The organism is Thauera sp. (genome assembly GCF_034003485.1).
GTDB lineage: Bacteria > Pseudomonadota > Gammaproteobacteria > Burkholderiales > Rhodocyclaceae > Thauera.
On sequence record NZ_JAVEYL010000005.1, the window covers coordinates 1 to 55,145 of the forward strand.

Consider the following 55,145-nt stretch of genomic DNA (forward strand, 5'->3'; position numbering starts at 1 on the left):
CGATGAGAAGCGGTTCTGGAGGGCTCCCAGTTCAGCACGACTTGTATTGATCGTTTTCAGAGCCGCGTCGATTGTCTTTATCGCCTCGTTGGCCCCGTCGAAGTCAGAAATATCGATATTAGAAACCGATACTCCCGTGAGCGCTGCTGCTTGTGTCTGATCGTTTGAGAACCCAGCGTAAGCTTCGTTGTTGCCACTTAGTTTGATGCCTTCGGATGAGTCGGTTGTTAGTTTGATCGTCCCTTGTGTTTTAGGTGCGGCAGTGATTCCAAGCACACCCGCGGCTAGCGTGCCAGCGCCAGCGCCATCGGCAACAGTAATCTCGATATTGCGTCCGTCTGCAGCTTCTAAACGAATACCGGTAGAGTCTTGGATTGCCGTCACGCCCGACGACGCCGAGATAGCGTTGATCGCGTCAGCAACGTTCGCCTTGTTCGATGCAATGGAACCCGTGCCAGTGATTGTTGCGGTCGTGACACCGTTGATAGTAATCGTACCGTCGAACGTATCGTCAAAAGCTGTAGTAGTCCCTTGAGCAGCCACTGTTTTTTGTGCTTCGGCTGTCACCGTGCTTTGAGAACCGTTAATTGCCGCGGCGATCGCATAGGCGGAGTCGTCCGTACGTCCGTTGGATGCGGTGTAGCCGGTGGAGGCATTGATTGATGTGCCATTAACCGTTAGGTCCCCCGAGCCCAGCGCCGTTAGAGCTCCGCTGCCCGTGATCGTTGCCTCAAGGCGCGCCCCTAGGTCAGTTGTCCGCGAGCTTGCGATTTTGCTAATTTCAATCGTTTGGCCAGAGTTAGCGCCGATTTGAAATTTTTGACTCTTGAAGTTCCCGTCTAGAAGACGAGTTCCATTAAATTCGGTTTGGGTCGCTACGCGATCCATCTCAGCAACGAGTTGGTCAACCTCCAACTGCAGAGCCGCCCGGTCAGACGCGCTATTTGTTGCGTTTGCGGACTGGACTGCAAGCTCGCGGATGCGCTGCAGATTGTTCCCAACTTCTGCAAGGGCACCTTCGGCGGTTTGTGCTAGCGAGATACCGTCGTTTGCATTTCGAGTTGCCTGGTTAATGCCGCGAATTTGGGAGCTGAATCGTTCTGAAATCGCAAGTCCTGCAGCGTCATCTTTTGCACTGTTGATTCGAAGACCGGAAGATAGGCGTTGCAGCGAGGTAGCAAGCGATCCTTGGGAAGCGTTGAGGTTCCGCTGCGCATTCAGCGAGGCAACGTTGGTGTTGATCGTCTGGGCCATGATGTTTCTCCTGGTAGGTCAGGTTGGTCATACACCCGTATCTGCATCGCTTGCCTTGGCGGGTGCGGAGCGTTTGTTTGTGCTCTTGGTTGCTTTTACGACCCCGGGGTAAAACTCTTTAGGAATTTCTTTCGGTGCCGCGCGCGTTTCCTGCGCTTGGGGGCTTTTACGGCGCGAGGTGGGGGAACTTGAGGGGAGGGGTGGCGGCGGGTGCCGGGGCGCTGTCGGGGTGGGCTCGAGGGCGGATGGGGTGTTGGGCGCCGTTGCGTTCTTCAGAAGCGCAGCGTTCGCGGGCGAGCCCGCTCCCACGGGTGAAGCGCGCGAGCGCTGAAACGACACGACCGCCGGCGGTGTCGCGCGGCGGTCGTGGTGGGGTGATGCCTGGCAGGTGTCAGTGATCGGCCGGCGGTGGGCCGAGGACGTCGTTGAGGCTGGCGGCGTCGAGGACGGCGTCGGTCCATTCTGCGAGCGCTTGCTCGGTGGCGGCGTGGAGGCGGGTCTCGGCCCAGGGGGGGAGGGGGCCGAAGCGGCGGGTGAGCAGGCGTGCGAGGACTGCAATCTCGCCTTCGAGACGGCCTTCGTTGCGGCCTTCTAGGAGGCCTTCCGTGCGGCCTTCCACGCGACCAGCGGCGAGGTAGCCTTCGGCCCATTGTTCAATGCGTTGCGACAACATGATGCGCAGCTCCTGCAAGTCATCCAGTTCGGGGAGGAGGATGGGGTATTTGCGGTTTCGGATCAAGGCGGCGCGGATCCAGATGGCGACGATGCGGCGCACGGTGGCGTATTCGTCGGAGCGGGTGGCGGCCTCGAGTTCGGTGACTAGCGCTTGGACTGCCTCGGGGGTCTGGGGTTGCTCGAGCTTGAAGATGGCGGCGACGAGGTTCTGCGGTAGCCGGGCCAGCGTCTCGGCGGGGATGGCGCCTTCGTCGATGAGCAGGTAGCGCATCTGCGCTTGCAATCGGGCGAGAAAGGCGGGCGGCTTGGGTAGTAGTTCTGCGAGCGAAACGGGGGCGCGCCAGCGGGGCTCACCGTTGTAGAGAACGATGGGCAGCACGGGCGGGAGCAGGCCGTGCGGACCGAGCTGCTTGTTGCGGATGAGGTCCTGATAGAGCAGGCCGACATAGACCATCATGCGCAGCGCCATGAAGCGGTCGTTGCGGCTCTGGAATTCGATCAGCAGGTAGAGGTAGAGCCAGTCCTCGCCGGATTTGACGCGCCAGACGACGTCATCGGCGCGGTCGCGCAGGTCTTCGCTGACGTAGTGTCCCTTGACGGGCTCGAGGGTGGAGAAGTCGAGTTTCTGCAGCCAGGGGTCGTCGATGAAACCCTGGATGAGGTCGCGGACGATGAGCGGGTTGGAGAAGAGGAGCTTGTAGCCGGTGTCGTGGGATGTGGGCAAGAGGGCAGATGCTGATTATGCGAATGGCGTTATCTGTCTGCATCATCATCTGCTTGGCATTTTCTGGCAAGGCTCGCGGGTAGGGACCGACCTTGTTTACTTGGGGGTGAAACGCCACGACCGCCGGCGGTGTTGCGCGGCGGTCGTATCGGGTGCGGCTCGGCGGCTCATCGGCCATCGCTATCCCGAGCAGGGCACCCCGGCCTCGAAATAGATGTCGGCGATCGGCATCTGCAGCTCCACGCTGGCGAATTCGACCGCGTCACCGGGCTCGAAGGTGATGATGTCCCAGCCGATGTCGCCGCGGCGGCGGTAGAGCTCGACCTTGCATTCGTCCTGGCTGACCAGGGCGTACTCCTTGAGACTGGGGAGCGTGCGGTAGGCGCGAAGCTTTTCGCGGCGGTCGATGCCCTCGGTGGAGGGCGAGAGCACTTCGATGATGAGCACCGGGCTGTCGACCAGTTGTGTCTCGGCGTCGAGCTCGAGCAGGCGGGACTCGCAGGTGACCATCACGTCGGGGTAGAAGTAGCTGCGTTCCTTCTTCAGGTACAGCTTCACGCCTTCCATGAGGGCGCGGCAGGGCGTGCCGCGCAGGTGGGTGCGAAGGGCCGTGTATAGGTTGCCTGCGATGATGTTGTGGCGAACACTCGCCCCGGTCATGGAGAAGATTTCGCCGGCGACGTATTCGTGGCGAACGGGGGAGCGGGCCTCCAGGGTGAGGTACTCGGATTCGTCCAGCATTCGGTAGGGTCGGGATTGCATCGTGCCGTCCTCGTCTCGTGCGCCGTGTGCCATGTGCCGACGATTATAGATCCGGCCTTCGCGGTGGCAACGGCGCAGTCGATGTCACAGCCGCACGCGCAGGCGACTCAGCGTCAATGCCGATCGGTTGGCAGGGGGGTGGCATCGGCCTCGGTCGCGCTCGCTTTCCTGGATTCGCAGGGGGAAGGCGGTCTTGGATATCGTGTTCTCCTAGTGCGTGAGGGACTGCATCAGCGGTCCGGGTGTGCAGGTGGCAAGCTGTGGAAACCGGAGTTCGGTGCGGGCGAAGTCAGAGATGTTGTGGGTAACGATGGTGCACGGCCATGCGGCGACCGCAATTTCGAGCACGAAGTTGTCGCCTTCGTCGCGGAGGTTCGGTCTCCACAAGTAGCGCACATCGATCTCGGTTGCGACGGCGACAAGGTGCGCTGTGGCGGAGAGCTTGAATGCGAGGTGGGCAGCAGTTTGCTGACTGCGTAGCCGCCTTGCGGTTGTCGTTAATATTGAGTAGTTTGAATACATCTTCGATTGATTGTGGAGCTGCGCATGTCCAGAGGAATGACGATGACCGTTCGCCTGAACGAGACGCTCAGCGAGTTCGTGGCAGCGAAGGTGGGCGAGCAGGGGGATTACGAGAACATCAGCGAGTACGTCCGCGACCTGATCCGCCGCGACAAGACGCGCCTTGAGCGGGCGATGGAAGAGCGGCTCAGGATCGAACTTGCCCATGCCTTCGCGGCGCCGGAGTCGGCCTATACGCGCCTGACTGCGGGCGACGTGATCGCGCGTAACAAGGCTTGATGGCGATGGCGCAAGTCCGCGTCCAGGAGGCTGCGTCCTATCGACTTGACGAAATCTATCGCTATACGCGGGACCGCTGGGGGGTTGAGCAGGCGGACCGCTACATCAAGGGCCTGTTCGACGCCTTCGAGGGCATCGACACTCACCGGGTCGCGTCGCGCCCCATCCCGGCCGACTTCGGCGTCGAGGGGTTCTACTTCCGCTACGAGCGCCATTTCGTCTACTGGCGACGTCTGTCGAACGGCGACATCGGCATCGTGACGATAGTGCATGAACGGATGCATCAGACCGCGCGTTTTCGCGACGACCTTGGCGGGCTGTGAGCCGCGCGGGGAATACGAGATAGATCACGTTTCCGCAGGGTGGGGTCTGACCCACTCGCGCATTGCTGTATTTACCAGCGTCTGCCAGCCCGGTCCGGTCGCCTTCAGCGCGGCCAGCACGTCGGTGTCAAACCGGATCGTGGTCGGCACTTTTAGCGGTGCCCGCCCAGGCCAGGGCCGCCTCAGCGCTTCAAGTCGCGGTAAAAGTTCTCGTGGGGGCCAACAGCCTCCAGATAGACCAGTCGCACGCCGTCATCGCGGGTGTAGCCCAGCAGGTACAACTGGCCGAGGCAGCAGAACGTGTAGACCCACAATTCCGCGAGGTCGCCTTTCTTCTTTTCGCCGCTGTCAGGGTTCTGGGCCACCGTTTCGACGGCCGCATCGACCTCGGTCAACATGTTGTCGTGCAGCTTCTTGTAGACGCGAGCAAAGCGTCGGGTCTGCCGAACGTCCCAGCTCATGCCTTGGCTGTCGAGCGCGGTACGAAGACGGTGCTGTCCTCACGCGGCTCGGCCATGCTCATGAGGCTCTCGGCAATGAACGAGGCCGGCAGGTCCGGGTTGTCGAGCGCGGCCCGACCCACTTTGGCCCAGAACTCCAGCTGGCCTTGCACGGTACGGAACTCGGCTTTGGCCGCAGCGCGTGCGGCACTGACCAGGCTCTCATCGATACGCACGGACACGGTGCTCATCGCCATCTCCACTGAAATCTATTTACCACAATTGTAGGCGCGCCCTGCGTTGTGGTCAAAGGACCCGATGACGTTGGTCACTTTAATGCGCTGGCGGGGTGAGGCTCGGTTGGGTCTATCGATCGACGGGTGGTTTCACCGATGATCGCGCGATTTCGTGCAGCAGTTCGTAGGCACGTGAGCGCACCCTTCGTTCCTCGCTCAATCGACGTTGCGGAACACCTTCTGCCATGCAATCTCCACCTCCAGGCACTGCAACTGCAGCGGCTGCTCGGGTTCGATTTCCTGCAGTTCCCAGCGATTGCCTTGCGTGCGCCGGTAGTGCTCGATGCGTCGCGTGTCGGGGTCGATGAGGACGAATTCCTGCAGTGAGTCGATGCGGCGGTAGGCGGCGAATTTTTCGCCACGGTCGTAGGCGGCGGTTGCCGGGGAGAGCACCTCGACGATGAGCTTGGGCGCGCGCATGAACTGGTCGGCGCGGTGGTCGGCGGGGTCGCAGGTGACCAGGACGTCGGGGTAGAAGTAGGCCTCGTCCTGCGCGGCCTGCACCTTCATGTCGGCCATGTAGGCGCGGCAGGGGGTGCCGTCGAGGGCGTCGTCGAGGGCGTTGAAGACGTTGCCGGAGATCGTCACGTGCCGCCGGCTGGCGCCGCCCATCGCGAAGGTCTCACCGCGCACGTATTCATGCTTCTCGGGCTGCTCGGCTTCCCAGCGCAGGTAGTCGTTGGCAGTGAAGGGGGGTACGGGCTGGGGCAGGGCCATGATGGGTTCCATCGGGCGAAGACGTGATGGACGGATTATAGTCCGCCACATGAACGCCAAACCCCGCCACGTCGAGCGCGCCCTGCACGAGCGGGTCGAGATCGTACCTTACGATCCCGCCTGGCCAGCGCGTTTCGAGGAAGAGGCGGCGCGGCTGCAGGCGCAGTTGCCGGAGGAGCTGATCGGGCGGATCGAGCATTTCGGCAGTACCGCCGTGCCGGGGCTGGCGGCGAAGCCGATCGTGGACATGCTGGTCGAGGTGCGATCGATGGAGGCCGTGGTGCAGCACATCGCACCGATCCTGAAGCGCGAGGGCTACGAGTTCTTCTGGCGCGACCGCGAGCGCGGGCTGCCGGGTATCGCCTATGCGTGGTTCATCAAGCGCGACGCGGCGGGCCGGCGCACGCATCACATTCATTGTCTGGAGCCGGGGTCGTCGGAGTGGGAGCGGCTGCTGTTCCGCGACTATCTGCGCGCGCACCCGGAAGCGGCACGTGCCTATGGGGCGCTGAAGCAGCGCATTGCTGCAGAGCATCCGGACGATCGCGTGGCGTATGCAAAGGCGAAGACGGATTTCGTGTGCGAGGCGATGCGCACGGCGCGCAAGGAAAAGGGCGCCTGAATTTCCCCAGGCGCCCTTCGAGGCAGGTCGTGTGATACGACGGCGGGCGCGGAACTTGCCACCCACCGTTGCCGAATCTGCGCGTGACTTACATCCCCTGGTAGATCGGCCCTTCGCCCCCCTGCGGCACCACCCAGTTGATGTTCTGCGTCGGGTCCTTGATATCGCAGGTCTTGCAGTGGATGCAGTTCTGCGCGTTGATCTGCAGGCGCGGGTTGGCACCGCCGTCGTCGCGAACGATCTCGTACACCCCTGCCGGGCAATAGCGCTGCTCGGGGGCGTCGTACTTCGCCAGATTGACCGAGATCGCCACCGACGGGTCCTTGAGCTGCAGGTGGCAGGGCTGCTCTTCTTCGTGGTTGGTGTTCGACAGGAAGACTGACGACAGGCGATCGAAGGTGAGCACGCCGTCGGGCTTGGGGTAGTCGATCTTCGGGCAGTCGGCGGCCGGCTTGAGCTTGTCGTGGTCGGCGCTGTTGTGCAGCGTCCAGGGGGCCTTGCCGCGGAACAGCATCTGGTCCATGCCAAACAGTAGCGAGCCCATGATCAGGCCCTTCTTCATCAGCGGCTTGAAGTTGCGGTACTTGTGCAGTTCGGCGTACAGCCACGAGTCGCGGAAGGCGGCGGGGTAGGCGGTGAGCGCGTCGCGCTGGCGCTCGTGGACGAGGGCGTCGAAAGCGGCTTCGGCGGCGAGCATGCCCGACTTGATCGCGGTGTGCACACCCTTGATGCGCGCGGCGTTGAGGAAGCCGGCGTCGTCGCCGATCAGGCCGCCGCCGGGGAAGATCAGCCGCGGCAGACTCTGGATGTTGCCGGTGGCAATGGCACGGGCGCCGTAGGCCAGGCGCTTGCCGCCCTCGATGTGCTTGCGCACCGCGGTATGGGTCTTCCAGCGCTGCATCTCGTCGAACGGCGACAGGTGCGGGTTCTCGTAGTTCAGACCGACCACGAAGCCGAGCGCAACCAGGTTGTCCTCGAGGTGGTAGATGAAGCCGCCGCCGTAAGTGGCGTTGTTCATCGGCCAACCGGCCGTATGCACGACCAGGCCGGGGCGATGCATCTCGGGCTTGACCTCCCACAGCTCCTTGATGCCGATGCCGTAGGTCTGGGGGTCGACGCCGTCGCGCAGGTTGAATCTGGCCTCGAGCTGCTTGCCGAGATGGCCGCGACAGCCTTCGGCGAACAGGGTGTATTTGGCGTGCAGCTCCATGCCCGGCTGGTGGTGCGGACCGGGGGTGCCGTCACGGGCGAGGCCCATGTCGCCGGTGGCGATGCCCTTCACCGCGCCGTTCTCGTCATAGAGAATCTCGGCTGCAGCGAAGCCAGGATAGACTTCAACGCCGGCGGCTTCGGCCTGTTCGCCCAGCCACTTGACCACATTGCCCAGGCGGACGATGTAGTTGCCATGGTTGTCGAAGCAATCGGGCGTGAGCGCGGGCGGATTGCGGAACGAGCCCTTCTCGGTGAGGAAGACGACCTGGTCTTCGGTGACCGAGGTGGTCAGCGGAGCGCCTTTCTCCTTCCAGTCGGGGATCAGCTCGGAGAGTGAGCGCGGGTCGATGACCGCACCAGACAGGATGTGCGCGCCGATCTCGGCGGCCTTCTCGATCAGGCACACCGAGATCTCCTGACCCTTGGCTTCGGCCAGTTGCTTCAAGCGGATCGCGGCGCCCAGCCCGGCCGGGCCTCCGCCGACGATCAGCACATCGAATTCCATCGATTCGCGTTCCATCCTGTTCTCCTGTTCCCTTCTCGGGGCACGTCGGTGCCGTCAGTTTAAACCCTCGCGCGGGCCCGGGACGCTCACGCCAGAGATGAATCCCGGGTGCTGCACAACATACGGGTGCGTATGTTACATTAGCTTGCTGACCAAATACAAAGAGGAGATCGCACGATGAACGAACAGGCGAAGCTGATCTATACCACTCGCATGGCCGTGCGCTGGGGCGACATGGACGCCTACAGCCATGTGAACAACACGGTGTACTTCCGCTACTTCGAGCAGACGCGGGTGGAATGGCTCGAGCAGATGGGCTGCCGGGTCAGTCCCGAAGAGCCGATCGGTCCTGTCATCATCAACGCCGCGTGCACCTTCTTTGCGCCGGTGAATTATCCTGCGACGGTCGTCATCAAGATGTACGCCGGCGAGCCAGGACGCTCGAGTGTGATGACCTGGTACGAGCTCTTCGTCGAAGGCGAGGATCGCGTCTATTGCGAAGGCTCGGCGAAGACGGTGTGGATGGACACCCGCACCGGAAGATCGGCGCCGATTCCCGATGTGGTGCGCGCGCTGTTCGACTGAGTCGCCAGCGCAGTGCCGACGCCGCGAGGACGGCGTCACCGGGTATCGCGCCACGACGAGTGCGGCCCGAGAGACAACCCGAAGTTTCGATTGATGGTGAGGAGACATCATGAATCTGCATGAAGACAAGCCCTTGTGGGTGCCCTCTGCCGAGCGTATCGCCGGCGCCAACGTGACCGCCTTCCGGCTCGCTGCCGCGCAGCGCTGGGGCGTCGACTTGCCCGACTACGACGCGCTGTACGACTGGTCGGTGGCGCAGCCGGAGCAGTTCTGGGTGAGCGTGTGGGAGGGCGATGGCATCGGTAGCGGCGTCATCGGCCACCGCGGCGAGCGCGTGCTGGTCGATGGCGACAAGATGCCCGGCGCGCAGTGGTTCCCCGACGCAAAGCTCAACTTCGCGCGCAACCTGCTGCGCTCGCGCGATGCCCACGACGCGATCGTGTTCTGGGGCGAAGACCATGTGATGAACCGCATGAGCCACGGCGAGCTGTATCGCGCGGTGGCGCACTTCGTCGCCGCGCTGCGCGAGATGGGCGTGGGCGAGGGCGACCGCGTCGCCGCCTACATGCCCAACATGCCCGAGACGGTGATCGCCATGCTGGCGGCGGCGAGCATCGGCGCCATCTTCACCTCGGCCTCGCCGGACTTCGGCGTGCAGGGCGTGCTCGACCGCTTCGGCCAGACCGAGCCCAAGGTGCTGATCGCCTGCGATGGCTATTACTACGGTGGCAAGACGGTCGACGTGCTGGGCAAGCTCGGCGAGATCGTCGGTCAGTTGCCCTCGGTCAAGCGCGTCGTGGTGGTGCCCTACGTGCATGCCGAGCATGACCTGTCTCACGTGCCGCACGCGCGCATGTACGCGGAGTTCATCGCGCCCTTCCACTTCGTCGACGACATCGAGTTCGCCGAGCTGCCCTTCGATCATCCGCTGTACATCATGTACTCATCGGGCACCACCGGCGTGCCCAAGTGCATCGTGCATTGCGCCGGCGGCGCGCTGCTGCAGCACCTGAAGGAACACAAGCTGCACGGCGACGTGAAGCCCGCTGACCGCGTGTTCTACTTCACCACCTGCGGCTGGATGATGTGGAACTGGCTGGTGTCCGCGCTCGCCGCCGAGGCCACGCTGCTGCTCTACGACGGCTCGCCCTTTGCCGGCGACAACCAGATCCTGTTCGACTACGCCGACGCCGAGCACATGACCCACTTCGGCACCTCGGCCAAGTTCCTCGACGCCGCGGCGAAGTTCGGGTTGAAACCCCGGGAAACCCACAAGCTACACAGCGTGCGCGCCATGATGAGCACCGGCAGCCCGCTGGTGGCCGAAGGCTTCGACTACGTGTATCGCGACATCAAGGCCGACCTGCAGCTCTCGTCCATCTCCGGCGGCACCGACATCATCTCCTGCTTCGTGCTCGGCAGCCCGGTGCTGCCGGTGTGGCGCGGCGAGATCCAGTGCCGTGGCCTGGGGATGGCGGTGGACGTGTGGGACGACGACGGCAAGCCGGTGCGCGGCGAGAAGGGCGAGCTGGTGTGCTCCAGGCCCTTCCCGGTGATGCCGATCGGCTTCTGGGGTGATGCCGACGGCAGCAAGTACCGTGCAGCTTATTTCGAGCGCTTCGACAACGTGTGGTGCCACGGCGACTTCTGCGAGATCACCGCCCACGGCGGGCTGGTCATCTACGGAAGGTCGGACGCCACGTTGAACCCGGGCGGGGTGCGCATCGGCACCGCAGAGATCTACCGCCAGGTCGAGAAGCTCCACGAGGTCGTCGAGTCGCTGGTGATCGGCCAGGACTGGCCGCCGCAGAACCCCAACGACGTGCGCGTGGTGCTGTTCGTGAAGCTGCGCGAGGGGCTGGCGCTGGACGACGACCTGGTGCGCCGCATCCGCCAGACCATCCGCGACAACACCACGCCGCGCCACGTGCCGGCCAAGGTGCTGGAGGTGGCCGACATCCCGCGCACCAAGAGCGGCAAGATCGTCGAGTTGGCGGTGCGGAACGTGGTGCATGGTCGTCCGGTCAAGAACCAGGAAGCGCTCGCCAATCCGGAGGCGCTGGCGCACTTCCGCGACCGCGCCGAACTCGAGGGCTAAGGAGGAATGACGATGCTGATGAATCGCGACAAATCGGTGCTGCTGATCGTGGACGTGCAGGCGCGGCTCGCGCCCTACATTCACAAGGGCCAGCAGGTGGCGGAGCATTGCGCCTGGCTGGCGCAGGTGGCCGAGCGGGTGGGCGTGCCGGTGGTGGTGACCGAGCACTTCCCGGAGAAGATCGGCGGCACGCTCGATCTGGTGCGCGAGGTGACCACCAACGCGCAGTACGTGGGCAAGCAGTGCTTTTCTGCGCAGGCCGATGGCTGCCTCGCGGGGACGGCGGTGGATCAGCGCCGCCAGGTGATCGTGTGTGGCACCGAGGCGCACGTGTGCGTGCAGCAGACCGCGCTCGACCTGCGCTGGGCGGGCAAGGAGGTCTTCATCGTCGCCGAGGCCTCGGGTTCGCGCGAGCCGGCCAACCGCGACCTGGCGTTTGCACGCATGCGCAGCCACGGCATCGAGATCGTGTCACGCGAGATGGTGGCCTTCGAGTGGCTGCAGCGCGGCGGCACCGAGCTGTTCCGTGAGGTCAACCGCGACTTCATCCGTTAGCGCCTGACCCGTGGGAGCAAATGTCTGTGGGAGCGGGCTTGCCGCGTCAGGGTTCGATCGCGATCCCGAGCAGCGGCTCGCCGTTGCCGATGGGGCCGATCGCGCTCGCCTGGCCGCTCGCGAGGTCGATGCGGTAGAGCGTAGGCGTGGGCGCGGCGCGTGTCGTCAGCGCGGCGAGCGCGGTGTTGGTGACGTCCGAGATGTCGAAGTGGGCGTCGGTGATCGCAGTCACGCCAAGCGCGCCGACCGTTGTCAGGTGCCCGGTGTTGGGCGACACCACCGGCTCGACGCCTTCCACTGACCCTTGGCGCACGAGCGCGCCGAGCTCGCCGTCGATGGCGAAGTTGGTCGTGAGCTTTTCGTCGTCGTTGTTGTAGGTGTAGGCCGCGGCGATCACGCGCGGCGTGCGTCCGGCGTTGGCATCGTCGCTGCCGAAGGCGAGCGCTCCATCGGGCTGCAGGCCTTCGGCATCGGGTTTGAAATCCACCAGCGCGCCGGTCTCGGGATGCGCGCGCAGGTTCTGGCCGCGATCGGAGACGATGCGGATGCGGTCTGCCGCCGGGTTGAAGTCGAAGCCGAAGCGCGTGCCCTCGAGCGCGAGCGCGAACGGCGCCGCGCCCACCGGCTTCAGCGCGCCGCTGTCCACGTCGACGGTGAACACGCGCCCGCTGCTGCCGAGCGCGAACATCACCCCGTAAGCCACCCGGTAGTCGATGCCGAGGATGCGCTCATTGGGCGGGAGTCCGTAAAGCGTCACGCTGCGGGTGATTTTCTGCGGGTCGGCCGCGGAAACGGCGATAAGCTGATGCGACTCGCTTACGGCGTACAGCCTGATCTTCTCGAGTGTCGTCTGCGCGCTGGCCGGTGTTGCGAATGCGGCGGCGCACAGGCCGAGCATCGGGAGCGCCAGGCGGGCGATGGAGTGCGGCATCGGGTGTCCTTGACAGGTTTGTGAACGATCGCCGCCGAAGATAAACCGGTCCTGCACTATCGGAGCGTGATCAAGTTGGCATTGGCGTCGGGTCGTCTGCGGCATCTCCTGGCCGTGGTGGTGGGGGCGTTCGCATGCCCGTTGGCGATGGCTGCGAGCCTTGTGCTGCAGGTCGTCGACGAGCAGGGCGCGGCGCTCGAGCACGCGGCGGTGGCGCTCAAGCCGGTCGGCGCCACGCCGGCGCTCAAGTCCGGCACTGCCGAGATCGTCCAGCAGGGCAAGCGCTTCATCCCGCTGATGACGGCGGTGCCGACCGGTACGGCGATCAGCTTTCCCAACCTCGACACCGTGCGCCACCACGTCTATTCCTTCTCGCCCGCCAAGTCCTTCGAGCTCAAGCTGTACATCGGTACGCCGGCCGCGCCGGTAGTGTTCGACAAGCCCGGGGTGGTGGTGATGGGCTGCAACATCCATGACCCGATGGTGGCCTATGTCGTGGTGTCCGATACGCCCTGGGTGGGCGTCAGCGATGCCACGGGCCAGGTGCGCATCGACGGGGCTCCGGCGGGCGAGTACGAGCTCGAATACTGGCATCCGCGCTGGGCAGGAAGCACGAACGAACTCGAGCGCCAGCCGCTACGCCTGAGCGGCGAGGACCGTCACACCCTGGTGATCGGAGCACAGCCCTGATGAGCGTTGGTTTCTGGAAGGGGTTCAGGAAGCTGCAGTGGCGGATCGCCGCGTGGACCGCGCTCATCCTGCTGTCGGTGCAGATCGGCGGCCTGTTCCTGTTCGAGCACATCGGGCGCAGCAGCGCGCTCGGCGAGGTGAGGGCACAGCTCGAGACCGGTGATCGCGTGTTCGCCCGCCTGCTCGAGCAGCGCGCCGACCAGCTTGCGCAGGCGGCGCGGGTGCTGGCGGCCGACTACGGATTTCGAGCCGCGCTGTTGTCGGCCGATCGCGGCACGGTGGTGTCGGCGCTGGAGAACCATGGCACGCGCATCGGGGCCAGCCAGATGCTGCTGATCGGGCTCGACGGTCAGCTGGTCGCGGCCCATCCGCCGGGCGCGGGTGTGCAGCCGGCGGGCTTGACGGATCTCATCGCCGTCGCCCGCGAGCGTGGCAGTGCCACCGGCTTCCAGTCGGTGGCGCAGACGCTCTACCAGCTCGTCGTCGTGCCGGTGATGGCGCCGGTGCCCGTGGCCTGGGTGGTGGTGGGCTTTGCGGTCGACGAGGCCTTCGCGCTCGACCTCAAGCGCCTGACCGGCCTCGACGTCAGCCTGCTGCGCCAGCCTGCGGGCGGCGTGGCGCAGCTCGTCGTCAGCACGCTGCCGCAAGCGCCGCAGGCCGCGCTGCTGGCGCGCGAGGACGTGGGCTCGATGCAGATCCACGGCATCGAGCATGTGGGGCTGCGCCACGTGGTGGACGCGCAGGCCGACGAGCAGGTCTCGGCCGTGCTGCAGCTCTCGCTCGAGCGCGCGCTCGAGCCGTGGGAACGCCTGTATCGGGAGTGGGCCGGGCTGTCGGTGGCCGCCACCCTGGTGATGCTGTTCGCCAGCGTGTGGATGGGGCGCACCATTGCGGCGCCGGTGACGCGACTCGCGGAGTTTGCCCATCGGGTCGAGGAGGGCGACTACGCGGCGCCCCTGCCGGCGCAGCGCGACGACGAGATCGGCCGCCTGGCCGACGCCTTCGGGCTGATGACCGAAGCCATCGCCAGCCGCGAGGCGCGCATCACCGAACTCGCCTATCGCGACGCGCTCACCGGCCTGCCCAACCGTGTGCATTTCATCGCCGGGCTCGAGCGCTGCCTGCAGGCTGCCGGCGCTGCCCAGCACACGCTGGCGGTGCTCACCCTCGACCTCGACCGTTTCAAGCTCATCAACGACACCCTCGGCCATGCATTTGGCGACCTCGTGCTGGAGGAAGTGGGCCATCGCCTGCTGCGCGCCGGCGTTCGCCAGCGCGACGTGGGCGAGCACCTGCGGATGGCCGACAATGGCGTGGCGCGTCTGGGCGGTGACGAATTCGCGGTGCTGGTGCCCGACGCCGACGCGTGGGCGGCGCGGGTGGTGGCCGACCGCATCGCCACGGCGCTCGAGCAGCCGATGAGCCTTCAGGGCCAACTGGTCGACGTGCGCGCCAGCATCGGCATCGCGCTCTTTCCGGACCACGGCAGCGCGGCCGGCGACCTGATGCGCTGCGCCGACGTCGCCATGTACAAGGCCAAGCACAGCCACACCGGCATCAGCCTCTACGACCCGGCGCACCACAGCCGCAATGCCGCGCGCCTGTCGCTGCTCACCGAGCTGCGCCAGGCCGTCGAGCGCGACGAGCTGGTGCTGTTCTACCAGCCCAAGTACGCCTTCGGCCCGGGTGATGCGCTGAGCGTCGAGGCGCTGGTGCGGTGGGTGCATCCGCGGCGCGGCTTCGTGCCGCCGATGGAGTTCATTCCCTTCGCCGAGCAGACCGGCTACATCAAGACCATCACCCTGTGGGTGCTGGAGCGCGCGGTGCGCCAATGCGCGCAATGGCGGCACGCCGGGCGCCAGGTGAGCGTGAGCGTGAACCTGTCGGCGCGCGACCTGCTGCAGGCCGATCTGCCGGAGCGCTTTCTCGCCATGCTCGAGCGCCACGGCTGCGCGGCGGACTGGATCACGCTCGAGATTACCGAAAGCGCGGTGCTCGACGACCCGGGCAAGGCGCTGGCCAACCTCGAGCGCCTGCGCGCCACCGGTTGCCAGCTCTCGATCGACGACTACGGCACCGGCTATTCGTCGCTGTCCTATGTGCGCCAGATGCCAGTGCAGGAAATGAAGATCGACCGCAGCTTCGTGATGAACCTGCTCACCCAGCCCGATGATGAAATCATCGTCCGGTCGACGATCGAGCTGGCGCACAACATGGGCCTGGTGGTAACGGCCGAGGGTGTCGAGACCGAGGCTGTGCTCGAGCGCCTGGGGACGCTAGGCTGTGATCTCGCGCAGGGCTATTTCATCGGCAAGCCGATGGCGGCGGTGGACCTGGTCGCCTGGATTGACACCTCCCCGTGGGCGCATGGCGGGCACCACCGCGGTCTCGCCGCGGAGGCCGACGCCGCGGCACCTGGCGTCTGACCTAGGGAAAACTCGGGTAGCCCCTTCAATGCGCATCGCCTAACCTGTCTGCTTCTTGATCGGCGACGCAACAAGCAACTCCACAGGCACTTCAACAAGCAACGCCGTTACATCGACTGCCGGAGCATTGCCGTGCGCCTCGCCGTGACCTGAACAACAACAGGGGGCGAGAGATGGAAAATCGGGAAAAGAGCCGGCTGGCCGCAAACGTGGATGCAGTGGTGGAACAGATCGCGGCACGTTTGCCGGCAGAGCAGGCGCACGCGATCAGCGCCTTCGCAACGCGATTCTTTGCCCAGGTGGACCCGGAGGATCTCGAGTCGTTGTCGGTGTCGGACCTGTACGGCGCCGTGCTCAGCCAGTGGCATTTCATCGCGCGTCGTACTGCCGGCAGCGTCGTCCGCGTGTTCAACCCGCGGCTCGACGAACACGGCTGGGAATCGGCGCACACCGTGATCGAGATCGTCGGTGACGACATGCCCTTCCTGGTCGACTCGGTGACCATGGAGATCAACCGCCAGGGGCTCACCCTTCACCTCATCATTCACCCGGTCCTGCGCGTGGTGCGCGACGAAAGCGGGCAGTTGCAGCGGTTGGCCGAACGCGGTGAGGACGACGCGCGTCGTGAATCGGTGATGCACCTCGAGGTCGATCGGCGCTCCGATCCGGCCGACATCAAGGCCTTGCGCGAGGGCCTGGAGCACGTGCTTGCCGACGTGCGCGCCGCGGTCACCGACTGGCCGCGCATGCGCGAACGGCTGCACGAAGTGATCGCCGACATCGACGCCATCCCGGCGACGGTCGACGCCGAGGAGCGGGCCGAAGCGCGCGCCTTCCTCGAATGGCTGGCGGCGGACAACTTCGTGCTGCTCGGCTGCCGTGATTACGAGCTCATCAGCAGCGACGAGGGCAACGAGTTGCGCATCGTGTCCGGCTCAGGGCTGGGGCTGTTGCGCGGGGAAGGCGAGGACGGGCAGTCGCGCTCTTTTGCCGCGCTGCCGCCGCAGCTCAAGGCTCAGGCCCACGTGCCGGGCGTGCTGACCATCACCAAGTCCAACACGCGCTCCACCGTGCACCGCCCGGGTTACCTCGATTTCCTCGGCGTCAAGATCTACGACGCGGACGGTCGCGTGCGCGGCGAGCGGCGGGTGATCGGCCTGCTCGCCTCGACCGCTTACGGCACCACGCCGGCGCAAGTTCCCTTGTTGCGGCGCAAGGTGGCGGCGGTCATCGAGCGTGCCGGACTGCCGCCCGGCGGCCATGCGGCCAAGACACTGCAGACCATCATCGAGCGCTATCCGCGCGACGAGCTGTTCCAGATCGGCACTGACGAGCTGTACACCCACGTGATGGGCATCCTGCGCCTGGGCGAGCGCCTGCGCACGCGGCTTTTCGTGCGCTGCGACCCCTTTGCACGCTTCGTGTCCTGCCTCATCTACGTGCCGCGCGAGCACTACAACACCGACCAGCGCAAGCGCATGCAGGCCGTGCTGATGGAGGCCTTCAACGGCGCCTCGTCCGAGTTCGACGTGCAGTTCTCCGACTCGGCGCTCGCCCGCATCCTGATCACGGTGCGCACGCAGGATTCGATCATCCCGCCCTTCGATACGCGCGAACTCGAGCAGCGCCTGATCCGTGCCTCGCGGCGCTGGGAAGACGAGCTGCAGCAGGCGCTGGTGGAACAGTTCGGCGAAGAGCGCGGGCTGGCCCTGTTGCGGCGCTACGGCAGCGGCTTTCCGGCGGGCTACCGCGAGGACTATTCGCCGCGCATGGCCGTGTTCGACATCGAACAGATGGAGGCGCTGGCCGACACCGAGGCGCTCGGGCTCAACCTCTATGTGCCGCTCGAGGCCCCTGCCGGGCGCCTGAATCTGCGCCTGTACCGCCTGGATGCGCCGGTGCCCCTGTCGCAGAGCCTGCCCATGCTCGAGAAGATGGGCGTGAAGGCGATGGACGAGCGCCCCTCGGAAATCCAGCGCCAGGACGGGCGTACGCTGTGGATGCATGATTTCGGCCTGCACTACGCAGGGGCGGAGAACCTGAACATCCACGATGTGCGGCCGCTGTTCCAGGATGCATTCCTGCGCGCCTGGCGCGGTGAGGTCGAGAACGACGACTTCAACCGCCTGGTGCTGCTCGCCGGGTTGTCGTGGCGCGAGGTGAGCGTGCTGCGCGCCTACGCCAAATACATGCGCCAGGCGGCTTTCACCTTCAGCCTGGCCTACATGGAGCAGACTCTCGCTGCCTATCCGAAGCTGGCGCGCGCGCTGTTCGAACTCTTCCGTACCCGCTTCGATCCCGCGCTGGCGGGTGAGCGCGAGGCGCAGTGCGCCGCCCTGATGGCGGGCATCGAAGCCGAACTCAACGGCGTCGCCAACCTCGATGAGGACCGCATCCTGCGTCAGTTCCTGGCCATGATCCAGGCCACGCTGCGCACCAACTGGTTCCAGCGCGGCAAGGACGGCGCACCGAAAGCCTATACCTCGTTCAAGCTTTTGCCGGCGAAGATCCCCAACCTGCCGCAGCCTTTGCCGATGTTCGAGATCTTCGTGTATTCGCCGCGCCTCGAGGGTGTGCACCTGCGCGGTGGCAAGGTGGCGCGCGGTGGTCTGCGCTGGTCCGACCGCATGGAGGACTTCCGCACCGAGATCCTCGGCCTGGTGAAGGCGCAGATCGTCAAGAACGCGGTGATTGTGCCGGTGGGCTCGAAGGGCGGCTTCGTGGTCAAGTGCCCGCCTGCGGAAGGCGGGCGCGAGGCCTTGCTCGCCGAAGGCATCGCCTGCTATCGCAACTTCCTGCGTGGCCTGCTCGACCTCACCGACAACCTGGTGCAGGGCGCCGTGGTGCCGCCGGCCGACGTGGTGCGCCACGACGAGGACGATCCGTATCTGGTGGTGGCGGCCGACAAGGGCACAGCGAGCTTCTCCGACTACGCCAACGAGGTTTCCGCTGAGTACGGCTTCTGGCTCGGCGACGCCTTCGCCTCCGGTGGCTCCGTGGGCTACGACCACAAGAAGATGGCGATCACCGCGCGTGGCGCCTGGGAGGCGGTCAAGCGCCATTTCCGCGAGATGGGCAAGAACATCCAGGAAGAGCCCTTCACCGCCGCCGGCGTTGGCGACATGTCGGGCGACGTGTTCGGCAACGGCATGCTGCTGTCGAAGCAGACGCGGCTGATCGCGGCCTTCGACCACCGTCACATCTTCATCGACCCCGATCCCGATCCCGCGCGCTCGTGGGAAGAGCGCGCGCGGCTCTTCGCGTTGCCGCGTTCGAGCTGGGACGACTACGACAAGGCGCTGATCTCGAAGGGCGGCGGCGTGTGGCCACGCAGCGCCAAGTCGATCAGCCTGTCGCCCGAGCTGCGTGCTGCGCTCGACATCCAGGTCGAGCGCCTGGCCCCGACCGAGCTGATCCGCGCCATCCTCACCGCGCCGGTCGAGCTGCTCTACAACGGCGGCATCGGCACCTACATCAAGGCCGCATCCGAGACCGACGCGGCGGTGGGCGACCGCGCCAATGACCCGGTGCGGGTCAATGGCGGCGAGCTGCGCTGCAAGGTGCTGGGCGAGGGCGGCAACCTGGGGGCCACCCAGCTCGGGCGCATCGAATTCGCGCTCAAGGGCGGGCGGGTCAACACCGACGCCATCGACAACTCGGGTGGGGTGGATTGCTCGGACCACGAGGTCAACATCAAGATCCTGCTCGGCGGCGTGGTGGCCGAGGGCGAGCTGACCATGAAGCAGCGCAACCAGCTGCTCGCCGATATGACCGACGAGGTTGCCGCGCTCGTGCTGCGCGACAACTACGCGCAGACGCAGATCCTGTCGGTGACCCGTGGGCGCGGCGTGGCGCTGCTCGACGAGCAGGCGGATTTCATGCGCCGCCTGGCCCACGCCGGGCGCCTGAACCGCAAGCTCGAGTTCCTGCCCATGGACGAGGAGGTCGCCGAGCGCAAGGCCGCGCGCATCGGGCTCACCAACCCGGAACTCGCGGTGCTGCTGGCCTACAGCAAGATCGAGCTCTATGACGAGGTGCTGGCCTCCGACGTGCCGGAGGACCCCTACATCCGCACCGCGCTCGAGCGCTACTTCCCGGTGCCGCTGCGCGAGCGGTTCTCGGCGCAGATCCAGGCTCACCCACTGCGCCGCGAGATCATCTCGACGCATGTCATCAACAGCATGATCAACCGCGTCGGACCGACCTTCGTGCATCGGCTCAAGGGCGAACTCGGCGCCGCTGCGGCGGACATCGTGCGCGCCTACATGGCGACGCGCGAGATCTTCGGGCTGGTCGGGCTCTGGCGGGATATCGAGGCGCTCGACAACCGCATCGACGACGCGGTGCAGGCCGAGCTGATCATGGAGTCCGGCCGGCTGGTGCAGCGTGGCACGCTGTGGTTCCTGCGTCATCGGCGCTGGCTGGCCGACCTGCAGGCGACGCTGGCGCACTTCTCGCCGGGTGTGACGGCGCTGGCCGCGCGCCTGGCCGAGTACGTGGCGCCGGCCTACCGCGCCGAACTCGACGAGTCGATCGCGCGTCGGGTGGAGCGGGGGGTGCCCGAGGCGCTGGCGCAGCGGGTGGCGGCGCTCGATGAGCTGTATTCCGCGCTCGACCTGGTCGAGATTGCTTCCGAGAGCGGGCGGGACGAGGCGATGGTGGCGCAGGTGTACTTCGCCCTCGGCGGCGAGCTCGATCTGCACTGGCTGGGTCGCCAGATCTCCGCGCTGTCGGCCGAAACGCGCTGGCAGAACCTCGCCCGCGGCGCGCTGCGCAGCGACCTGTCGGCGTTGGCGAGAACGCTCGCTGGCGAGGCGATCCGGCTGGCGCCGGCGGGGAGCGAGCTTGATGCCGTGCTCGAGGACTGGCGCAGGCGTGCTGCCGTCGCCCTCGAGCGCTACCAGCACCTGCTTGGCGAGATCCGCGGCGCGCAAAGCATCGACCTGGCGATGGTGTCCGTGCTGCTGAGGGAGCTGCGAGGCATGGCCTGAGCGGGCTGCACGCGGGGTCTTCGGTGGGAGCGGGCTGGTCCGCGAATGTTTCCGTGGGAGCTTGCCCGCGAATGGACGCCGGTGCCGGCCCCGTTCGCGGGCAAGCCCGCTCCTACTGTGTTCCAGCGCCGGCGATGCGGCTGCGGCCGTGATGTGTTGATGGGGGCGGGCGGTCGTGGCATGTACCCGCGATGCTGACTTGGCGCCGTCGCTTCGGTTATCATCGCGCTTTCCCGCAGCACATCTCCCATGACCAAATACGTCTTCGTAACCGGCGGTGTCGTGTCCTCCCTGGGCAAAGGCATCGCCGCCGCCTCTTTGGGGGCAATCCTCGAGTCCCGTGGCATCAAGGTCACGCACCTCAAGCTGGACCCTTACATCAACGTCGATCCGGGCACCATGAGCCCGTTCCAGCACGGTGAGGTCTTCGTCACCGAAGACGGTGCGGAAACCGACCTCGACCTCGGCCATTACGAGCGCTTCACCAGCGCCAAGATGAGTAGACGCAACAACTTCACCACCGGCCAGATCTACGAGTCGGTGCTGAAGAAGGAGCGCCGCGGCGAGTACCTGGGCAAGACCGTGCAGGTCATCCCGCACATCACCGACGAGATCAAGACCTACGTCCGTCGTGGCGCGGAAGGCGCCGACGTGGCGATCGTCGAGGTCGGCGGCACCGTGGGCGACATCGAATCGCTGCCTTTCCTGGAGGCGATCCGCCAGATGGGCTTCGAGGAAGGTCGCCACGGCACCTGCTTCATCCACCTCACGCTGCTGCCCTACATCCCGACCGCCGGCGAGCTCAAGACCAAGCCGACCCAGCACTCGGTCAAGGAGTTGCGCGAGATCGGCATCCAGCCCGACATCCTGCTCTGCCGCGCCGATCGCTCGGTGCCGGAAGACGAGCGGCGCAAGATCGCGCTGTTCTGCAACGTGATGCCCGAGGCGGTCATCGAGTGCCTGGACGCCGACTCGATCTACAAGATCCCGGGCCAGCTGCACGACCAGATGCTCGACCAGATCGTCTGCCACAAGCTCGACATCCTCGCCCGCGCGGCTGATCTGTCGGTGTGGGAGAAACTGATCCACGCGCTCGAGAATCCGAAGCAGTCGGTCGACATCGGCTTCGTCGGCAAGTACGTCGATCTCACCGAGTCGTACAAGTCGCTGATCGAGTCGCTCAATCACGCTGGCATGCACACCGAGTCGAAGGTCAAGATCCACTACATCGACTCCGAGGACATCGAGCGCGACGGCTGTGACGTGCTCAAGGCCATGGATGCCATCCTGGTGCCGGGCGGCTTCGGCAAGCGCGGTACCGAAGGCAAGATCGCCGCCATCCGCTATGCGCGCGAGAACAAGGTGCCCTACCTGGGCATCTGTCTCGGCATGCAGCTCGCCGTCGTCGAGTTCGCCCGCGACGTCGCCGGGATGGACGGCGCGCACTCGACCGAGTTCGAGCGCGACACCCCGTACCCGGTCATCGGCCTGATCACCGAGTGGAAGGACCGTAGCGGCAAGATCGAGAAGCGCTCCGAGGAGTCCGATCTCGGCGGCACGATGCGCCTGGGCGGCCAGGTCTGCCAGTTGAAGGAAGGCACGCTGGCGCGCGCGATCTATGGCGCCCCCGAGGTCATGGAGCGTCACCGCCACCGCTACGAGGTCAACAACACCTTGCTCGCCAAGCTCGAAGGCAAGGGCCTGGTCGTGTCGGGGCGCGCGCCGGTCACTGACCTGTGCGAGATGATCGAGCTGCCTTCCGATGTCCATCCGTGGTTTGTCGGCTGCCAGTTCCATCCGGAATTCACCTCCAACCCGCGCAAGGGCCATCCGCTGTTCACCGCCTACGTGAAGGCGGCGATCGCGCACAAGCAGGCTGCGGCCTCAAGGAGCGAAGCATGAACCTCTGCGGTTTCGACGTCGGTCTCGACAAGCCCGTCTTCCTGATCTCTGGCCCCTGCGTGGCCGAGTCCGAACAGATGTGCCTGGACATCGCGGGCCAGATGAAGGAAATCTGCGCCGAGCTGGGCATCCCTTACATCTTCAAGGCCTCCTACGACAAGGCCAACCGCAGCTCGGGCAAGAGCTTCCGCGGCCACGGCATGGACGCTGGCCTCAAGATGCTCGAAGCAGTCAAGAAGCAGCTCGGCCTGCCGGTGCTGACCGACGTGCACTCGATCGAGGAAATCCCGCTCGTGGCCTCGGTGGTTGACGTGCTGCAGACGCCCGCCTTCCTGTGCCGCCAGACCGACTTCATCCACGCCGTGGCCGCCAGCGGCAAGCCGGTGAACATCAAGAAGGGCCAGTTCCTCGCCCCCGGCGACATGAAGAACGTCGCCGACAAGGCGAAGGAAGCCAACGGCGGCGCCGACACCATCATGGTGTGCGAGCGCGGGGCGTCCTTCGGCTACAACAACCTCGTCTCCGACATGCGCTCGTTGGCGATCATGCGCGACACCGGCTGCCCGGTGGTGTTCGATGCCACCCACTCGGTGCAGTTGCCCGGCGGGCAGGGCACGGCCTCGGGCGGCCAGCGCGAGTTCGTGCCGGTGCTGGCGCGCGCCGCGGTGGCAGTCGGCGTGGCCGGTCTGTTCATGGAAACCCACCCCGATCCCGCCAAGGCGCTGTCCGATGGTCCCAATGCGTGGCCGCTGTCGAAGATGAAGGCGCTGCTGACCACGCTCAAGGACATCGACGCCCTGGTCAAGCGCCAGGGTTTCCTCGAAACGACGCTCTGATAACCGTTTGTGGGCGCGCTAAAACAATGTGCGGAGCAGTCTCGCTGTGGGAGCGGGCTTGCCCGCGAACATCGCGACCTCGGACGCCGCTTTCGCCGGCAAGCCCGCTCCCACGGCACGAACCCAGCTTCCGGACGCTCCATTTGAATCCTCCCCTACTGCTACAGGACAAGACATGAGTGCAATCGTTGATGTGATCGCCCGCGAGATTCTCGATTCCCGCGGTAACCCCACCGTCGAAGCCGACGTGCTGCTGGAATCCGGGGTGATGGGCCGCGCGGCCGTGCCTTCGGGCGCGTCGACCGGTTCGCGCGAGGCGATCGAATTGCGTGACGGTGACAAGTCGCGCTTCCTCGGCAAGGGCGTGCTGCGTGCGGTCGAGAACGTGAACACCGAGATCGCCGAAGCGATCATCGGCCTCGATGCCGAGGAGCAGGCCTTCATCGACCGCACCCTGATCGAGCTCGACGGCACCGATAACAAGTCGCGCCTGGGCGCCAACGCCATGCTGGCGGTGTCGATGGCCGTGGCCAAGGCCGCTGCCGAAGAGGCTGGCCTGCCGCTGTACCGCTATTTCGGCGGTTCCAGCCCGATGGTGATGCCGGTGCCGATGATGAACGTCATCAACGGCGGCGAGCACGCCAACAACAGCCTCGACATCCAGGAATGCATGATCATGCCGGTGAGCATGGGCAGCTTCCGCGAGGCCCTGCGCTGCGGCGCCGAGATCTTCCAGCACCTGAAGAAGATCGTCGACGCCAAGGGCTACCCCACCACCGTCGGCGACGAAGGCGGCTTCGCTCCCAACGTCTCGGGCACCGAAGAAGCGCTCAATCTGATCCAGGAGGCCATCGTCGCCGCTGGCTACGTGCCGGGCGAGGACGTGCTGTTTGCGCTCGACTGCGCCGCCAGCGAGTTCTACAAGGACGGCAAGTACGAACTCAAGGGCGAAGGCCTGTCGCTGAGTGCCGAGGGCTTCACCGACTACCTCGAGACCCTGTGCGACAAGTTCCCGATCGTGTCGATCGAGGACGCCATGGCCGAGGGCGACTGGGACGGCTGGAAGATCCTGACCGATCGCCTGGGCAAGCGCGTGCAGCTGGTGGGCGACGACCTCTTCGTCACCAACACGAAGATCCTCGCGCAGGGCATCGAGCAGGGTGTGGCAAACTCGATTCTGATCAAGATCAACCAGATCGGCACGCTGACCGAGACCTTCGCCGCGGTCGAGATGGCCAAGCTCGCCGGCTATACAGCAGTGATCTCGCACCGATCGGGCGAGACCGACGACTCGACCATTGCCGACATCGCCGTGGGCCTGCGCGCGATGCAGATCAAGACCGGCTCGCTGAGCCGTTCTGACCGCATCTCGAAGTACAACCAGTTGCTGCGCATCGAGGAAGACCTGGGCGATACGGCCTTCTATCCGGGCAAGCGCGCGTTCTATAACCTGCGCTGAAGCAAGGGCTGATCAGGAAGGCCGGCGGCCACCCCCGCCGGCCTTTTTGTGGTCCATGTCCCTTGTGACCCCAGCCCGTTGTGACCCCAGCCACTGTGACCTCAGTAGCTGTGACCCTCGGCCCTGTGGGAGCGGGCTTGCCCGCGAAAGTCGCTTGGCGACCGTCGAAAAATCACGGCCAGATTCACTGCCACCAACAATTGAGTCCCTGTCCTTCTGATGCGCTGGCCGATTCTGATCCTGATCGCACTGGTCACCGTGCTGCAGTACCCGCTCTGGCTCGGCAAGGGGGGGTGGCTGCGCGTGTGGGAAGTCGATCGCCAGTTGCAGGCCCAGCGCGAGCAGAATCTTCGCCTGGAGCAGCGCAACGCAAGCCTCGAGGCCGAGGTCAACGACCTGAAGTCCGGCAATGAGGCGATCGAGGAGCGTGCGCGCTTCGAACTCGGCCTCACCAAACCCGGCGAGATCTACGTCCAGATTCCGAGCCGTTGATTCACCGGCCGTCGGTCTCGCCGATCAGTCAAGCCGATCGCCTGCGCTCGTCCGTTCCAGGTGTCGTCAATTGCGGGCAAGCAGCGTGCGCGCACCGTCGATGCGCTGAGCGAAATAACGGTTGTCGAGGCGCTCCACGCGCACCCTGCCGCGGCTGTTCGGTGCGTGCACGAAGCGGCCATCGCCGATGTAGATGCCCATATGCGAATGGCGACGCTTCATCGTGTTGAAGAACACGAGGTCACCCGGACGTAGTTCGCTGACGTCGATCGGACGGGTGCGGTCGGCAATCTGCGCGGCGTTGTGCGGTAGCCGGCTGCTGCTGATGTTCTCGACGATATAGGCCACCATGCCGCTGCAGTCGAGGCCCGCGTCCGGGTTGCGGCCGCCGAACCGATAACCGGTGTCGAGCAGGCCGAGCGCGAACAGCACCATCTCCTGTGTCTGCGACTCGTGATCGAGCGCGATGTACGGTCCTGAGACCGGGCTCGACGGTGCGGCAGGGCGCACCGACGGCTGCGGGGCGACTGGCGTCGAACTGCAGCCGGCGAGCAGCGCCAGCACAAGCGCGCCACCGACGAGCATCACCCGCCCAGGTTTCCCGGCTGCTGCTCGGTGTGCGGCGCCGGCTTCGCCACGATGGGTACCCTGCTTCGATCGGAGCGTCATCTTCATGGCTGCAAAGATAAGCCCGCGACGGCCTCCCGGTCTACCCCGGGCGGCAGGAACAAGCGTGAATTGCGCGCAGCGGACGCGGCGTGCTGTACGCGTGCGCGGCGCCGGGTGTTCAGTCGAGCAGCTCGATGCGTCCGCTCACATGCACCGAGACCTCGCTCTCGCCGCCTTCGAGCGGCGCCGAGGCGACTTCCGCGCTCATTGCGGCGGCGCGCATGCGTGGCATCGGTGGCTGGAACCCACTGTCGCCGACCGCCAGGTGGGCGATGCGATGCTTCTTGCCGAGGGCGCCGGCGATCAGCGCCGCGCGCTGCTCGAAGGCGCGCAGGGCATCGACCGTCGCCTCGTCGACGGCCTTGCGCCGCGTTTCCGGGGCCGGCTGCATCGAGATCTGGGCGAGGGCAAGGCTGGACTGGAGTTCGCCGACCAGTTCGGACATGGCCGCCAGGTTCCTGCTTTCGAGCTGGATCTCGGAGCGCATGCGCCACGCCGTGATGCGGCCCTTGCCGTCCTGCGCGTAAACCGGCCAGGTCGCCGTGTTGCCTGATTGCACCTTCACGTCCGTACGTGTGCGGGCGGTCTCGAGCGCGGCGGCGATGTCGCGATTGACCTCGCGTGCCACCGCAGCCGGGTTGGGGCCGTTACGCTCGACATAGAGCACGGCGGTGGCGAGATCATTCGGGGCTGACTGGCTCGCCGCAGCCGACAGTTCGACCGTGGTCGCCTGCGCGGGCGCAATCGGTTCGGCGGCGTGCAGCGGTGTCGCAGCAAGCACCGCCGCGGCCGACAGAAGGGCAAGGGCGCGGCGCATCAGGCTTCCTTCGTCCCGATGACGCTCGACGGCTCGAGCGCACACAGGTCGCGCTCGTAGAGACGGGCGTTGTCGACGTAGTGCTGTGCATTCCACTTCAGGTGCTCGATCTCGTTGTCGGTCAGCGTGCGGATCACGCGCCCGGGCGAGCCGACGACCAGCGAGCGTTCCGGAATCACCTTGCCTTCCGGAATCAGCGCATTGGCGCCGATGATGCATTCCTTGCCGATCACGGCCTTGTTCAGGATGACCGCATTGATGCCGATCAGGCTGCCATCGCCGATGGTGCAGCCGTGCAGCATCGCCATGTGGCCGATGGTGACGCCCTTGCCGATGACGAGCGGCACGCCGTCGTCGTTGTGCAGCACCGAGCCGTCCTGGATGTTGGTGTCGTCACCGATGGTGATCGGGTCGTTGTCGCCGCGCATCACCACGTTGTACCAGACGCTGACGTTGCGCCCGGCCCGCACCGATCCGACGATCGTGGCGTTGTGGGCGATCCAGCTGCCTTCGCCGAAACTCGGCCGACGGTCGCCAAGGGCATAGATGCTCATGCTTGTTCTCGCTGTTGTATGTCTCTCGCCGGAAGCCCGCGGCAGTCGGGGCGCGCATCATAACAACTGCAGTGCAGCATGAAAACTCTCGTGCGGTGTGCAATGTAGCTGATCCGGCAAGGGTTTTGTGCTGCGGCAGGGGGTGCTAGGATGCCGGCCGCTACCGGAAAACCTACATGCTCAGCTACCGCCACGCCTTCCATGCCGGCAATCACGCCGACGTCCTCAAGCACCTCGTGGTGCTCGAGCTGCTCGACTACTTCAATCGCAAGGATAAGCCCTGGTACTACGTCGACACGCATGCGGGCGGCGGCTGCTATGCGCTCGACAGCGAGCAGGCCGACAAGACGGCCGAGTCGGTCGATGGCATCGGGCGGCTGTGGGCGCGCGATGACCTGCCGCCCGCGGTGGCGAGCTACCTCGACGCCGTCGGCCAGTTCAACCCGCATGGCCGCCTGCTGTTCTATCCCGGCTCGCCGGCACTGGCGATGACGCGCGCGCGACCGCAGGACCGTTTGCGCCTGTTCGAGCTGCATCCTGCCGATTTCGATTCCCTGCAGCGCACGTTCGAGAGCGAGCAGGAGCGCGTGCAGGTGCGCCGCGGTGACGGCTTTGCGGCGCTCAAGGGGCTGCTGCCGCCACCTTCGCGCCGCGCCGTGGTCCTCATCGATCCGCCCTACGAGGTCAAGGAAGACTACCGCCGCGTCGTCGATACGGTGCGCGACGCCATGCGCCGCTTCCCCACCGGCACCTTTGCCGTGTGGTACCCGATGCTGTCACGTCCCGAGGCGCGTGCGCTGCCCGAGCGCCTCGCGCAGCTCGGGGCCGAGAGCTGGCTCGATGTGCGGCTGGCGGTGCGCAAGCCGCCGCGCGACGGCTTCGGGATGTTCGGCAGCGGCCTGTACGTGATCAATCCGCCTTGGGTGCTCCCGCAGCGGCTCGAGCCGGCGCTGCCCTGGCTGGCCGAACGTCTTGCGCTGGACGAGGGCGCGGGCTTCGACCTGGAGCATCACATCGAATGAGCGCCGCGCCGATGCCACCCGATGCGCTGACCGAGTTGCGTGACGCCATGCGCCACTTTGCCGCAGAGCGCGAGTGGGAGCGCTTTCACACGCCCAAGAACCTCGCGATGGCCCTGTCCGGCGAAGCCGGCGAGCTGATCGAGCACTTCCAGTGGCTGACGGCCGAGGAGTCCGCTGCGCTCTCGCCGCCGGTGCGCGAAGAGGTCGCACTGGAGATGGCCGACGTGCTGCTCTACCTCGTGCGCCTTGGCGACGTGCTCGAGATCGACCTGGCCGAGGCTGCGCGGCGCAAGATGGGGATCAACGCGCAGCGCTATCCGATCGAGCAGGCCCGCGGGCGAGCGGTCAAGCACGACCGGTTGTGATGCCGAAGCAGGTTTTTTTCGCTACGGCGCGCGTCCAGTTTGGGCGAGTGCAATTTTTCTGAAACAATATCGTCTTTCGTATCCATCGGATCCCCATCGTGGACCTGCAGCACATCAGCGATATCGAGCGCGCGGCGCATAGCGGCCGAGGTGAAGTCTTCCGCCTCGGCGTGGGCGTGATCTTCATCGTCGGCGTCATGTTCTATGCGGCGCTCAACGGCACTGGCGAAGGCAGCCTGACGCTGGTGATGGCAGCCATGATCGGCGGCTACATGGCGATGAACATCGGTGCCAACGACGTCGCCAACAACGTCGGTCCGGCGGTCGGCTCCAAGGCTCTGACGCTTGCCGGTGCGCTCGTGATCGCGGCGGTTTTCGAAGCCGCAGGCGCGCTGATCGCCGGCGGTGAAGTGGTGGGCACCATCCGTAGCGGCATCATCAATCCCGACCTCATCGGTGATTCGGACACCTTCGTGTGGATCATGCTGGCGGCGTTGCTCGCGGGCGCCATGTGGTTGAACCTGGCCACCGCGGTGGGCGCGCCGGTGTCGACGACGCACTCCATCGTCGGCGCGGTGCTCGGGGCCGGCATGGCCGCTGCAGGGCCGTCGATCGTAGACTGGGCCACGATGGGCGGCATCGCTGCGAGCTGGGTGATCTCGCCAGTGCTTGGCGGCCTGATCGCCGCAGCTTTTCTTTACCTGGTCAAGCGCAGCATCACCTACCAGGTGGATATGGCCGAGGCCGCGCGGCGCATGGTGCCCTTGCTGGTGGGCCTGATGGCGTGGACGTTCGCGACCTATCTGTTGGTCAAGGGTCTGAGCAAGGTCTGGAAGGTGGGCTTCGGGGCTGCGGTGCTGTACGGGATGATCATCGGCGTGCTGGTGTTCGTGATGGTGCGCAGGATGCTTTCGAGTCGTGAAGGGATCGTCGCCAACACCAAGCAAAGTGTGAACAAGCTGTTTACCGTGCCGCTGATCTTCGCTGCAGCGCTGCTCAGTTTCGCGCACGGTTCGAACGACGTGGCCAACGCGGTGGGACCCTTGGCCGCCATCGTCGATGTGGTGACGTCGGGCGGCGTGGTGCATAAGGCCGCGACCATCCCGACCTGGGTGATGATGGTGGGCGCGATCGGCATCGCGCTGGGGCTGGCGCTGTTCGGCCCCAAGGTCATCCGCACGGTCGGCTCCGAGATCACCGAACTCGACCAGATGCGTGCCTACTGCATCGCGATGGCTGCGACATTCACCGTGATCGTCGCCAGCCAGTTCGGCCTGCCGGTGAGCTCCACCCACATCGCGGTGGGCGGCGTTTTCGGTGTGGGTTTCCTGCGTGAATATCTCAAGAGCAACTACGACCGCATGGTGGCCGAAATCAAGGCCCACCACCCCGAGGGCGACCTGGCAGCGATCGAGGCCTTCATCCAGCGCTTCGATAAGGCTTCGGTCGAGGAAAAGGGGCGCATGCTGCAGGATCTCAAGGAGCGCTCGAAAAAGTCGGAGGACCCGGCGAACTTCTCCAAGGGCGAGCGCAAGGATCTGAAGAAGGTCTATCGGCGTGAGCTGGTCAAGCGTTCCCAGTTGATGCGCATCGCGGCCGCCTGGGTCATTACCGTGCCGGCGTCGGCGCTGATGGCGGCGATTCTCTTCTACACCATTCGCGGCATGATGCTGCCCTGACCCCCGCGTGCTGACGGTTGCGTGCTCCTTCCTGCCGGTACAGCGGTCATGATGCTGGCCGAGCTGCTGGTCGTCCTGCTGCTGGGTGCGCTGGTGTGGTTCTGGTTCGACAGCCTCAAGGCGCGGGAGGCCGGGGTGGAGGCTGCGCGTCGTGCCTGCCTGCGCGAGGCGGTGCAGTTTCTCGATGAGACCGTGGTCGGCCACGGCGTGCGACTGGCGCGCGACGAACGCGGGCACGTGGTACTGCGGCGCGCGTTCGAGTTCGAATACTCGGTGAGTGGCGACGACCGTTATGCCGGCTCGGTGGTGCTGGAGGGGCGCGAGGTGGTGTTGGTGGACGTGAGTGCACACCGACTGGCGCATCGCGCCGTGGTGGTGAACCTGCACTGAGGCGCGTTATGGGTGGAGCGGCACGAAGCCTGGGCGCTGTTCAGTCGCGCCGGCCTTCGATGGCACGCAGGAACTCGTTGCGGGCTTGTGCTGAATGTTCGAACGCGCCCGCGAAGGCTTGCGTCACCACCCGCTCGTCACCCCGCCGGTCCTCACCCAGCAGCAGGCAGAGCTGCTCGGCCTCGATGACGCAGGCCGCGCCGGCGGCCTTGCCATGCACCATCAGCGCATCGGCGATGTCGCGGGTCATCCATTCCTGATACGTGAAGCGATGGCCGATCACGTCGACCAGGCGGGCAATGCGGCCGAAGCCGTGAAGTCTTCCGCCGGGCAGGTAGGCGACATGCGCGACGCCGCGAAAGGGCACGAGGTGATGCGGGCACACACCGTGCACGGCGATGCCGCGCACAACGACCATGTCACGGCGCGCATCCTCGAATCCCTCGCCAAGCACGTCGGCGGGATCGCGCTCGTAGCCGCCCAGTAATCGGTGCTGCCAAAGCTCGCGCACGCGCTGCGCGGTGCGACCGGTGTGCGCGTTGTCCGGCGCGATGCCGCAGGCGCGCAGCAAGTCGCTGACGGCGCGTTCGAAGGCCTCGGCGTCGAAATCGCCAATGCGTGGAATGCCCACCGATGCCGGCCGCGGCGAGGGGTGATGTTCGTGGTCTGGATGCGCGTCGTGGGGTGTGTTCATGCCTGCAGCCTCTGCGATGACGTTCCCGATGATACGCGCACCCGCTTCAGGCGATGAACACGGGGTCGGAAAACACCAGGGTGCCGTCCTTGCGCATCATCAGGTTGTTGGCGTTGAGGATGTCCGGCAGGACCTGGTAGTCCTCGACGAAATCGGACAACGCCTTGAGGGCCTGCTGCAGACTCTGGTTGATCGCGAGCGGGTTGACGGTCATGTGGTACAGCGCGATCCGGCCCATGTCGGCGCCAAGGCGACTCCACTGCTGACACGCCGACCAGTAGAACTCGATCAGGCGCTTGGCGAGTTCCGCAGCCGCTGAGTCGTCGTCCAGCGGATAGAGTCGCTCCATCTCGATCAGGTGGAGCGGGTAACCCGACGCTGCGCGCCCGATGATGCCGTGATCGGCATGGATGATCGGGAAGTGCACGCCGCGCGGGCGGTCTTCGGCGGTGTAGAGGAAGTAGTCGGCGGGCGAGCTGACGATCTTGTAGACCCGCTCGCCATCGCCCTTGTCGATCACGACGGAGTATTCGCCACGTCCGATCTCGGGTTTGCCATCCAGCAGCGGATGGGATGGTACCGGATCCGGCAGCAGGATCGCCTGCCGCCCAATTGCCTCACGTGCCATCGCCAGGTCGAACATGACGCCTCCGCCGTTTACGCCATGATGTTATAACCGGCGTCGACGAAATGCACCCCGCCCGTGATCAGGCGCCCCGCATCCGACACCAGGAAGGCGGTCAGCGCACCGATATCCTCCGGGGTGACCAGCGCGTGCATCGGCGAACGCTCGACCGCGGCGGCCATCAGGCCGTCAAAGCCGGCAATGCCAGAGGCGGCGCGGGTCATCAGCGGGCCGGGGGAGACCGCGTTGACGCGAATGCCCTTCTCGCCGAGCTCTGCCGCCAGGTAGCGGGTGGCGGCCTCGAGCGCAGCCTTGCACAGGCCCATCACGCCGTAGTGGGGGATGACTTTTTCAGAGCCAAGGTAGGTCATGGTGATCAGCGAACCACCGCCGGCCTTCACGAGCAGGGGCTCGGCCTTCTTCGCCAGACGCACGAAGGAGTGCGTGGACACGTCCATCGCCAGCGCGAAGCCATCGGCCGAGGTGTCGACGACGCGGCCGTGCAGGTCGTCGCGCTTGGCGAAGGCCATGCTGTGGATGGCGAAGTCCAGTTTGCCGTGGCGGGACTCGATTTCGGCAAACGCGGCGTCCATGGTCTCGGGTTGGGTGACGTCGAGCAGGAAGACGTCCTTGACGCCGAGGCGCTGGATGATCGGCTCGATGAAGGCGCGGGTCTTCTCGTTCTGGTAGGTGATGATGATCTTGGCGCCGGCCTGGGCGCAGGCTTCGGCGACGCCAGTGGAGATGGACTTTTCGTTCGCGATGCCGGTGATCAGACCGACCTTGCCTTCGAGGCTGATGATGGGGCTCATGCTGGGTTCCTTTTGGGATCGAGTGTTTGTTGCTGCATGGCAACAGATTGGTATTGGACGCTGGCCGGATGACACGAATTGGGTCGGTCGTGAAATCCGGTACGCGTCAGAACACTTCGGTTTCGAGTATATTGCGCATTGCAGCATTTTTGGAAACCGCTCCGGAACTTTGTCCGGGGCCGAGTGGAATATGACACGCACCGCATACATCTTCATGGACTTCGACGGCGTCACCCATCCCTGGGGTGAGGTCGAGGACTTCCGCTGCCTGCCGAACATCGAAGCGGTGGTGCGGGAGTTTCCCGAAGCGCGGATCGTCATCGCTTCGGACTGGCGCATGCTTTTTTCGATGCAGAAACTCGTGGCCCGGTTCTCCGAGGATGTCCGCCCGCAGATCGCCGGTGCCACGCCGCACATGCTGCCCAAAACCGGTGCCGAGCTGCATGGTTTGCGCGAACGCGAGGCGATGCTGTGGCTCGCGCAGCACGAGGCACACCCCGCCGAGACGCCCTGGTGTGCGATTGATGATGCGCCGGGCAACTGGCTGTCGCGCTCGCGGCTGGTCCTCACCGATTTCAAGCGCGGTTTCACGGTGGAGGACGCCGATGCGCTGCGCCGCATGCTGCTGGGCATGCGTGCCGGCATCTCCAGACCGAACGAACCCGTCGTGACCTCGCTGTGGGCACGCAACATCGCCTGACCCGTCCTCGATGAACGCACCTGAATTCATTCTGCCGCCCGACCGGCTCGCCGCACTCGTCGATGCCGATACCCAGCGCCAGGCAGCCCGCCTCGCGCAGGAAGCGTTTGCACGTGTGTTTCGCCTCAGCGTTGCCGAAAGCGAGAGCGTGCGCCACAAAGGCGTGCAGGCGCTGCGTTCGGATCTGTCGCAGTGGGCTGCTGCCGCCGACGATGGCGAGGCCCGCGCCTTGCGTTTCGCGTTGCTGCTGACCGGCATGGATCAATGGGGCGTGGTGTGGAGCCAGGCCTTCGGGCTGGTGGCCATCCCGGGCCTGAGCGAACTGGTCGGCGTCATGCGCACCAGCCTCGATGAAGCCCAGGAGGCACGCTTCCTGCGTCACTTCGAGGCGATCGGCGCAGCCGAGGAGAACGCCATCGATTTCAAGGTCGAACTACGCCGCGGCCTGCATCTTGCGTTGTGGCACTCGTCGATCGTGACCGAAAGCCGCGACGAGGCTCTGCGCCTGGCAGGGCTGCTCGGCAGTCAGTTGCTTGCGCTGACGCGTGAGATGCCGGTGGCCGGCTGGCGCCTGGTTGCCGACGCGCTCGCCTTCGTCCAGATCCGTTGCCTCGCCGATGGGCTCGCGTCCGAGGGCGTCGCCCAGGAGGCGACCCAGGCCCTGTTCGGGGCACTGGCTCGCGAACTCCCGTCTGCGCAGCGCGATCTGGTAATGGCGCATGCGGCGCGCGCGGTGCTCGCCTGGCAGCAGGCCAACCGCGGCCCGGCGCAGATCCACTGATGGCGCTCAAGGCCACCATTTTCAAGGCAGAGATCCAGGTTGCCGACATGGACCGGCACCACTATGCGGATTACAGTCTGACCCTCGCCCGCCATCCGTCCGAGACCGACGAGCGCATGATGGTGCGCCTGCTGGCTTTCGCGCTGTTCGCCGATCCGGCGCTGGCGTTCGCAAAGGGCTTGTGTGTGGATGACGAGCCGGATCTGTGGCAGCGGGATCTCACCGGCACCATCGAACGCTGGATCGACGTGGGCCAGCCCGACGACAAATGGACCCGCAAGGCCTGTGGTCGCGCCCGCGAGGTCGTTGTGATCACATACGGCCGTGCGCTCGACGTGTGGTGGAACGGGGTGCGCAGCAAGCTCGAGCGCCACGACAATCTGCGCGTGTTCGAACTCGGGCGCGAGTCCACCGCGGAGCTCGCCCGCATGGCCGAGCGCACGATGCGACTGCAGTTCACCATCCAGGATGGCCATGTGTGGGTCGGCAACAGCCGCGACACCGTGGCGCTGGAACCGAAGCGGCTCCTCGGGCGCGACTGGCCCTGAGGTGGGCCGGGCGCGAGCTCTGCGTCCGGTACGGATACGCAAGCACCTGACCACCGGGCACCGCATGCGGCTTTGCGCAGGCGGTGCCCGGTGGTCGCAGTCTCACTTCGCCAGCAGAAAAGCGCGGATTTTCCCGGCGCTGGCTTCGGGATTTTCCTGCATGAAGCAGTGCCCGCCCGGCAGCACTCGGCATTCCACGCCCGGGCGCATCGCTGCCCCGTGCTGGATCGCGCGTGCGGCGAACGGGAAGCAGTCAAGCCCGCGCAGTACCAGCGACGGTTGCGCGATGCGCCCGAGGGCTGCCCATAGTCGGCGCGGGTAGGAGCCGAAAATTTCCGCCTCGCGCGTCGGCCGGCACTTGAGCTCGACGCCGCCACCGGGAACGTCTCGCAGGGCGTGGTCGATGTAGGCCTGGAACGCATCCTCGCGCCAGCCGCGGAACATGCCGCGTCCGTGCAGGTTGGCGTGTGCATGCCAGGCCTCGAGTGCGAACTCGGCCGTCCTGTTCCAGCCATGAAAGCGCCCGCCATGGTTGCTGTCGCCATGGCCCTCGGCCTCAGGGATGAACAGGTCGAAATCGGCCGCGAGGCGGCGCAGCAGCGGCGCGTAGGCGAGTCCGCAATAGCCGTTGCCGTGCATGAAGTGGATCATCGCTCATCCGCTCGGCGGGCTGTGCCCGCCGCGCAGCGTGAAACCCGATGAGGTTTCGTTCGAGCTTCATGGCTTGAGGGGCTTGTGCAGGCTGAGGGCCGGATCCGGCCGGGGTCAGGCATTGCACGACGTGACGTCTGCCGGTGGCATGGCGGTGTCCTCATCGGGCAACGACTGCCATGAGAACCACGGGATCAGATGCGGACCCGGCATCGGGCGGGCGATGCCGAATCCCTGGCCGAGCTCGCAGCCGAGTTCGATCAACGCGGCGGCGTGAGCCGGGGTTTCGACCCCCTCAGCGATGACCTTGCGTTCGAAGGTTCGTGCCAGGTGCACGACCGCATCCACGATCGCGCGCGCCTCCTTGTCCTTGAGCATGTCGACCACGAAGCTGCGATCGATCTTGAGCTGATCCACCGGCAACTGCCGGTAGTGGCGCAGGGACGCATATCCGGTGCCGAAGTCGTCGAGTGCAATGCGCACGCCGAGTCGGCGGCAGGCGTGGAGTACCTCGGTGGCGAGCACGATGTCGTCGAGCGCCGAGGATTCGAGGATCTCCAGTTCGAGCTTGTCGGCCGGGATGCCGGGGTGGCGCGCCAGCGCGCTGCGGATGCCGCTGACGAATCCCGGCGTGAGCAGCATGCGCGCGCCGATGTTGACGCTCACACCGATGTCCATTCCCTGTGCGCGGCACTCGACCAGTTGCGCGAGCGCGGCGTCGATCACCCACTCGTCGAGCGTGGTCTCGAACTCCGTTCCCGCGATGTCGGGCAGGAAGCGTGCGGGCGGCAGCAGGCCCTGCTCTGGATGCTGCCAGCGGATCAGCGCTTCGATGCCGATCACGCGACCGGTGCGCATGTTCACCTGCGGCTGGAAGTGCAGCACGAATTCGCGCTTGCGCAGGGCGTCTTCGAGGCGCTGCCGGCGCAGCTTGCGCAGGCGCTGCTCCTCCTCGACGCTGGTGTCGAAATACTGGATGCAGTTGCGACCACGCTGCTTGGCACGGTACATCGCCTGGTCGGCATGGCGTAGCAGCGTTTCGGGGTCGGCGTTGTCTTCAGGGAAGCGGGTCACGCCGATGCTCGCCGACACGCTGATCAGCGCATTCCCGATGCGCAGCGGCTCGCCGATGGCCTCCAGCACGCGCTCGAGCACCGCGTTGCCGTCGGCGTCTTCCAGCAGCAGCACGAACTCGTCGCCGCCCAGGCGGGCGACGGTGTCGCTTGCGCGCAGGATCGCGTTGAGTCGATCGACGATCCCGATCAGCATGTCGTCCCCGGCCTTGTGTCCGTAACGATCGTTGACCGGCTTGAAGCCGTCGAGGTCGATCACGCACACCGCCAGCGGTTTGCCGGTGCGTCTGGCGTGCGCGATCGCCTGGCGCAGGCGGTCGTCGAGCAGCCGACGGTTGGGGGCGCCGGTGAGCGGGTCGAAGTAGGCGATGCGGTTGAGTTCTTCTTCCTGGCGCTTGAGCCGGCTGATGTCCGAGAACGTGGCCACGTGGTGCAGCAGCTTGCCTTCACCGTCACGAACGCGGCTTATGGACAGGACCTCGGCGAATTCGTTGCCGTCCTTGCGGCGGTTCCAGAGTTCGCCCTGCCAGTAATCGTTCTGCTCCAGGGTCTCCCACATCGCGCTGTAAAAGGCTGCGCCCTGCCGGCCCGAACTGAGCAGGCTCGGGTCGCGGCCGATGCTCTCTTCGCGGCTGTAGCCGGTGATGCGGGTGAACGCGGGGTTGACGTCGACGATGCGGTTATTGGCGTCAGTGATGAGGATCGCCTCGTAGCTGGACGAGAACACGCTTGCGGCCAGGCAGAGCTTTTCCTCGGTCAGCTTGCGGCGGCTGATGTCGATCTGTGCGCCCTTGAGCAGCAGCGCGCTACCGTCCGGTGCCTGACGGACCACGATCGCGCGGTCGTGAACCCAGACCCAGTGCCCGTCGCGGTGGCGCAGGCGCAGGTCGTGCTCGAAGCAGGGTGATGCGCCGGCGACAAGCCGCGCCATTTCCGCGTCGACCGCGTTCAAGTCATCCGGATGCACCAAGGCGCGCCAGGCAGAGCGCTCCTGCCCCCGCGCCGGCGCATCGTCGAAGCCGAGCATCGCTGCCCAGCGTCGGTCGAAGATCCATTCGTCGGTGGCGAGGTTCCATTCCCAGCTTCCAGCCTGGGTGGCCTCGACGACGTTGCGCAGGTGGTGGCGCTCGAGGTTGATCTGCTCGGCCAGCCGGCGTTCCACTGCACCCGCGCGCGCGAGTTGCAGGTTGCGCTGCACGAGCCGCGCGAGCAGCAGTACGATCGCGCTCAAAGCGAGCGCGAGTGCGAAGATCCACTCATGGTATTGCGCCCACACATCGCGCCACGTCACCGGCGCGACCTGATCGAAGGGGGGCAGCCGCAGTTCGCGCATGAGTTGCTCGACCACCGAATAGTCGGCGGGGATGGTGAAGCCGGCGATTCGGGCCGCGCGGGCAGCGGGATGGTCTTCCGGCAGCGCCAGCACGAGCGCGGCGACCTTGCGCACGATGCCCTCGTCGGCGTGAGCGAGCGCGACGAGCGGCCATTCCGGGTAGAGGCGGGTGGAGCGCTGGTAAGGGTAGTCGGGCGTGGTCTGGCGGTTGAGCACGCTCAGCATCGACAGGTCGCGGCCCTCGTGGCCGAGTTGTTCGAGAAGGCCGGTGCGCACGAATGCCGCATCCACCGCTCCGCTCAGCAGCGCGTCGACCACGCTGTCCTGATCCTGGCCGATATGCTTGAGTTGCAGCGATTCCGGGTCGACGCCGGCGTGCTTCAGTTCCAGGGCCTGTGCCGGGAAGGTGCCGAGGAAGTTGGCGTGCGTCGTGGCGACGCGCTTGCCGCGCAGATCGGTGATGTCGTAAAGACCGGGGGTGTCCCGGCGCACCAGGATGACCCCGCCGAACTGGCTCACCGCCCGACCGGCTTGAAGGTCGAGCTGGGTCGCGATCGCGCCCGAGAGCGGGCTCAGGGTGCGTAGCTCGACGAGGTGGGTGGGGTTGGTGAGAACGAGGTCGAGTTCGTTGCGTGCGATCGCCGCCTGCATGGCGGCGGCGTCGAGGACGCGCAGGCGGACCTCATGTCCAAGGCCGGCGCCGAGGTAATCGGCGAACGGCTGCCACATCGCCTGGACCAGCGGCTCGGGACGGAGCGCGAACACACCCAGCGTGACGGGCGGCTGGGCGTGGCCGGGCAGCCCTGTGATGAGTACGAGTGCGGCCAGCAGGGCACGGAGCAGGTGTTTCAAGGGTGGCGTGCCGGTAGGGACCACCGTCCCGCTTCACTCGGTGTGCGTGCAGACGGGCTCGAAATCCCCTGCGGCAAGCAAAGTCGAAGCGCGGGCAGGAAGGGAAGGTCTGACATCGGCTGCAGGTCGGTTGCGAATGTGCTGATCTTAGGCAACCGGGCACGCGGCGTCTGCGCAGAACATCACGCCGCGCGCCGGTTAGCTTCAGCCGTCGCGGCGCTTGAAGGGCTTGCGGGCGCTGTCGTAGGGCTTCGCGGGCTTGTCGAAAGACCGGCGCGGGCCGTCGGCGCCCGGCGGGGCGGGACGGCGTGGTGCGCCTTCGCCTGCATCGCGTGGCCTTCCCTTGGCAGGGTAGCCGCCTTCCGGACGGGGCTTGCGCTCAGGGTCGAATGGCTTGCGCGGACGGTCGTCACCTGCAGGTGCCCGGTAGGCGTCGTCACGCGGCGGACGGCGGCGTTCAGGGGTCGCAGCGGCCTCGGCGGCGCTGAGTGCACGGATGTTCAGCGGCATCTGGCGCACCCGGGTGCGCTTGAGCGTGCTCAGCAGATCGTCGGGCAGGTTGGCGGGCAGCTCCACCGTCGAGAAGTCGTCGAAGAGGTGGATCTGGCCGATGTACTTGCCTTCGATGCCACCCTCGTTGGCGATTGCACCGACGATCTCCTTCGGGCTGGCGCCATGGGCGCGGCCGACCTCGATGCGGTAGCGCACCAGGGCGCCATCGGAGAAAGCGCGACGACGGGCGAGGATCTCATCGCGGTTCGGGCGCTGGGTGTGTTCGCGCGGTGCGCCGGTGGTGAAGTGCTCGGCGCGCGGCGCGCGGCCTTCGCCCGGGGCAGTGGTGGCGATCTCCCAGCCGCGCCCCGATTGCTCGATCTGCAGCGGGCGCTCGCGCTGGGCGAGCAGGGTCAGTGCAGCGGCGACTTCGTGGATGTCGAGTTCGTTTTCTTCGACGAGGTCGTTCACGATGCCCATGAAGAAGCCAAGGTCCTCGCCACCGATCGCGTCCACCACCTGGCGCTTGAACTGCGCCACGCGCAGGTTGGTGACTTCCTCGCTGCTGGGCAGCGCAATCGGCGTGATCGGTTGGCGGGTGGCGCGCTCGATCATCTTGAGCATGCGTGTTTCGCGCGGGGCGACGAACAGGATCGCGACGCCTTCGCGGCCGGCGCGGCCGGTGCGGCCGATGCGGTGCACGTAGGCTTCGGTGTCGTAAGGGATGTCGTAGTTGATCACGTGCGACACCCGCGGCACGTCGATCCCGCGCGCGGCGACGTCGGTGGCGATGACGATGTCGAGCGCCCCGTTCTTGAGTTGCTCGATCACGCGCTCGCGCAAGCCCTGGGTCATGTCGCCATTGAGTGCGGCGACCGCATAGCCGCGCGCAGCCAGCTTGTCGGCGAGCTCCTCGGTGGCGATCTTCGTGCGCACGAAGACGAGGGCCGCATCGAAGGTCTCTTCGGCGTCGAGGATGCGGGTGAGTGCGTCGAGCTTGTCGACGCCGCGCACCAGCCAGTAGCGCTGGCTGATCTTGGCCACGGTCGAGGTGGCGGCGCGAATCTTGATTTCCTGTGGATTGCGCAGGTGGCGGCGGGCGACGTCACGGATCACATTCGGCATGGTCGCCGAGAACAGCGCGGTCTGGCGCTCGGGTGGCGTGTGCTCGAGGATCCATTCGACGTCGTCGATGAAGCCCATGCGCAGCATCTCGTCGGCCTCATCGAGCACGATGGCCTTGAGCGCGTCGAGCTTGAGGCTCTCGCGCTCGAGGTGGTCCATGACCCGCCCCGGGGTGCCGACGATGATCTGGGCGCCGCGCGACAACTGGCGAAGCTGTATCACCATGCTCTGGCCGCCGTAGATCGGCAGCACATGAAAGTTCTTCAGGTGGTGAGCGTACTTGGCGAAGGCTTCGGCGACCTGGATCGCGAGTTCGCGAGTGGGGGTGAGCACCAGCACCTGCGGTCGGGTGTCGGCGAGGTCGATGCGCGCCAGCATCGGTAGCGCGAACGCGGCGGTCTTGCCGGTGCCGGTTTGTGCCTCGCCGAGGATGTCGTGCCCGGCGAGCAGTTGCGGGATGCAGGCGGCCTGGATGGGCGAGGGCGTCTCGTAGCCGACTTCGGCGAGCGCGGACAGCAACGGCGCGGGCAGGTTGAGATCGGCGAAGCGCAGGGTGGCTTCCGGGGCGGAGGCATCCGCACTGGCGGAGTCGGGGCGGGGGGCGTCGGGGGCAGCGGAGTCGGTCATGATGTTCTGGCCGCAGGCGCGGCGATGTGCAGCGAGGCTGCGAAGTGGCGATTATCGGTGATTCCGGCCGTACGGATACGGCGCCACAAAAGCAAAAACGCGGCGCAAGGCCGCGTTTCGGATAAATCGAAGGACGTCAGCGACGTCGGATCGATCAGATCGGGCGGATGTTGGCCGCCTGCAGGCCTTTCGGGCCGGTCTTGACTTCGAATTCCACGCGCTGGTTTTCGGCCAGGCTCTTGAAACCCTTGCTCTGGATTTCCGAGAAGTGGGCGAACAGGTCGTCGCCGCCGCCTTCAGGGGTGATGAAGCCGAAGCCCTTGGCGTCGTTGAACCATTTCACGGTACCGGTTTGAGTGCTCATTTTGCGTTCCATATGAAGAATTACGGGCTTGCGCCCCGGAAATGCAGGAACGATCAAGAAACGTAATCAGGAGGCATCAAACCGACACGCATTCTCTTGGAACACGCGGGCAACCACCAGAACAACCACTGCTTGAATCGACTGCGAGGCGCACGATACACGCTTTTTTGGGCATGCGTAGACTTATTTCACGATTCGCATAAAAAAGGCGACGGTATGGGCGTGGAGAGTCGAGATATCTCGAGAAAAGAGTCGGTTCTTGGCGCGGAAACGCTGTGTCGGCCTGGATTCCGGGTGGCGATGGGGGGCGTGAAAGCATTCGCCGCACAAGTCCCGGCTGGCCGGCATCTGGTGGGATAATCCGGGCCTCGAACGTTCCATCAGGTTTTTTTCCATGCCCATCCAGTGGTTTCCCGGACACATGGCCTCGGCGCGCAAGAAGGCGGCCGAGGCGATGGCGTCCACCGACGTCGTCATCGAGGTCACCGACGCGCGCCTGCCCGAGGCCAGCAGCAATCCGATGATCGGTGAGCTGCGCCGCTTTCGTAACCGGCCTTGTCTCAAGCTGCTCAATAAGTCGGATCTGGCCGATCCGGCCGTCACGCGCATGTGGATGGATTTCTATAACCGCCAGCCCGGGGTGAAGGCGGTGGCGATCTCGGCCAAGAGTGCGGCCGAGGTCGCGCGCATTCCTGCGCTCTGCAGCCAGCTCGCCCCGCACCGGGACGACGGCGTCAAGCCGCTGCGCATGATGATCATGGGCATCCCCAACGTCGGCAAATCGACGCTGATGAATGCGCTGCTCAAGCGCAAGGTGGCCAAGGTCGGCGACGAGCCGGCGGTGACCAAGCACCAGCAGACCATCGACCTCGGGCCGGGCATGACGCTGACCGACACCCCGGGCATGATGTGGCCGAAGATCGACTACGACGCCGACGGCTACATGCTCGCCGCCAGCCATGCGATCGGTCGCAACGCGGTGATCGACGAGGAGGTTGCGGCCTTTCTCGGCGAGATCCTGATCGCGCGCTACCCGGCGCAGCTCGTCGCGCGTTACCGCCTGGATGCGACGGCCCTCGGGGCGATGGATGGCCCCGATCTGGTCGAGGCGGTCGGGCGCCGACGCGGATGTCTGATAAAGGGTGGCGGGCTCGATCTAGAGAAGGCTGCGCAGATCCTGCTGCAGGATTACCGCGATGGCGCGCTCGGTCGCATCAGCCTGGAAACGCCTGACACGCGCGCGCAGGTGATCGCCGCTGCGCGGGACGCGGCGGCTCAGGCAGCCGCGAGCACGGATGGGGTCGATGCGGCGGATGGATCAGCAGGCGAGAGCGCTGCGGACGGCAGCGACTGAACGTCCTGTGCCGTTCGCGAAGCGGCCGCACGCGCCGCCTCAGCGCTTGAAGGCGGGGTAACGCCGCATCCGGGCGCCTGGCGCCAGCGCGTCAACGCGCGTGGATGCCGGCGCAGCCACGTTTCAGATGCCGAAGTAGCGGTCCGGGCGGTGATTGACCGCGATCACGAAGTTCAAAGCCGCGGCACCGAGCACCGACAGCGCGACCTTGTCTGCCGACAGCACGAACAAGCCGAGCGACAGGATCACGCAGTCGATCGCCATCTGTACCCAGCCCGCACGCCAGCCACGGCGCTTCTGCAGGTAGAGCGCGAGGATCGTCACCCCGCCGAGGCTGGCGCCATGACGGATCAGGATCAGGATGCCGGTGCCCGCCAGCAGGCCCGCCATCACCGCGGCAAACACCGGATCGAGTCGATCGAAGCTCACCAGGGCGGGCAGGAACTCGGTCTGCAGACTCAACACGGCGACTGCGCAGAAGGTCTTGATCGTGAATGTCCGCCCCAGGGTGCGCAGCCCGAAGACGTAGAAGGGCAGGTTGAGCAGGAACAGGATGGCGCCGAGTGGCCAGCCGCCGAGGTAGTGGATGAGGAAGGCCAGCCCCGTGGTGCCGCCGGTGAGAAGGGTGCTTTCACGGAACATCACCAGCGCGAGGGCTGCGAACAGGCAACCAGTGAAGATGCCCTGGACGTCCTCGAAGGGCGTGTGCGGACGGCCCTGGGGCAGAAGCGGGCGTGCGGTTTCGGCGACGGGTGGCGATGTGGGCATTGGCGTGCTGCGTAAGCGATCGGCGCAATGATAAAGGTTCCTTGCTGCGGCAAGCGGTCGAGGTCGATCGAGCGGCGCGGAGCAGCGTGTTCGGCGCGCGCGCTCAGGATTTGCGCTGGTGCACCTGCATTGATTCGGGCCCGTGCCGAGCGGCGGACGGCGAAGCGACGGCGCGTTTGCTATCATTGATGCCAATCCATTTCCGACAGGAAACCCATGACCGTCCCGTCAGCCGACAGGCTGCGCGCCATCAACGCCGATCTGCACTGCCATTCCACCGTCTCGGACGGCTGGCTGGAGCCCGAGGCGGTGGTCTTGCGTGCGCTCGCGAACGGTGTCGAATTGCTTGCGCTGACCGATCACGATGAAGTCGGCGGCATCGACGCGGCCGCACGAGTGGCACAGGCGCATGGGCTCGGTTTCGTTGCGGGCGTCGAGATTTCGGTCACGTTCGCCGGCGAGACCATCCACATCGTCGGGCTGGGTATCGATCACCGCCACCCGGTTTTGCTCGAAGGCCTGGCGCAGGTGCGCAGCGGCCGCGATGCGCGCGCGCGGTTGATGAGCGATGCGCTGGAGAAGGTTGGGATCCGGGGGGCGCTTGCGGGTGCCCGGCGTTTCGCACGCAATCCCGCGCTCGTCAGCCGTGCCCACTTCGCCCGCCATCTGGTGGCGAGCGGGGTCATGCCCGACGTCAGGACGGTCTTCGATCACTACCTCGTGCGCGGCAAGCCCGGCTTCGTCGAACACGAATGGGCTGCGCTCGAGGATGCGGTCGGCTGGATCCGCGCTGCAGCCGGGATCGCAGTGGTCGCACATCCGGCGCGCTATCGGCTGTCCGCTGCCGACATGACGCGTCTGTTCGATCGCTTCGTTGCCGCGGGCGGGGAGGCGGTCGAGGTCGTGTCGGGTGCGCACAGCGAAGACGAGATGCGTCGCTTCGCCACCTTGGCGCGCCAACGCGGCCTGCTGGCATCGCGCGCGTCCGATTTCCACGGCGAAAACGAAAGTCCGGTCGACCTCGGCCGCTGCAACCCGCTGCCGCCCGACCTCGATCCGGTTTGGGCGCGGCTGCTTCCGTCTGCTCCGCTGGGCGGCTGAAGGGCCGCCACACGCGCGAACCGTCACCAGAACCGTACTCACATGGCCCAATTCTTCTCGCTTCACCCCGAGCAACCGCAGGCACGACTGATCCGCCAGGCGGCCGAGATCATCCGTGCCGGGGGTGTGGTCGCGCTGCCGACCGATTCCGCCTACGCGCTCGCCTGCCAGGTCGGGGATGCTGCGCTGCTCGAGCGCGTGCGCCGCATTCGCGGGGTCGATGATCGCCATCACTTCACGCTGCTGTGCCGCGACCTCTCCGAAATCGGCACCTACGCCCGCGTCGACAACACCCAGTATCGTCTGCTCAAGGCGACCACGCCGGGTCCCTACACCTTCATTCTCGAGGGTACCAAGGAACTCCCGCGCCGGGTGTTGCACCCCAAGCGCAAGACCATCGGTCTGCGTGTGCCCGAGCATGCGGTGGTGTCGGCTTTGCTCGCCGAACTCGATGGCCCGTTGCTGAGCGCGACCCTGATCCTGCCGGGCGAGGACTTGCCGATGACCGATGCGGACGAGATCCGCGACCGCCTCGGCAAGGTGGTTGACCTCGTCATCGAGGCCGGCTATTGCGGCCCCGAGGCGACCACGGTCATCGATCTCACCTCGGGCGCGCCCGCGCTGGTGCGCGCCGGCCGCGGCCCGCTCGAGCCCTTCGGCCTGTAATATTCGCGCTTTGAAACCGAGCCTTAGATGGATTCGCTGATCCCAACCCTGGCCATCTGGGCGCTCCCGGTGCTACTGGCCATCACCCTGCATGAGGCCGCCCACGGCTACGTGGCGCGCCACTTCGGCGATCCGACGGCCGACCTTGCCGGGCGTATCACGCTCAATCCGCTGCGCCACATCGACCCGGTGGGAACCATCCTCGTGCCCGCGGGCATTCTCGCGCTCAGTTCGCTCGCGGGCGGCAGCGGCATCCTGTTCGGCTGGGCCAAGCCGGTTCCGGTCAATTTCGGCCGCCTGCGCAATCCCAAGGCCGACATGCTGTGGGTGGCGGCCGCGGGGCCCTTCGTCAATCTGCTGATGGCCGTGGGCTGGGCGATCCTGTTCACGATTGCGGCCAGGAGCGAGCCGGGCGCCTACAGCATTCCCATGCTCAAGATGGCCGATGCCGGCATCCAGATCAACGCAGTGCTGATGGTGCTCAACCTGTTGCCCATTCCCCCGCTCGACGGCGGGCGCATCGCCGTCAGCCTGCTGCCCGACCGACTCGCCTGGCAATTTGCCCGCCTCGAACCCTTCGGTTTCCCGATCCTGCTGGTTTTGTTGTTCACCGGCATCCTCGGCGAGATCCTGTGGCCGCTGATCGTCGGCTTCCGCTACCTGCTTTCCACCGTTTTCGGTTTCTGAGTCCCCATGTACGCAGAACGCGTCCTATCCGGCATGCGCCCCAGTGGCCGGCTCCATCTCGGCCATTACCACGGCGTCCTCAAGAACTGGGTCAGGCTGCAGGAAGAGTATCCCTGTCTGTTCTTCGTCGCCGACTGGCACGCGCTGACCACCCACTACGACACCCCCGAGGTCATCGAGAACAACGTCTGGGAGATGCTCGTCGACTGGCTCGCCGCAGGCATCGATCCGGCGCAGTCGACGCTCTTCATCCAGTCCCATGTGCCCGAGCACGCCGAACTCCACCTGCTGCTGTCGATGATGACGCCGCTCGGCTGGCTCGAGCGCGTGCCGACCTGGAAGGAGCAGCAGGAGAAGATCGAGGGGCGCGATCTCTCCACCTACGGCTTCCTCGGTTACCCGCTGCTGCAGTCGGCCGACATCCTGATCTACCGTGCCAACCAGGTGCCGGTTGGCGAAGATCAGGTGCCGCACGTCGAGATCACGCGCGAGATCGCGCGCCGCTTCAATCACCTTTACGGTCGCGAGCCCGGTTTCGAGGACAAGGCGAAGGATGCCGTGCGCAAGCTCGGTGCCAGGCGTGCGCGCATGTACCACGAGCTGCGTACCCGCTTCCAGCAGGAGGGTGACGAGGATGCGCTCGAGCAGGCCAAGGCGCTGCTCGACGAGACGCAGAACCTGTCGCTCGGCGACCGCGAGCGCCTGTACGGTTACCTCGAGGGTAGCGGCAAGATGATCCTCGTCGAGCCCGAGGCCCTGCTGACGCCGGCCGCGCGCATGCCTGGGCTGGACGGACAGAAGATGTCCAAGTCCTACGGCAACACCATCAACCTGCGCGAGGATGCCGACAGCGTCACGCGCAAGGTCCGCACCATGCAGACCGACCCTGCGCGCATGCGCCGCACCGACCCGGGCGAGCCCGAGCGCTGTCCGGTGTGGCAACTGCATGCGATCTATTCGGACGAGAGCACGCTCGACTGGGTGCAGAAAGGCTGTCGCAGCGCCGGCATCGGTTGCCTCGAGTGCAAGCAGCCACTGCTCGAATCAATCCTCGGGGAGCAGGAAGGACTGCACGAGCGCGCCCAGCCCTACCTCGACGACCCGACGCTGGTGCGCAGCATCATGGCCGACGGCTGCGAGCGTGCGCGCAAGATGGCGCAGGAAACCATGCGTGACGTGCGCGAGGCCATGGGCCTCGACTACGGTTGAGTTCCGCCTCGAGCGGGATGGAAGGGCGGGGGGCGCGATGAACATGCCGCTGGATCTGGCGCCGGTCGACGCGACCGTGCCGCTGGATGTGCTCGCGCGCATCTATGGCGAGCCCCTGCTCGAACTGCCCAAAGACCTGTATATTCCGCCCGATGCGCTGCAGGTGATCCTCGAAGCCTTCGAGGGGCCGCTGGATCTGCTCCTGTACCTGATCCGCAAGGCCAACCTCGATGTGCTCGACATCCCGATGGCACCGCTGACCGCGCAGTATCTCGTGTATGTCGAGGCAATGCGTGAGACACATCTCGAGCTGGCCGCCGACTATCTGCTGATGGCCGCGATGCTGCTCGAGATCAAGTCGCGCATGTTGCTGCCGCGGCCACCGCGCGAGCATGCCGAAGAAGAAGATCCACGCGCCGAGCTGGTGCGCCGGCTGCTCGAATACGAGCAGATGAAGCTCGCCGCCGCCCGACTCGACGGCCTGCCGCGCGTTGAGCGCGATTTTGAATGGGTGGGTGTGTTCGTCGCCGAGAAGGTTGTCGAACGCCTGCCCGAAGTGAGTCTGCACGACCTGCAGCTTGCGTGGCTGCGCATCATGAAGAAGGCGCGGCTCAACCAGAATCATCGTGTGGGACGCGAGCAGCTTTCGGTGCGCGAGCACATGACTGCGATCCTGCGCAAGCTTGGTGACGGCAGCTTCGTGATGTTCGACGCGCTGTTCGACGTGAAGCTCGGTGCCTCGGGCCTGGTGGTGAGCTTTCTCGCCGTGCTCGAGCTGGTGAAGGAAAAACTGGTCGAAGTGACCCAGAACGAGGCCTTTGCGCCGATCTACGTGAAACTGGCAGATGGAACCAGCAACGACGCCTGAGGCTTACCTGCGCATCGTCGAAGCGGCACTGCTCGCCACACCTTCGCCGCTGCCGGTATCGGAGCTGCGCAAGCTGTTCGACGAGGACCCGGGACCGGATCTGGTTCGCCGCCTTCTCGATGCCTTGCGTGCCGAGTGGGCTGCTGCGGGCCGCGGCGCGGAGCTGGTGCAGCTTGCGAGCGGCTGGCGTTTTCAGACCCGGCCCGAATACCAGGTCTATCTGGACCGACTGAAGGAAGAAAAACCGCCTCGCTACTCGCGTGCGGTCATGGAAACGCTGGCGATCATCGCTTATCGCCAGCCCGTCACCCGCGGTGACATTGAGGATATCCGCGGCGTGGTGGTTTCGCCTAACATACTGAAAGCATTGGAATCACGCGGTTGGGTCGACGTCGTCGGCCACCGTGACACCCCCGGGCGGCCGGCCTTGTTCGCCACCACCCGGCGCTTCCTCGATGAAATGGGGCTGCGCAGCCTGACCGAGTTGCCAGCGCTCACCGAAATCGAAAAAATCATGGACCTAGTTGATGCCTCCCAAACCGAACCGGCCGCTGCGCCCGCCCCTGAAGAAGAAGTCTGACGCGATCGAGATCCTCGACCGCGACCCGCGCGAGCGCCGCGGAGCGGACGCATCACGCGAAGAGGATGTCCAGTCCAGCAGCAAGGACGCCCACCTCGACCTCGAGGCGCGCGGGCCGCGCACACCCCGCGCGCCGCGTGGCGCGGGTGTGGCGCCTGCACCGCGCCGGCCGCGCGTCGAGGGCGATGCGGCGCGTCACCCCGACGCGCGCCGTTCCGCGCCCGGCCAGGCCGAGCGTGGCGAACGTCCTGCGCGCGGCCGCGCCCAGGACGGAGGACGCACTGCGCCGACCACGCTTGCCGAACCGGAGCGCCTGCAGAAGGTGCTCGCCCAGGCTGGCGTCGCCTCGCGGCGCGAGATCGAGGAATGGGTGGTGGCCGGGCGCATCCTGGTCAACGGTCTGCCGGCTTCGCTCGGGCAGAAGATCGGCCCGGGCGATCGCGTCAAGGTCAACGGCAAGCTGATCCCGCTGCGCTTCACCCAGCGCTCGCCGCGCGTGCTGATCTACCACAAGCCGGAGGGCGAGATCGTCTCGCGTGACGACCCGGAAGGTCGGCCCACCGTGTTCGAGCGTCTGCCGCTGCTGCGCAAGGGTCGCTGGCTGGCCGTCGGGCGACTGGACTTCAACACCTCCGGGCTGCTCCTGTTTACCAATGACGGTGATCTGGCCAACAAGCTGATGCACCCGCGCTATGAACTCGAGCGTGAGTACGCGGTGCGTATCCTCGGCGAGTTGACCGAAGAGCAGGTGAAGTCGCTTACCGAGGGTATTCAGCTCGAGGATGGCCTGGCGAAGTTCAACCTGCTGCGTGACGAGGGCGGCGAGGGCGCTAACCACTGGTACCGGGTGACGATCTCCGAGGGGCGCAATCGCGAGGTGCGGCGGATGTTCGAGTCCGTGGGGCTCACCGTGAGCCGGCTGATGCGCGTGCGCTACGGTAGCGTCGAGTTGCCTGCTCGCCTCAAACGCGGCATGTGGATGGAGATGCCCGAGGCCGAGGCCTGCGCGCTTGCCGGCCTGCCGCCGCCGCAACAGAGCCGCGAACAGGATGAGCGTGCCAAGCGCCCGGTCAAGCTGCATCGCACCCAGCCACGCTTCGGGAGCAAACCGCGCTGATCGCCCGTCGTGTCGGTGGTGGCGCGATGTTGCGCCGTCGGGCCTGACGACTGTTTTCCGCCATCGTTGGCGCGAACGCCCTGCCTGCAGCAAGCGTTTGCCCGGCCGGCGGTTTTCGCGCTATACTTTTGCGGCTTTGATGGATGGATTTCTGCACTGCGTGCGTCGTGCTCGCCCCGAAAACATCGGTGGCAGGTAGGCGCCGGGTGTGTCGATTCCTGTCCGTCATGCGGTTGTGGCCAGCGCGGGTTTCCTGCAGGAACAATTGTTTGATGGGCGTTTCGCCCATTTTTTATTTGTGGCGCTCGATGTGGCGCCGGTCGTCGAGTGTTTGAGGGGCAGGTCGAGTACATGCGAGCGGATGTCGAGCAACTGATCGAGCAGGTGGTGACAGGTCTGGGATACGAGCTCGTGGATATCGAGTTCTCCCCCAAGGGACGGCTGTTGCGCGTGTTTCTCGACATCGAGCGCGGCATCATGGTCGATGACTGTGCCACGGTGAGCAACCAGTTGCAGCGCGTGTTCGAGGTCGAGAACATCGATTACGACCGTCTCGAGGTGTCCTCGCCCGGTCTCGACCGTCCGCTCAAGAAGCTGGCCGATTTCGAACGCTTTGCCGGCGAGCAGGCGCAGCTTCGTCTGTCGCTGCCGGTCGGCAATCAACGCAATTTCGTGGGCGTGATCGAGGGCGTGCGTGACGGCGCGGTGGCGCTGCGCACCGAGAAGGGCGAAGTGCTGCTGCCCTTTGGCGACATCGAGAAGGCGCGCCTTGTACCCCAATTTTGAGACTGTGGATGTGGAGGTTTTACTGAAATGAGCCGCGAAATTCTGCTGCTTGTCGATGCGTTGGCGCGCGAGAAGAACGTCGCCAAGGACATCGTTTTTTCCGCGCTCGAAACCGCCTTGGCCTCTGCGACCAAGAAGCGCATCCACGACGACGCCGACGTGGTCGTGTCGATCGACCGCGAGACCGGTGACTACACATCGAAGCGGCGCTGGCTGGTGATGCTCGACGAAGAAGTTACCAACGATGAGGCCGAGATGGGCATCATCGACGCCCGAGAGCTGCGTGCGGACGTGCAGATCGGCGATTACATCGAGGAGGAACTCGAGCCGATCGACTTTGGCCGCATCGGCGCCCAGGCCGCCAAGCAGGTCATCCTGCAGAAGATCCGCGATGCCGAGCGCGAGCAGGTGCTCAACGACTTCCTCGAGCGCAAGGAATTCCTCGTCTCCGGCTCCATCAAGCGCATGGAGCGTGGTAGCGCGATCATCGAGGTCGGCCGCATGGAAGCGGTGCTGCCGCGCGATCAGCAGATTCCGCGCGAGAACCTGCGCGTCGGCGACCGCGTCAAGGCCTTCCTGTTGCGTATCGACCGTGGCGCGCGTGGCCCGCAGCTCGTGCTGTCGCGCACCGCCCCCGAATTCCTGATGAAGCTGTTCGAGCTCGAGGTCCCCGAGATCGAGGACGGCCTGCTCGAGCTCAAGGCCTGCGCCCGCGATCCCGGCCTGCGCGCCAAGATCGCGGTCAAGTCCAACGACCAGCGCATCGACCCGATCGGCACCTGCGTCGGCCTGCGCGGTTCGCGCGTCACCGCGGTGCGTAACGAGATCGGTGGCGAGCAGATCGACATCATCGTGTGGTCCGCTGATCCCGCCCAGTTCGTGGTTGCCGCGCTGCAACCGGCCGAGGTGGTCTCCATCGTCGTGGACGAGGAGGCGCATGCCATGGATGTGGTGGTGGATGAGAACAACCTCGCCATCGCCATTGGTCGGAATGGCCAGAACGTCAAGCTGGCCTCCGAGCTCACCGGGTGGACGATCAACCTGATGAGCGAGCAGGAGTCGGCCGAGAAGACTGCGCAGGAACAGCAGGGCCTGCGTGCCCTGTTCATGGCAAAGCTGGATGTGGACGAGGAACTCGCCGACATTCTCATCGACGAGGGTTTCTCCTCGCTCGAGGAGGTGGCCTACGTGCCGCTGACCGAGATGCTGGAGATCGACGCCTTCGACGAGGACACGGTCAACGAACTGCGCAACCGTGCGCGGAACGTGCTGCTGACCGAAGCGATCGTGACCGAGGAGCAGTTGGAGAACGTTTCCGACGACCTGCTCAACCTGGACGGCATGGAGAAGTCCCTCGCCGCCAAACTGGCCCAGCAGGGCATTCGTACCCGCGACGATCTGGCTGACCTTGCGGTCGACGAGCTGGTCGAAATGGCCGGGATCGACGAAGAAAGAGCCAAGGCGCTGATTTCCGTTGCGCGCGCCCATTGGTTCGAAGAATGATGGGAGGGCAGTAATGGAACAGATGAGCGTGACCCAGTTTGCCGGCGAACTGAAAATGCCGGCCGAGGTGCTGCTCGAGCAGTTGAAGCGTGCGGGTGTCGAAAAATCCGGCCCCACCGACTTGCTCACCGAACAGGACAAGGCGCGGCTGCTTGAGTATCTGCGGCGCTCGCATGGCGACAGCCAGCCGAAGGGCAAGATCACCCTTACGCGCAAGGAGACGAGCGAGATTCGTGCGACAGACTCGACTGGACGTGCGCGTACGGTGCAGGTCGAGGTGCGCAAGAAGCGAACCTTCGTCAAGCGCGATGAGGTGGCCGAATCGGTCGTTGCGACGGACGCCGCCGTTGAGGCGCAGCTTCCGGCCGAGGACGTACCGGCGCCGATCGAGCTGGCGCACGAAGCCGTGTCTGCGGCGCCCGTGCTTGAAGAGCCTGTGGTTGAAGAGCCCGTGGCGGAGGCGCCTGTCGCCGAAACGTCACCGCTCGAGGTCGCTCCGGTCGAGGTCGAGGCGCCTGCTGTCGTCGAGCCCGCAAAGGCCGAGGTCACAGTGCCCGAACCCGTTGTGTCCGAACCGGCTCCGGCTGCTGCCCCCGAGGCTGCGCGGACTGCCAGGCGCGCTGCCGGCGCGGCACCTGCCGCGCCCACGGTGACGACCGTGCTCAGCAAGCCGCGGCCGCTGTCCGAGATTCTCGGTGAGAGCGAGATCGCTGCGCGCAAGCGCGACGATGAGCGCCAGCGTGCCTTGAAGGAACGTCAGGCTGCCGACCTGCGCGCTCGCCAGGAGCGCGACGCAGCATCCCGTGCTGCGGCGGATGCGCGCAAGGCCGAGGAAGAGGCACGCCTGCGTGCCGAGCAGCAGAAGAAGGAAGAGCCCGCGAAGGTCGCCAAGCCGACCACCGGTACGCTGCACCGTCCGGCAAAGACCGAGGACAAGCCCGCCGCGCGCGAAGCCAAGCGCAGCACGGCCCCTGCCCCTGCACGCGAGGCTGAAGGCGCTGGCAAGCGCCGTGGCGGTCTGAAGACGCGTGGCGAGGTCGGTGCAACCACCGGCAGCAACTGGCGCGGTGCCGGCAAGGGTGGCGGTCGTCGTCACCATCAGCAGGACGACCGCTCGTCCTTCCAGGCGCCCGCCGAGCCGATCGTGCGTGAAGTGCATGTGCCCGAGACCATCACCGTGGCCGATCTCGCCCACAAGATGGCGGTCAAGGCGACCGAGGTCATCAAGGTCCTGATGAAGATGGGCACGATGGTCACCATCAACCAGGTGCTCGACCAGGAAACCGCGATGATCATCGTCGAGGAAATGGGGCACGTGGCACTGGCGGCCAAGCTCGACGATCCCGACGCCTTCCTCGAGGAAAACGAAGCGCACAAGGACGCCGAAGTACTGCCGCGCGCGCCGGTGGTCACCGTCATGGGTCACGTCGACCACGGCAAGACCTCGCTGCTCGACTACATCCGCACCGCGAAGGTTGCGTCGGGTGAATTCGGCGGCATCACCCAGCACATCGGTGCCTACCACGTGCAAACCTCGCGCGGCATGATCACCTTCCTCGATACCCCGGGTCACGAGGCCTTCACGGCGATGCGTGCCCGCGGTGCGAAGGCGACCGACATCGTCATCCTGGTGGTCGCGGCCGACGACGGCGTGATGCCGCAGACGCGCGAAGCGATCCACCACGCCAAGGCAGCCGGTGTGCCGTTGGTGGTGGCGATCAACAAGATCGACAAGCCCGACGCCAACGCCGAGCGCGTCACCCAGGAACTGATCGCCGAGTCGGTGATTCCCGAGGCCTACGGTGGCGACACGATGTTCGTGCCGGTGTCGGCAAAGAAGGGGACCGGCATCGACGAACTGCTCGAGGCCGTGCTGCTTCAGGCCGAGGTGCTCGAACTCACCGCGCCCAAGGACACGCCCGCCAAGGGCCTGATCATCGAAGCGCGCCTGGACAAGGGGCGTGGTCCGGTGGCGTCGCTGCTGGTGCTGTCGGGTACGCTGAGGAAGGGCGACGTCCTGCTCGCCGGCGCCACCTTCGGTCGTATCCGCGCGATGCTCGACGAGAACGGCAAGCAGATCGACGAAGCCGGTCCGTCCATTCCGGTCGAGATCCTCGGCCTGTCCGACGTGCCCTCTGCGGGCGACGAGGCGATCGCACTCGCCGACGAGAAGAAGGCGCGCGAGATCGCGCTCTTCCGTCAGGGCAAGTACCGCGACGTCAAGCTCGCCAAGCAGCAGGCTGCCAAGCTCGAGACGCTCATGGACCAGATGTCCGAGGGCGAGGTCAAGAGCCTGCCGCTCATCATCAAGGCCGACGTGCAGGGTTCGCAGGAAGCGCTGGTGCAGTCGCTGCAGAAGCTTTCCACGGACGAAGTCCGCGTCAACGTCATCCATGGCGCGGTCGGCGCGATCAGCGAGTCCGACGTCAACCTGGCGCAGGCCTCGGGTGCGGTCATCATCGGCTTCAACACCCGTGCCGATGCCGGTGCGCGCAAGCTGGCCGAGACCTTCGGCGTCGATATCCGCTACTACAACATCATCTACGACGCTGTCGATGAGGTGAGGGCCGCGCTGTCGGGCATGCTTGCACCGGAGAAGCGCGAGGAGGTCACCGGTCTGGTCGAGATTCGCCAGGTGTTCACGATCTCCAGGGTCGGCTCGATCGCGGGCTGCTACGTGCTCGAAGGCGTCGTGCGCCGCAACTCGCACGTACGCCTGCTGCGCAACCACACCGTGCTGTGGACTGGCGAGCTCGAGTCGCTCAAGCGCTTCAAGGATGACGTCAAGGAAGTCAAGTTCGGCTACGAATGTGGCCTGCAGCTTCGCAACTACAATGACATCCACGAAGGCGATCAGCTCGAGGTCTTCGAGATCAAGGAAGTGGCGAGGACCCTGTAAGCGATGCCCAAGGAGTATTCCCGCAGCCAGCGCGTGGTGGAGCAGATCCGCCGCGAGCTGGCCGAGTTGATCCGGCTCGAGGTGAAAGACCCCCGAGTCGGATTCATCACGCTCACTGATGTCGAGATCACGCCCGAC

General features: G+C 65.8%; 53 protein-coding genes (1 of these 53 running past the window's edge). 32 read left to right on the top strand and 21 right to left on the bottom strand.

From position 1 onward, the window contains the following. The 4 genes from RBT54_RS03635 to RBT54_RS03650 form a co-directional block, all read right to left on the bottom strand. Positions 1 to 1,254: flagellin (locus tag RBT54_RS03635; RefSeq protein WP_320364203.1), on the bottom strand; the 1,254-nt coding region annotated here is incomplete at its 3' end. Between the two features lie 391 nt (positions 1,255 to 1,645). Then, a complete protein-coding gene (locus RBT54_RS03640; RefSeq protein ID WP_320364205.1) occupies positions 1,646 to 2,653 on the bottom strand; it encodes an Rpn family recombination-promoting nuclease/putative transposase in 1,008 nt (335 codons plus the stop codon). 180 nt (positions 2,654 to 2,833) lie between these two features. After that, complete coding sequence (locus RBT54_RS03645) at positions 2,834 to 3,394, bottom strand: Uma2 family endonuclease (protein ID WP_320364207.1); 561 nt, start codon at positions 3,392 to 3,394, stop codon at positions 2,834 to 2,836. 231 nt (positions 3,395 to 3,625) lie between these two features. Next, a complete protein-coding gene (locus tag RBT54_RS03650) occupies positions 3,626 to 3,937 on the bottom strand; it encodes a PIN domain-containing protein (RefSeq protein WP_320364209.1) in 312 nt (103 codons plus the stop codon). Positions 3,938 to 3,979: 42 nt separating this feature from the next. Between RBT54_RS03650 and RBT54_RS03655 the strand changes: the two genes are divergently transcribed. Beyond that, positions 3,980 to 4,216 (top strand): addiction module antitoxin, encoded by a 237-nt coding sequence (locus RBT54_RS03655; RefSeq protein WP_320364211.1) that lies wholly within the window; start codon positions 3,980 to 3,982, stop codon positions 4,214 to 4,216. Positions 4,217 to 4,221: 5 nt separating this feature from the next. Continuing rightward, complete coding sequence (locus tag RBT54_RS03660) at positions 4,222 to 4,539, top strand: type II toxin-antitoxin system RelE/ParE family toxin (RefSeq protein ID WP_320364213.1); 318 nt, start codon at positions 4,222 to 4,224, stop codon at positions 4,537 to 4,539. 24 nt (positions 4,540 to 4,563) lie between these two features. Here the strand turns inward: RBT54_RS03660 and RBT54_RS03665 are convergent, their stop codons facing one another. The 4 genes from RBT54_RS03665 to RBT54_RS03680 form a co-directional block, all read right to left on the bottom strand. Beyond that, complete coding sequence (locus RBT54_RS03665; protein WP_320364470.1) at positions 4,564 to 4,725, bottom strand: BrnA antitoxin family protein; 162 nt, start codon at positions 4,723 to 4,725, stop codon at positions 4,564 to 4,566. Next, positions 4,722 to 5,000 (bottom strand): type II toxin-antitoxin system RelE/ParE family toxin, encoded by a 279-nt coding sequence (locus RBT54_RS03670; RefSeq protein ID WP_320364215.1) that lies wholly within the window; start codon positions 4,998 to 5,000, stop codon positions 4,722 to 4,724. The genes RBT54_RS03665 and RBT54_RS03670 overlap by 4 nt, the downstream gene beginning before the upstream one ends. Then, positions 4,997 to 5,230 (bottom strand): TA system antitoxin ParD family protein, encoded by a 234-nt coding sequence (locus RBT54_RS03675; RefSeq protein WP_320364216.1) that lies wholly within the window; start codon positions 5,228 to 5,230, stop codon positions 4,997 to 4,999. The genes RBT54_RS03670 and RBT54_RS03675 overlap by 4 nt, the downstream gene beginning before the upstream one ends. Before the next feature lie 201 nt (positions 5,231 to 5,431). Then, on the bottom strand, positions 5,432 to 5,992 hold the full coding sequence (locus RBT54_RS03680; protein WP_320364218.1) for a Uma2 family endonuclease: 561 nt from the start codon (positions 5,990 to 5,992) through the stop codon (positions 5,432 to 5,434). Positions 5,993 to 6,041: 49 nt separating this feature from the next. Here RBT54_RS03680 and RBT54_RS03685 point away from each other — a divergent pair, with 49 nt between their 5' ends. After that, positions 6,042 to 6,614 carry a GrpB family protein gene (locus RBT54_RS03685; RefSeq protein WP_320364219.1) on the top strand — a complete coding sequence of 191 codons (573 nt, stop codon included), beginning with the start codon at positions 6,042 to 6,044 and terminating at the stop codon, positions 6,612 to 6,614. An 88-nt stretch (positions 6,615 to 6,702) separates the two neighbouring features. Here the strand turns inward: RBT54_RS03685 and RBT54_RS03690 are convergent, their stop codons facing one another. After that, positions 6,703 to 8,346 (bottom strand): electron transfer flavoprotein-ubiquinone oxidoreductase, encoded by a 1,644-nt coding sequence (locus tag RBT54_RS03690; RefSeq protein ID WP_320364221.1) that lies wholly within the window; start codon positions 8,344 to 8,346, stop codon positions 6,703 to 6,705. Positions 8,347 to 8,508: 162 nt separating this feature from the next. Here RBT54_RS03690 and RBT54_RS03695 point away from each other — a divergent pair, with 162 nt between their 5' ends. The 3 genes from RBT54_RS03695 (at position 8,509) to RBT54_RS03705 (ending at position 11,569) form a co-directional block, all read left to right on the top strand. Next, positions 8,509 to 8,916, top strand: coding sequence for a thioesterase family protein (locus RBT54_RS03695; protein WP_320364223.1), 408 nt, complete (start codon positions 8,509 to 8,511; stop codon positions 8,914 to 8,916). A gap of 109 nt (positions 8,917 to 9,025) precedes the next feature. Beyond that, positions 9,026 to 11,014: an acetoacetate--CoA ligase gene (locus RBT54_RS03700; protein ID WP_320364225.1), complete on the top strand. Its 1,989-nt coding sequence runs from the start codon at positions 9,026 to 9,028 to the stop codon at positions 11,012 to 11,014. Positions 11,015 to 11,026: 12 nt separating this feature from the next. Then, positions 11,027 to 11,569, top strand: a complete 543-nt coding sequence (locus RBT54_RS03705; protein WP_320364227.1) for an isochorismatase family protein — start codon at positions 11,027 to 11,029, stop codon at positions 11,567 to 11,569. 46 nt (positions 11,570 to 11,615) lie between these two features. On the opposite strand, the gene RBT54_RS03710 is transcribed toward RBT54_RS03705, so the two are convergent. Then, positions 11,616 to 12,500: a DUF4394 domain-containing protein gene (locus tag RBT54_RS03710; protein WP_320364229.1), complete on the bottom strand. Its 885-nt coding sequence runs from the start codon at positions 12,498 to 12,500 to the stop codon at positions 11,616 to 11,618. Positions 12,501 to 12,647: 147 nt separating this feature from the next. Between RBT54_RS03710 and RBT54_RS03715 the strand changes: the two genes are divergently transcribed. The 7 genes from RBT54_RS03715 (at position 12,648) to ftsB (ending at position 25,296) form a co-directional block, all read left to right on the top strand. Then, positions 12,648 to 13,190 carry a methylamine utilization protein gene (locus RBT54_RS03715; protein WP_320364231.1) on the top strand — a complete coding sequence of 181 codons (543 nt, stop codon included), beginning with the start codon at positions 12,648 to 12,650 and terminating at the stop codon, positions 13,188 to 13,190. After that, positions 13,190 to 15,616: a putative bifunctional diguanylate cyclase/phosphodiesterase gene (locus RBT54_RS03720; RefSeq protein ID WP_320364233.1), complete on the top strand. Its 2,427-nt coding sequence runs from the start codon at positions 13,190 to 13,192 to the stop codon at positions 15,614 to 15,616. The genes RBT54_RS03715 and RBT54_RS03720 overlap by 1 nt, the downstream gene beginning before the upstream one ends. Before the next feature lie 173 nt (positions 15,617 to 15,789). After that, positions 15,790 to 20,607: an NAD-glutamate dehydrogenase gene (locus RBT54_RS03725; protein WP_320364235.1), complete on the top strand. Its 4,818-nt coding sequence runs from the start codon at positions 15,790 to 15,792 to the stop codon at positions 20,605 to 20,607. Between the two features lie 249 nt (positions 20,608 to 20,856). After that, a complete protein-coding gene (locus tag RBT54_RS03730) occupies positions 20,857 to 22,509 on the top strand; it encodes a CTP synthase (RefSeq protein WP_320364237.1) in 1,653 nt (550 codons plus the stop codon). Further along, positions 22,506 to 23,345, top strand: a complete 840-nt coding sequence (kdsA, locus tag RBT54_RS03735) for a 3-deoxy-8-phosphooctulonate synthase (RefSeq protein WP_320364239.1) — start codon at positions 22,506 to 22,508, stop codon at positions 23,343 to 23,345. Before RBT54_RS03730 ends, kdsA begins: the two co-directional genes overlap by 4 nt. A 175-nt stretch (positions 23,346 to 23,520) precedes the next feature. Further along, positions 23,521 to 24,804, top strand: coding sequence for a phosphopyruvate hydratase (gene eno / locus RBT54_RS03740; protein WP_320364241.1), 1,284 nt, complete (start codon positions 23,521 to 23,523; stop codon positions 24,802 to 24,804). Between the two features lie 219 nt (positions 24,805 to 25,023). Further along, positions 25,024 to 25,296, top strand: coding sequence for a cell division protein FtsB (gene ftsB, locus RBT54_RS03745; protein ID WP_320364243.1), 273 nt, complete (start codon positions 25,024 to 25,026; stop codon positions 25,294 to 25,296). A 66-nt stretch (positions 25,297 to 25,362) separates the two neighbouring features. Here ftsB and RBT54_RS03750 read toward each other — a convergent pair whose 3' ends face one another. The 3 genes from RBT54_RS03750 to RBT54_RS03760 all read right to left on the bottom strand — a co-directional run bounded on the left by RBT54_RS03750 (position 25,363) and on the right by RBT54_RS03760 (position 27,336). Beyond that, a complete protein-coding gene (locus tag RBT54_RS03750) occupies positions 25,363 to 25,965 on the bottom strand; it encodes a C40 family peptidase (RefSeq protein WP_413788420.1) in 603 nt (200 codons plus the stop codon). A 118-nt stretch (positions 25,966 to 26,083) separates the two neighbouring features. After that, a complete protein-coding gene (locus tag RBT54_RS03755; protein WP_320364247.1) occupies positions 26,084 to 26,782 on the bottom strand; it encodes an SIMPL domain-containing protein in 699 nt (232 codons plus the stop codon). Then, positions 26,782 to 27,336, bottom strand: a complete 555-nt coding sequence (locus tag RBT54_RS03760; RefSeq protein ID WP_320364249.1) for a gamma carbonic anhydrase family protein — start codon at positions 27,334 to 27,336, stop codon at positions 26,782 to 26,784. Before RBT54_RS03760 ends, RBT54_RS03755 begins: the two co-directional genes overlap by 1 nt. A gap of 176 nt (positions 27,337 to 27,512) precedes the next feature. Between RBT54_RS03760 and RBT54_RS03765 the strand changes: the two genes are divergently transcribed. The 4 genes from RBT54_RS03765 (at position 27,513) to RBT54_RS03780 (ending at position 30,792) form a co-directional block, all read left to right on the top strand. Next, positions 27,513 to 28,358: a 23S rRNA (adenine(2030)-N(6))-methyltransferase RlmJ gene (locus RBT54_RS03765; RefSeq protein WP_320364252.1), complete on the top strand. Its 846-nt coding sequence runs from the start codon at positions 27,513 to 27,515 to the stop codon at positions 28,356 to 28,358. Then, a complete protein-coding gene (locus RBT54_RS03770; RefSeq protein ID WP_320364254.1) occupies positions 28,355 to 28,723 on the top strand; it encodes a nucleotide pyrophosphohydrolase in 369 nt (122 codons plus the stop codon). Before RBT54_RS03765 ends, RBT54_RS03770 begins: the two co-directional genes overlap by 4 nt. Before the next feature lie 98 nt (positions 28,724 to 28,821). After that, positions 28,822 to 30,402: an anion permease gene (locus tag RBT54_RS03775; protein ID WP_320364257.1), complete on the top strand. Its 1,581-nt coding sequence runs from the start codon at positions 28,822 to 28,824 to the stop codon at positions 30,400 to 30,402. Between the two features lie 48 nt (positions 30,403 to 30,450). Next, positions 30,451 to 30,792, top strand: a complete 342-nt coding sequence (locus RBT54_RS03780) for a DUF3301 domain-containing protein (RefSeq protein ID WP_320364474.1) — start codon at positions 30,451 to 30,453, stop codon at positions 30,790 to 30,792. 40 nt (positions 30,793 to 30,832) lie between these two features. Here RBT54_RS03780 and folE read toward each other — a convergent pair whose 3' ends face one another. Genes folE through fabI form a run of 3 tightly spaced genes read right to left on the bottom strand, consistent with a single transcriptional unit; the run spans position 30,833 to position 32,923 of the window. Then, entirely contained in the window at positions 30,833 to 31,486 is a 654-nt protein-coding gene (folE, locus tag RBT54_RS03785; protein ID WP_320364259.1) for a GTP cyclohydrolase I FolE, read from the bottom strand. Positions 31,487 to 31,532: 46 nt separating this feature from the next. After that, a complete protein-coding gene (locus tag RBT54_RS03790; protein WP_320364261.1) occupies positions 31,533 to 32,129 on the bottom strand; it encodes a hypothetical protein in 597 nt (198 codons plus the stop codon). Positions 32,130 to 32,143: 14 nt separating this feature from the next. Further along, entirely contained in the window at positions 32,144 to 32,923 is a 780-nt protein-coding gene (fabI, locus tag RBT54_RS03795) for an enoyl-ACP reductase FabI (RefSeq protein ID WP_320364263.1), read from the bottom strand. Positions 32,924 to 33,113: 190 nt separating this feature from the next. Here fabI and RBT54_RS03800 point away from each other — a divergent pair, with 190 nt between their 5' ends. Genes RBT54_RS03800 through RBT54_RS03810 form a run of 3 tightly spaced genes read left to right on the top strand, consistent with a single transcriptional unit; the run spans position 33,114 to position 34,952 of the window. Next, a complete protein-coding gene (locus tag RBT54_RS03800; RefSeq protein ID WP_320364475.1) occupies positions 33,114 to 33,623 on the top strand; it encodes an HAD domain-containing protein in 510 nt (169 codons plus the stop codon). Positions 33,624 to 33,633: 10 nt separating this feature from the next. Further along, a complete protein-coding gene (locus RBT54_RS03805; protein WP_320364265.1) occupies positions 33,634 to 34,404 on the top strand; it encodes a hypothetical protein in 771 nt (256 codons plus the stop codon). Next, on the top strand, positions 34,404 to 34,952 hold the full coding sequence (locus RBT54_RS03810) for a YaeQ family protein (protein ID WP_320364267.1): 549 nt from the start codon (positions 34,404 to 34,406) through the stop codon (positions 34,950 to 34,952). Before RBT54_RS03805 ends, RBT54_RS03810 begins: the two co-directional genes overlap by 1 nt. A 102-nt stretch (positions 34,953 to 35,054) precedes the next feature. On the opposite strand, the gene RBT54_RS03815 is transcribed toward RBT54_RS03810, so the two are convergent. The 4 genes from RBT54_RS03815 to RBT54_RS03830 form a co-directional block, all read right to left on the bottom strand. After that, on the bottom strand, positions 35,055 to 35,603 hold the full coding sequence (locus tag RBT54_RS03815; RefSeq protein ID WP_320364269.1) for an alpha/beta hydrolase: 549 nt from the start codon (positions 35,601 to 35,603) through the stop codon (positions 35,055 to 35,057). Between the two features lie 114 nt (positions 35,604 to 35,717). Then, positions 35,718 to 38,861: an EAL domain-containing protein gene (locus tag RBT54_RS03820; protein ID WP_320364271.1), complete on the bottom strand. Its 3,144-nt coding sequence runs from the start codon at positions 38,859 to 38,861 to the stop codon at positions 35,718 to 35,720. Positions 38,862 to 39,065: 204 nt separating this feature from the next. Next, the gene (locus tag RBT54_RS03825) at positions 39,066 to 41,105 is read right to left on the bottom strand and encodes a DEAD/DEAH box helicase (RefSeq protein ID WP_320364273.1); all 2,040 of its coding nucleotides are present in this window, start codon (positions 41,103 to 41,105) and stop codon (positions 39,066 to 39,068) included. A gap of 154 nt (positions 41,106 to 41,259) precedes the next feature. Further along, positions 41,260 to 41,469, bottom strand: coding sequence for a cold-shock protein (locus RBT54_RS03830; protein ID WP_320364275.1), 210 nt, complete (start codon positions 41,467 to 41,469; stop codon positions 41,260 to 41,262). Positions 41,470 to 41,863: 394 nt separating this feature from the next. On the opposite strand from RBT54_RS03830, the gene ylqF reads away from it, so the two are divergent. After that, positions 41,864 to 42,823, top strand: a complete 960-nt coding sequence (gene ylqF, locus RBT54_RS03835) for a ribosome biogenesis GTPase YlqF (RefSeq protein WP_320364277.1) — start codon at positions 41,864 to 41,866, stop codon at positions 42,821 to 42,823. 123 nt (positions 42,824 to 42,946) lie between these two features. Here ylqF and RBT54_RS03840 read toward each other — a convergent pair whose 3' ends face one another. After that, positions 42,947 to 43,591, bottom strand: a complete 645-nt coding sequence (locus tag RBT54_RS03840) for a YitT family protein (RefSeq protein WP_320364279.1) — start codon at positions 43,589 to 43,591, stop codon at positions 42,947 to 42,949. Positions 43,592 to 43,807: 216 nt separating this feature from the next. Here RBT54_RS03840 and RBT54_RS03845 point away from each other — a divergent pair, with 216 nt between their 5' ends. The 11 genes from RBT54_RS03845 to rbfA form a co-directional block, all read left to right on the top strand. Continuing rightward, a complete protein-coding gene (locus RBT54_RS03845) occupies positions 43,808 to 44,692 on the top strand; it encodes a 3',5'-nucleoside bisphosphate phosphatase (protein ID WP_320364280.1) in 885 nt (294 codons plus the stop codon). A gap of 42 nt (positions 44,693 to 44,734) precedes the next feature. Next, positions 44,735 to 45,358, top strand: coding sequence for an L-threonylcarbamoyladenylate synthase (locus RBT54_RS03850; RefSeq protein ID WP_320364282.1), 624 nt, complete (start codon positions 44,735 to 44,737; stop codon positions 45,356 to 45,358). Between the two features lie 27 nt (positions 45,359 to 45,385). Then, entirely contained in the window at positions 45,386 to 46,045 is a 660-nt protein-coding gene (locus RBT54_RS03855; RefSeq protein ID WP_320364284.1) for a site-2 protease family protein, read from the top strand. 6 nt (positions 46,046 to 46,051) lie between these two features. After that, positions 46,052 to 47,254: a tryptophan--tRNA ligase gene (locus RBT54_RS03860; RefSeq protein WP_320364286.1), complete on the top strand. Its 1,203-nt coding sequence runs from the start codon at positions 46,052 to 46,054 to the stop codon at positions 47,252 to 47,254. A gap of 37 nt (positions 47,255 to 47,291) precedes the next feature. Next, positions 47,292 to 48,122, top strand: a complete 831-nt coding sequence (locus RBT54_RS03865; protein ID WP_320364288.1) for a ScpA family protein — start codon at positions 47,292 to 47,294, stop codon at positions 48,120 to 48,122. After that, positions 48,100 to 48,702, top strand: a complete 603-nt coding sequence (gene scpB / locus RBT54_RS03870) for an SMC-Scp complex subunit ScpB (protein WP_320364291.1) — start codon at positions 48,100 to 48,102, stop codon at positions 48,700 to 48,702. Before RBT54_RS03865 ends, scpB begins: the two co-directional genes overlap by 23 nt. Further along, positions 48,650 to 49,819, top strand: a complete 1,170-nt coding sequence (gene rluB, locus RBT54_RS03875) for a 23S rRNA pseudouridine(2605) synthase RluB (protein WP_320364293.1) — start codon at positions 48,650 to 48,652, stop codon at positions 49,817 to 49,819. Before scpB ends, rluB begins: the two co-directional genes overlap by 53 nt. A gap of 351 nt (positions 49,820 to 50,170) precedes the next feature. Continuing rightward, the gene (rimP, locus tag RBT54_RS03880) at positions 50,171 to 50,605 is read left to right on the top strand and encodes a ribosome maturation factor RimP (protein WP_320364295.1); all 435 of its coding nucleotides are present in this window, start codon (positions 50,171 to 50,173) and stop codon (positions 50,603 to 50,605) included. Positions 50,606 to 50,632: 27 nt separating this feature from the next. Beyond that, a complete protein-coding gene (nusA, locus tag RBT54_RS03885; RefSeq protein WP_320364297.1) occupies positions 50,633 to 52,108 on the top strand; it encodes a transcription termination factor NusA in 1,476 nt (491 codons plus the stop codon). Between the two features lie 13 nt (positions 52,109 to 52,121). Continuing rightward, positions 52,122 to 55,007: a translation initiation factor IF-2 gene (infB, locus tag RBT54_RS03890; protein ID WP_320364299.1), complete on the top strand. Its 2,886-nt coding sequence runs from the start codon at positions 52,122 to 52,124 to the stop codon at positions 55,005 to 55,007. 3 nt (positions 55,008 to 55,010) lie between these two features. Further along, a protein-coding gene (gene rbfA, locus RBT54_RS03895; RefSeq protein ID WP_320364301.1) for a 30S ribosome-binding factor RbfA crosses the window boundary here: on the top strand, positions 55,011 to 55,145 show its beginning. The gene runs 294 nt beyond the window's last position; the window shows 135 of its 429 coding nt (coding positions 1–135); its start codon is at positions 55,011 to 55,013; its stop codon lies beyond the right edge, outside the window.

What these genes read in the sequence shown, in the direction of transcription:
- RBT54_RS03655 (WP_320364211.1), top strand. Translation starts at nt 3,980, where the DNA reads ATGACCGTTCGCCTGAACGAGACGCTCAGCGAGTTCGTGGCAGCGAAG.
- RBT54_RS03645 (WP_320364207.1), bottom strand. Translation starts at nt 3,394, where the DNA reads ATGCTGGACGAATCCGAGTACCTCACCCTGGAGGCCCGCTCCCCCGTT.
- RBT54_RS03865 (WP_320364288.1), top strand. Translation starts at nt 47,292, where the DNA reads ATGAACATGCCGCTGGATCTGGCGCCGGTCGACGCGACCGTGCCGCTG.
- RBT54_RS03705 (WP_320364227.1), top strand. Translation starts at nt 11,027, where the DNA reads ATGCTGATGAATCGCGACAAATCGGTGCTGCTGATCGTGGACGTGCAG.
- ylqF (WP_320364277.1), top strand. Translation starts at nt 41,864, where the DNA reads ATGCCCATCCAGTGGTTTCCCGGACACATGGCCTCGGCGCGCAAGAAG.
- RBT54_RS03770 (WP_320364254.1), top strand. Translation starts at nt 28,355, where the DNA reads ATGAGCGCCGCGCCGATGCCACCCGATGCGCTGACCGAGTTGCGTGAC.
- folE (WP_320364259.1), bottom strand. Translation starts at nt 31,486, where the DNA reads ATGAACACACCCCACGACGCGCATCCAGACCACGAACATCACCCCTCG.
- RBT54_RS03815 (WP_320364269.1), bottom strand. Translation starts at nt 35,603, where the DNA reads ATGATCCACTTCATGCACGGCAACGGCTATTGCGGACTCGCCTACGCG.
- RBT54_RS03670 (WP_320364215.1), bottom strand. Translation starts at nt 5,000, where the DNA reads ATGAGCTGGGACGTTCGGCAGACCCGACGCTTTGCTCGCGTCTACAAG.
- RBT54_RS03730 (WP_320364237.1), top strand. Translation starts at nt 20,857, where the DNA reads ATGACCAAATACGTCTTCGTAACCGGCGGTGTCGTGTCCTCCCTGGGC.
- RBT54_RS03650 (WP_320364209.1), bottom strand. Translation starts at nt 3,937, where the DNA reads ATGTATTCAAACTACTCAATATTAACGACAACCGCAAGGCGGCTACGC.
- RBT54_RS03805 (WP_320364265.1), top strand. Translation starts at nt 33,634, where the DNA reads ATGAACGCACCTGAATTCATTCTGCCGCCCGACCGGCTCGCCGCACTC.
- nusA (WP_320364297.1), top strand. Translation starts at nt 50,633, where the DNA reads ATGAGCCGCGAAATTCTGCTGCTTGTCGATGCGTTGGCGCGCGAGAAG.
- infB (WP_320364299.1), top strand. Translation starts at nt 52,122, where the DNA reads ATGGAACAGATGAGCGTGACCCAGTTTGCCGGCGAACTGAAAATGCCG.
- fabI (WP_320364263.1), bottom strand. Translation starts at nt 32,923, where the DNA reads ATGAGCCCCATCATCAGCCTCGAAGGCAAGGTCGGTCTGATCACCGGC.
- kdsA (WP_320364239.1), top strand. Translation starts at nt 22,506, where the DNA reads ATGAACCTCTGCGGTTTCGACGTCGGTCTCGACAAGCCCGTCTTCCTG.
- RBT54_RS03765 (WP_320364252.1), top strand. Translation starts at nt 27,513, where the DNA reads ATGCTCAGCTACCGCCACGCCTTCCATGCCGGCAATCACGCCGACGTC.
- RBT54_RS03855 (WP_320364284.1), top strand. Translation starts at nt 45,386, where the DNA reads ATGGATTCGCTGATCCCAACCCTGGCCATCTGGGCGCTCCCGGTGCTA.
- RBT54_RS03685 (WP_320364219.1), top strand. Translation starts at nt 6,042, where the DNA reads ATGAACGCCAAACCCCGCCACGTCGAGCGCGCCCTGCACGAGCGGGTC.
- RBT54_RS03680 (WP_320364218.1), bottom strand. Translation starts at nt 5,992, where the DNA reads ATGGCCCTGCCCCAGCCCGTACCCCCCTTCACTGCCAACGACTACCTG.
- RBT54_RS03860 (WP_320364286.1), top strand. Translation starts at nt 46,052, where the DNA reads ATGTACGCAGAACGCGTCCTATCCGGCATGCGCCCCAGTGGCCGGCTC.
- RBT54_RS03715 (WP_320364231.1), top strand. Translation starts at nt 12,648, where the DNA reads ATGGCTGCGAGCCTTGTGCTGCAGGTCGTCGACGAGCAGGGCGCGGCG.
- RBT54_RS03695 (WP_320364223.1), top strand. Translation starts at nt 8,509, where the DNA reads ATGAACGAACAGGCGAAGCTGATCTATACCACTCGCATGGCCGTGCGC.
- RBT54_RS03660 (WP_320364213.1), top strand. Translation starts at nt 4,222, where the DNA reads ATGGCGCAAGTCCGCGTCCAGGAGGCTGCGTCCTATCGACTTGACGAA.
- RBT54_RS03690 (WP_320364221.1), bottom strand. Translation starts at nt 8,346, where the DNA reads ATGGAACGCGAATCGATGGAATTCGATGTGCTGATCGTCGGCGGAGGC.
- RBT54_RS03850 (WP_320364282.1), top strand. Translation starts at nt 44,735, where the DNA reads ATGGCCCAATTCTTCTCGCTTCACCCCGAGCAACCGCAGGCACGACTG.
- RBT54_RS03725 (WP_320364235.1), top strand. Translation starts at nt 15,790, where the DNA reads ATGGAAAATCGGGAAAAGAGCCGGCTGGCCGCAAACGTGGATGCAGTG.
- rluB (WP_320364293.1), top strand. Translation starts at nt 48,650, where the DNA reads ATGCCTCCCAAACCGAACCGGCCGCTGCGCCCGCCCCTGAAGAAGAAG.
- RBT54_RS03810 (WP_320364267.1), top strand. Translation starts at nt 34,404, where the DNA reads ATGGCGCTCAAGGCCACCATTTTCAAGGCAGAGATCCAGGTTGCCGAC.
- RBT54_RS03720 (WP_320364233.1), top strand. Translation starts at nt 13,190, where the DNA reads ATGAGCGTTGGTTTCTGGAAGGGGTTCAGGAAGCTGCAGTGGCGGATC.
- RBT54_RS03750 (WP_413788420.1), bottom strand. Translation starts at nt 25,965, where the DNA reads ATGACGCTCCGATCGAAGCAGGGTACCCATCGTGGCGAAGCCGGCGCC.
- RBT54_RS03780 (WP_320364474.1), top strand. Translation starts at nt 30,451, where the DNA reads ATGATGCTGGCCGAGCTGCTGGTCGTCCTGCTGCTGGGTGCGCTGGTG.
- RBT54_RS03790 (WP_320364261.1), bottom strand. Translation starts at nt 32,129, where the DNA reads ATGTTCGACCTGGCGATGGCACGTGAGGCAATTGGGCGGCAGGCGATC.
- RBT54_RS03800 (WP_320364475.1), top strand. Translation starts at nt 33,114, where the DNA reads ATGACACGCACCGCATACATCTTCATGGACTTCGACGGCGTCACCCAT.
- RBT54_RS03710 (WP_320364229.1), bottom strand. Translation starts at nt 12,500, where the DNA reads ATGCCGCACTCCATCGCCCGCCTGGCGCTCCCGATGCTCGGCCTGTGC.
- scpB (WP_320364291.1), top strand. Translation starts at nt 48,100, where the DNA reads ATGGAACCAGCAACGACGCCTGAGGCTTACCTGCGCATCGTCGAAGCG.
- RBT54_RS03675 (WP_320364216.1), bottom strand. Translation starts at nt 5,230, where the DNA reads ATGAGCACCGTGTCCGTGCGTATCGATGAGAGCCTGGTCAGTGCCGCA.
- RBT54_RS03755 (WP_320364247.1), bottom strand. Translation starts at nt 26,782, where the DNA reads ATGCGCCGCGCCCTTGCCCTTCTGTCGGCCGCGGCGGTGCTTGCTGCG.
- RBT54_RS03700 (WP_320364225.1), top strand. Translation starts at nt 9,026, where the DNA reads ATGAATCTGCATGAAGACAAGCCCTTGTGGGTGCCCTCTGCCGAGCGT.
- RBT54_RS03840 (WP_320364279.1), bottom strand. Translation starts at nt 43,591, where the DNA reads ATGCCCACATCGCCACCCGTCGCCGAAACCGCACGCCCGCTTCTGCCC.
- RBT54_RS03830 (WP_320364275.1), bottom strand. Translation starts at nt 41,469, where the DNA reads ATGAGCACTCAAACCGGTACCGTGAAATGGTTCAACGACGCCAAGGGC.
- RBT54_RS03825 (WP_320364273.1), bottom strand. Translation starts at nt 41,105, where the DNA reads ATGACCGACTCCGCTGCCCCCGACGCCCCCCGCCCCGACTCCGCCAGT.
- rimP (WP_320364295.1), top strand. Translation starts at nt 50,171, where the DNA reads ATGCGAGCGGATGTCGAGCAACTGATCGAGCAGGTGGTGACAGGTCTG.
- eno (WP_320364241.1), top strand. Translation starts at nt 23,521, where the DNA reads ATGAGTGCAATCGTTGATGTGATCGCCCGCGAGATTCTCGATTCCCGC.
- RBT54_RS03760 (WP_320364249.1), bottom strand. Translation starts at nt 27,336, where the DNA reads ATGAGCATCTATGCCCTTGGCGACCGTCGGCCGAGTTTCGGCGAAGGC.
- RBT54_RS03845 (WP_320364280.1), top strand. Translation starts at nt 43,808, where the DNA reads ATGACCGTCCCGTCAGCCGACAGGCTGCGCGCCATCAACGCCGATCTG.
- ftsB (WP_320364243.1), top strand. Translation starts at nt 25,024, where the DNA reads ATGCGCTGGCCGATTCTGATCCTGATCGCACTGGTCACCGTGCTGCAG.